This is a genomic window from Dialister micraerophilus (genome assembly GCF_947090205.1).
Taxonomy (GTDB): domain Bacteria; phylum Bacillota; class Negativicutes; order Veillonellales; family Dialisteraceae; genus Dialister; species Dialister micraerophilus.
This window is the reverse complement of the sequence record NZ_CAMUNF010000002.1, coordinates 57672-115342: the sequence shown is the minus strand read 5'-3', so window position 1 is coordinate 115342 and position 57671 is coordinate 57672. Positions and strand designations below refer to the sequence as shown.

The 57671-nt window shown below is 33.8% G+C and carries 52 protein-coding genes, 4 tRNA genes, 1 riboswitch and 1 other annotated feature (2 of these 58 cut by a window edge); of the genes, 49 read left to right on the top strand and 7 right to left on the bottom strand.

Translation table 11 applies throughout. The features are described from left to right. The 12 genes from tilS to P6922_RS02305 all read left to right on the top strand — a co-directional run. Positions 1-252, top strand: partial view of a tRNA lysidine(34) synthetase TilS gene (gene tilS / locus P6922_RS02360; RefSeq protein ID WP_276873949.1) — the 3' end only. It extends 1203 nt beyond the left edge of the window; 252 of the gene's 1455 nt are visible here — the last part of the coding sequence; the start codon falls outside the window, past its left edge; it ends in the stop codon at positions 250-252. A 20-nt stretch (positions 253-272) separates the two neighbouring features. After that, positions 273-818 (top strand): hypoxanthine phosphoribosyltransferase, encoded by a 546-nt coding sequence (hpt, locus tag P6922_RS02355; RefSeq protein WP_276873947.1) that lies wholly within the window; start codon positions 273-275, stop codon positions 816-818. Positions 819-898: 80 nt separating this feature from the next. Continuing rightward, entirely contained in the window at positions 899-2740 is a 1842-nt protein-coding gene (gene ftsH, locus P6922_RS02350) for an ATP-dependent zinc metalloprotease FtsH (protein WP_007554241.1), read from the top strand. A gap of 163 nt (positions 2741-2903) precedes the next feature. Continuing rightward, a complete protein-coding gene (gene rplM / locus P6922_RS02345) occupies positions 2904-3344 on the top strand; it encodes a 50S ribosomal protein L13 (RefSeq protein WP_007554165.1) in 441 nt (146 codons plus the stop codon). A gap of 22 nt (positions 3345-3366) precedes the next feature. Continuing rightward, positions 3367-3759 carry a 30S ribosomal protein S9 gene (rpsI, locus tag P6922_RS02340; RefSeq protein WP_007554258.1) on the top strand — a complete coding sequence of 131 codons (393 nt, stop codon included), beginning with the start codon at positions 3367-3369 and terminating at the stop codon, positions 3757-3759. 132 nt (positions 3760-3891) lie between these two features. Continuing rightward, positions 3892-5985, top strand: a complete 2094-nt coding sequence (locus P6922_RS02335; protein ID WP_276873945.1) for a polyribonucleotide nucleotidyltransferase — start codon at positions 3892-3894, stop codon at positions 5983-5985. Beyond that, positions 5975-6424, top strand: coding sequence for a dUTP diphosphatase (gene dut, locus P6922_RS02330; RefSeq protein ID WP_276873942.1), 450 nt, complete (start codon positions 5975-5977; stop codon positions 6422-6424). The genes P6922_RS02335 and dut overlap by 11 nt, the downstream gene beginning before the upstream one ends. 106 nt (positions 6425-6530) lie before the next feature. Further along, positions 6531-7868 (top strand): tRNA (N(6)-L-threonylcarbamoyladenosine(37)-C(2))-methylthiotransferase MtaB, encoded by a 1338-nt coding sequence (mtaB, locus tag P6922_RS02325; RefSeq protein ID WP_276873940.1) that lies wholly within the window; start codon positions 6531-6533, stop codon positions 7866-7868. Position 7869: 1 nt separating this feature from the next. Then, entirely contained in the window at positions 7870-8232 is a 363-nt protein-coding gene (locus tag P6922_RS02320) for a histidine triad nucleotide-binding protein (RefSeq protein WP_276873938.1), read from the top strand. Between the two features lie 137 nt (positions 8233-8369). Beyond that, positions 8370-8546: a 30S ribosomal protein S21 gene (rpsU, locus tag P6922_RS02315; RefSeq protein ID WP_007554217.1), complete on the top strand. Its 177-nt coding sequence runs from the start codon at positions 8370-8372 to the stop codon at positions 8544-8546. Between the two features lie 82 nt (positions 8547-8628). Further along, positions 8629-9081 carry a GatB/YqeY domain-containing protein gene (locus tag P6922_RS02310; protein WP_276873935.1) on the top strand — a complete coding sequence of 151 codons (453 nt, stop codon included), beginning with the start codon at positions 8629-8631 and terminating at the stop codon, positions 9079-9081. Between the two features lie 128 nt (positions 9082-9209). Then, entirely contained in the window at positions 9210-11102 is a 1893-nt protein-coding gene (locus P6922_RS02305; RefSeq protein ID WP_276873934.1) for a type I glutamate--ammonia ligase, read from the top strand. An 81-nt stretch (positions 11103-11183) separates the two neighbouring features. Here the strand turns inward: P6922_RS02305 and P6922_RS02300 are convergent. The 5 genes from P6922_RS02300 to ybaK form a co-directional block, all read right to left on the bottom strand. Continuing rightward, positions 11184-11272 (bottom strand) — tRNA-Leu (locus P6922_RS02300). 9 nt (positions 11273-11281) lie between these two features. Then, positions 11282-11355 (bottom strand) — tRNA-Cys (locus P6922_RS02295). Between the two features lie 4 nt (positions 11356-11359). Then, positions 11360-11434 (bottom strand) — tRNA-Gly (locus P6922_RS02290). A 3-nt stretch (positions 11435-11437) separates the two neighbouring features. Continuing rightward, positions 11438-11514 (bottom strand) — tRNA-Asp (locus P6922_RS02285). Positions 11515-11576: 62 nt separating this feature from the next. Next, entirely contained in the window at positions 11577-12059 is a 483-nt protein-coding gene (gene ybaK, locus P6922_RS02280; protein WP_007554121.1) for a Cys-tRNA(Pro) deacylase, read from the bottom strand. A gap of 222 nt (positions 12060-12281) precedes the next feature. On the opposite strand from ybaK, the gene P6922_RS02275 reads away from it, so the two are divergent. Genes P6922_RS02275 through P6922_RS02250 form a run of 6 tightly spaced genes read left to right on the top strand, consistent with a single transcriptional unit; the run spans position 12282 to position 20451 of the window. Then, positions 12282-13247, top strand: coding sequence for an aspartate carbamoyltransferase catalytic subunit (locus P6922_RS02275; protein ID WP_007554243.1), 966 nt, complete (start codon positions 12282-12284; stop codon positions 13245-13247). Further along, entirely contained in the window at positions 13231-14520 is a 1290-nt protein-coding gene (locus P6922_RS02270; protein ID WP_276873988.1) for a dihydroorotase, read from the top strand. The genes P6922_RS02275 and P6922_RS02270 overlap by 17 nt, the downstream gene beginning before the upstream one ends. Then, a complete protein-coding gene (locus P6922_RS02265) occupies positions 14517-15584 on the top strand; it encodes a carbamoyl phosphate synthase small subunit (protein ID WP_276873933.1) in 1068 nt (355 codons plus the stop codon). Before P6922_RS02270 ends, P6922_RS02265 begins: the two co-directional genes overlap by 4 nt. After that, positions 15577-18783, top strand: a complete 3207-nt coding sequence (gene carB, locus P6922_RS02260) for a carbamoyl-phosphate synthase large subunit (RefSeq protein ID WP_276873930.1) — start codon at positions 15577-15579, stop codon at positions 18781-18783. Before P6922_RS02265 ends, carB begins: the two co-directional genes overlap by 8 nt. 1 nt (position 18784) lies before the next feature. Beyond that, a complete protein-coding gene (locus P6922_RS02255) occupies positions 18785-19549 on the top strand; it encodes a dihydroorotate dehydrogenase electron transfer subunit (protein ID WP_007554256.1) in 765 nt (254 codons plus the stop codon). Continuing rightward, the gene (locus P6922_RS02250; protein ID WP_007556427.1) at positions 19546-20451 is read left to right on the top strand and encodes a dihydroorotate dehydrogenase; all 906 of its coding nucleotides are present in this window, start codon (positions 19546-19548) and stop codon (positions 20449-20451) included. Before P6922_RS02255 ends, P6922_RS02250 begins: the two co-directional genes overlap by 4 nt. A gap of 164 nt (positions 20452-20615) precedes the next feature. Here P6922_RS02250 and P6922_RS02245 read toward each other — a convergent pair whose 3' ends face one another. Beyond that, positions 20616-22025 (bottom strand): alanine/glycine:cation symporter family protein, encoded by a 1410-nt coding sequence (locus tag P6922_RS02245; protein WP_007556428.1) that lies wholly within the window; start codon positions 22023-22025, stop codon positions 20616-20618. A gap of 474 nt (positions 22026-22499) precedes the next feature. On the opposite strand from P6922_RS02245, the gene P6922_RS02240 reads away from it, so the two are divergent. From P6922_RS02240 to lysA, 18 genes are all read left to right on the top strand, one after another. Continuing rightward, positions 22500-23768 carry a peptidoglycan-binding protein gene (locus P6922_RS02240; RefSeq protein WP_276873927.1) on the top strand — a complete coding sequence of 423 codons (1269 nt, stop codon included), beginning with the start codon at positions 22500-22502 and terminating at the stop codon, positions 23766-23768. Positions 23769-23886: 118 nt separating this feature from the next. Continuing rightward, entirely contained in the window at positions 23887-25305 is a 1419-nt protein-coding gene (glmU, locus tag P6922_RS02235; protein ID WP_276873924.1) for a bifunctional UDP-N-acetylglucosamine diphosphorylase/glucosamine-1-phosphate N-acetyltransferase GlmU, read from the top strand. A gap of 119 nt (positions 25306-25424) precedes the next feature. Then, positions 25425-26378 carry a ribose-phosphate diphosphokinase gene (locus P6922_RS02230; RefSeq protein ID WP_007554140.1) on the top strand — a complete coding sequence of 318 codons (954 nt, stop codon included), beginning with the start codon at positions 25425-25427 and terminating at the stop codon, positions 26376-26378. 1 nt (position 26379) lies between these two features. Beyond that, positions 26380-26952 (top strand): aminoacyl-tRNA hydrolase, encoded by a 573-nt coding sequence (gene pth / locus P6922_RS02225; RefSeq protein ID WP_276873985.1) that lies wholly within the window; start codon positions 26380-26382, stop codon positions 26950-26952. Between the two features lie 75 nt (positions 26953-27027). Further along, on the top strand, positions 27028-27702 hold the full coding sequence (gene tmk, locus P6922_RS02220; protein WP_276873922.1) for a dTMP kinase: 675 nt from the start codon (positions 27028-27030) through the stop codon (positions 27700-27702). Positions 27703-27725: 23 nt separating this feature from the next. Next, positions 27726-27847: riboswitch (FMN riboswitch) on the top strand. A 38-nt stretch (positions 27848-27885) separates the two neighbouring features. Further along, positions 27886-29022, top strand: coding sequence for a bifunctional diaminohydroxyphosphoribosylaminopyrimidine deaminase/5-amino-6-(5-phosphoribosylamino)uracil reductase RibD (gene ribD, locus P6922_RS02215; RefSeq protein ID WP_276873919.1), 1137 nt, complete (start codon positions 27886-27888; stop codon positions 29020-29022). Positions 29023-29043: 21 nt separating this feature from the next. Then, on the top strand, positions 29044-29691 hold the full coding sequence (gene ribE, locus P6922_RS02210) for a riboflavin synthase (RefSeq protein ID WP_276873917.1): 648 nt from the start codon (positions 29044-29046) through the stop codon (positions 29689-29691). Further along, positions 29681-30883: a GTP cyclohydrolase II gene (ribA, locus tag P6922_RS02205; protein WP_276873914.1), complete on the top strand. Its 1203-nt coding sequence runs from the start codon at positions 29681-29683 to the stop codon at positions 30881-30883. The genes ribE and ribA overlap by 11 nt, the downstream gene beginning before the upstream one ends. A gap of 20 nt (positions 30884-30903) precedes the next feature. Continuing rightward, the gene (ribH, locus tag P6922_RS02200) at positions 30904-31365 is read left to right on the top strand and encodes a 6,7-dimethyl-8-ribityllumazine synthase (RefSeq protein ID WP_007554172.1); all 462 of its coding nucleotides are present in this window, start codon (positions 30904-30906) and stop codon (positions 31363-31365) included. A gap of 25 nt (positions 31366-31390) precedes the next feature. Next, the gene (locus P6922_RS02195; RefSeq protein WP_276873911.1) at positions 31391-31996 is read left to right on the top strand and encodes a hypothetical protein; all 606 of its coding nucleotides are present in this window, start codon (positions 31391-31393) and stop codon (positions 31994-31996) included. A 130-nt stretch (positions 31997-32126) separates the two neighbouring features. Continuing rightward, positions 32127-32969: a dihydropteroate synthase gene (folP, locus tag P6922_RS02190; RefSeq protein WP_276873909.1), complete on the top strand. Its 843-nt coding sequence runs from the start codon at positions 32127-32129 to the stop codon at positions 32967-32969. 1 nt (position 32970) lies between these two features. Next, the gene (gene folB / locus P6922_RS02185) at positions 32971-33336 is read left to right on the top strand and encodes a dihydroneopterin aldolase (RefSeq protein ID WP_007554128.1); all 366 of its coding nucleotides are present in this window, start codon (positions 32971-32973) and stop codon (positions 33334-33336) included. Next, positions 33333-33815, top strand: coding sequence for a 2-amino-4-hydroxy-6-hydroxymethyldihydropteridine diphosphokinase (gene folK / locus P6922_RS02180; RefSeq protein WP_276873906.1), 483 nt, complete (start codon positions 33333-33335; stop codon positions 33813-33815). The genes folB and folK overlap by 4 nt, the downstream gene beginning before the upstream one ends. Positions 33816-33826: 11 nt before the next feature. Further along, positions 33827-37207: a transcription-repair coupling factor gene (gene mfd / locus P6922_RS02175; protein ID WP_276873905.1), complete on the top strand. Its 3381-nt coding sequence runs from the start codon at positions 33827-33829 to the stop codon at positions 37205-37207. A 4-nt stretch (positions 37208-37211) separates the two neighbouring features. Beyond that, entirely contained in the window at positions 37212-38813 is a 1602-nt protein-coding gene (locus P6922_RS02170; protein ID WP_276873902.1) for a putative polysaccharide biosynthesis protein, read from the top strand. A 255-nt stretch (positions 38814-39068) separates the two neighbouring features. Then, positions 39069-39347: an HU family DNA-binding protein gene (locus P6922_RS02165; RefSeq protein ID WP_007554151.1), complete on the top strand. Its 279-nt coding sequence runs from the start codon at positions 39069-39071 to the stop codon at positions 39345-39347. A 135-nt stretch (positions 39348-39482) separates the two neighbouring features. Continuing rightward, positions 39483-40601 carry an MGDG synthase family glycosyltransferase gene (locus P6922_RS02160; protein WP_007554219.1) on the top strand — a complete coding sequence of 373 codons (1119 nt, stop codon included), beginning with the start codon at positions 39483-39485 and terminating at the stop codon, positions 40599-40601. 61 nt (positions 40602-40662) lie between these two features. Further along, positions 40663-41910 carry a diaminopimelate decarboxylase gene (gene lysA / locus P6922_RS02155; RefSeq protein ID WP_276873899.1) on the top strand — a complete coding sequence of 416 codons (1248 nt, stop codon included), beginning with the start codon at positions 40663-40665 and terminating at the stop codon, positions 41908-41910. A gap of 45 nt (positions 41911-41955) precedes the next feature. Here lysA and P6922_RS02150 read toward each other — a convergent pair whose 3' ends face one another. Next, on the bottom strand, positions 41956-42903 hold the full coding sequence (locus tag P6922_RS02150; protein ID WP_276873897.1) for a nitronate monooxygenase: 948 nt from the start codon (positions 42901-42903) through the stop codon (positions 41956-41958). A gap of 232 nt (positions 42904-43135) precedes the next feature. Between P6922_RS02150 and gap the strand changes: the two genes are divergently transcribed. From gap to pheT, 13 genes are all read left to right on the top strand, one after another. Continuing rightward, positions 43136-44143, top strand: a complete 1008-nt coding sequence (gene gap, locus P6922_RS02145) for a type I glyceraldehyde-3-phosphate dehydrogenase (RefSeq protein ID WP_276873895.1) — start codon at positions 43136-43138, stop codon at positions 44141-44143. A 3-nt stretch (positions 44144-44146) separates the two neighbouring features. After that, the gene (locus P6922_RS02140; protein WP_007554221.1) at positions 44147-45331 is read left to right on the top strand and encodes a phosphoglycerate kinase; all 1185 of its coding nucleotides are present in this window, start codon (positions 44147-44149) and stop codon (positions 45329-45331) included. 5 nt (positions 45332-45336) lie between these two features. Then, on the top strand, positions 45337-46098 hold the full coding sequence (gene tpiA, locus P6922_RS02135; RefSeq protein WP_276873892.1) for a triose-phosphate isomerase: 762 nt from the start codon (positions 45337-45339) through the stop codon (positions 46096-46098). Between the two features lie 2 nt (positions 46099-46100). Next, the gene (gene eno / locus P6922_RS02130) at positions 46101-47393 is read left to right on the top strand and encodes a phosphopyruvate hydratase (RefSeq protein WP_007554123.1); all 1293 of its coding nucleotides are present in this window, start codon (positions 46101-46103) and stop codon (positions 47391-47393) included. Positions 47394-47872: 479 nt separating this feature from the next. Beyond that, positions 47873-48553: a response regulator transcription factor gene (locus P6922_RS02125; protein WP_276873890.1), complete on the top strand. Its 681-nt coding sequence runs from the start codon at positions 47873-47875 to the stop codon at positions 48551-48553. A 7-nt stretch (positions 48554-48560) separates the two neighbouring features. Further along, positions 48561-49106, top strand: coding sequence for a ribonuclease M5 (rnmV, locus tag P6922_RS02120; protein ID WP_007556451.1), 546 nt, complete (start codon positions 48561-48563; stop codon positions 49104-49106). Beyond that, positions 49099-49962: a 16S rRNA (adenine(1518)-N(6)/adenine(1519)-N(6))-dimethyltransferase RsmA gene (gene rsmA, locus P6922_RS02115; RefSeq protein WP_276873889.1), complete on the top strand. Its 864-nt coding sequence runs from the start codon at positions 49099-49101 to the stop codon at positions 49960-49962. The genes rnmV and rsmA overlap by 8 nt, the downstream gene beginning before the upstream one ends. Positions 49963-50077: 115 nt before the next feature. Continuing rightward, entirely contained in the window at positions 50078-51157 is a 1080-nt protein-coding gene (locus P6922_RS02110) for an efflux RND transporter periplasmic adaptor subunit (protein WP_007554239.1), read from the top strand. 1 nt (position 51158) lies between these two features. Next, on the top strand, positions 51159-51860 hold the full coding sequence (locus P6922_RS02105) for an ABC transporter ATP-binding protein (RefSeq protein WP_007554184.1): 702 nt from the start codon (positions 51159-51161) through the stop codon (positions 51858-51860). Continuing rightward, positions 51860-53074 carry an ABC transporter permease gene (locus P6922_RS02100; RefSeq protein ID WP_007556455.1) on the top strand — a complete coding sequence of 405 codons (1215 nt, stop codon included), beginning with the start codon at positions 51860-51862 and terminating at the stop codon, positions 53072-53074. Before P6922_RS02105 ends, P6922_RS02100 begins: the two co-directional genes overlap by 1 nt. Positions 53075-53161: 87 nt before the next feature. Further along, the gene (locus P6922_RS02095; protein WP_276873887.1) at positions 53162-54298 is read left to right on the top strand and encodes an acyl-CoA dehydrogenase family protein; all 1137 of its coding nucleotides are present in this window, start codon (positions 53162-53164) and stop codon (positions 54296-54298) included. Between the two features lie 8 nt (positions 54299-54306). Continuing rightward, positions 54307-54501: a binding site (T-box leader), on the top strand. Between the two features lie 43 nt (positions 54502-54544). After that, the gene (gene pheS / locus P6922_RS02090) at positions 54545-55750 is read left to right on the top strand and encodes a phenylalanine--tRNA ligase subunit alpha (RefSeq protein ID WP_276873885.1); all 1206 of its coding nucleotides are present in this window, start codon (positions 54545-54547) and stop codon (positions 55748-55750) included. Positions 55751-55766: 16 nt separating this feature from the next. Next, positions 55767-57671: the 5' portion of a phenylalanine--tRNA ligase subunit beta gene (gene pheT, locus P6922_RS02085; RefSeq protein WP_276873883.1), read on the top strand. The gene runs 567 nt beyond the window's last position; only the first 1905 of its 2472 coding nucleotides appear in the window; its start codon is at positions 55767-55769; its stop codon lies beyond the right edge, outside the window.

Genomic DNA, 57671 nt, shown 5'->3' with positions numbered 1-57671 from the left:
GCCGATAAAGTAGGTAAATTGAAGCTCAGATATAAAAAGAACGGAGATATGTTCAGTCCTAATGGTATTGACGGAACTCAAAAAATTGTAAAATGTATGCAGTCTTTAAGGATTAATTCGGCGGACAGAAAAACATGGCCGCTTCTTGCAGATGAAAACAATATTTATTGGATTCCGTTTTGCAGAGGAAGCAGAGAGGCTCGTGTAACAGATAAAACGACCGATTTTTTGGTGGTTACCTTAATAAAATGAACAGGAGAGAGTTATAAAAAATGTTGAAAAGCGACATTAAGGAAATTTTGATTACTGAAGAACAATTAAAAAGACGTACAGAAGAAATCGGTGCGCAAATAACAAAAGATTATGAAGGTAAAGATGTAATACTTGTAGGTGTTCTTAAAGGTGCAATGCCGTTTTTATGTGATTTGATGCGACAGATACATTTACCTGTTTCAATAGATACTATTTGTGTATCAAGCTACGGTGCAGGAACTGTATCCAGCGGAGAAGTACAAATAAAAAAAGATATTGACAGTGATATAAAAGGCAAACATGTAATAATTGTCGAAGATATTATAGATACAGGTATTACTATGGCGGCTTTAAAAAATATCTTTTGCGAAAGAGGCGCGGAATCTGTAGAAATTGCCGTGTGTCTTGATAAAAAAGAACGTAGACAAAAAGAAGTTTTTACAAAATATGTAGGATTTGAAGTGCCTGATGAATTTATAGTAGGATATGGATGTGATTATGCGGAAAAATATAGAAATTTACCGTATATTTGTACATTATATCCGAGTGTTTTTGAGCACATTTAATTTGATTAAATAAGTAAATTTGTGTTAGAATAACTGTTAACATAAATTTAAAATATACAAATAGCAAAAGGAGGAAAATATTGAATAAGTTTGCTAAAAATGTGGCACTTTACGTATTAATTATTATAGTTGCGGTGTCCATATTCAATACTTTTGTACATCCTCAGCAAAAACATTCTGAAATTGCATATAGCGATTTTATTTCTCAAGTAGACAATAAGAATGTGTCTTCTGTAGTGATGACGGAAAATTCTATTACAGGCAAATTGAAAGACGGTACAGTTTTTTCGACTTATGCACCGGATAATGATCCGACGCTTTTACCGAAATTAACTAAGTCTGAAGTTGCTATAAATGTTAAACCACCGGAACAACCTGCATGGTGGATGAGCTTGTTATCTTCTGTACTTCCGATTGTAATTCTTGTTGTAGTTTGGTTCTGGATTATGAATCAGACTCAAGGCGGCGGAAGAGTAATGACATTTGGTAAATCAAAAGCCAAAATGGCAGGCGAAGGTAAGATACACGTTACTTTTAAAGATGTTGCAGGTGCAGATGAAGCGAAGGAAGAACTTGCCGAAGTGGTAGATTTTCTGAGAAATCCAGGAAGATATACCGATATTGGTGCAAAAATTCCTAAAGGTGTACTTTTAGTAGGACCTCCGGGAACGGGTAAAACACTTCTTGCAAGAGCTGTTGCCGGTGAGGCCAGAGTTCCTTTCTTTTCAATATCGGGTTCCGATTTTGTAGAAATGTTTGTAGGTGTGGGTGCATCACGTGTACGTGATTTATTTGCACAAGCCAAGAAAAATGCACCGTGTATTCTTTTTATAGATGAAATTGATGCCGTAGGTCGTCAAAGAGGTTCAGGTTTGGGCGGCGGTCACGATGAGCGTGAACAGACACTCAATCAACTTCTCGTAGAAATGGACGGGTTCGGTATTAATGAAGGTATAATTACTATCGCAGCAACAAACAGACCGGATATATTGGACCCTGCATTACTTCGTCCGGGCAGATTTGACAGACGAGTTATTGTAGGAAAACCGGATTTACGCGGAAGAGTTGCGATATTAAAAGTTCATGCAAGAAATAAGCCTTTGGATAAAGATATAAATCTTGAAACGATTGCTAAAAAAGTTCCGGGATTTACAGGTGCCGATTTGGCCAATTTGCTGAATGAAGCAGCACTTTTAGCAGCAAGAACAAATCGAAAACTTATAACCATGCAAGACTTGGAAGAAGCCAGTGAAAAAGTAGCCTATGGTCCTGAAAGAAGAAGTCATAAAGTCAGTGAAGAAGAACGCAGACTTACAGCTTATCATGAATCGGGACATGCTATTATGGCAACAGTACTTAAAGATGCTGATCCCGTTCATAAGGTTACAATTGTTCCGCGTGGACAAGCAGGCGGATATACAATGATGCTTCCTCATGAAGAACGTTCATTCATAACGAAAGCTCATTTACTCGCAAAATTACGTGTAGCTTTGGGAGGACGTTGTGCCGAACAGATAATATTTAACGAAATATCAAGCGGAGCGTCCGGAGATTTACAGCAAGTTACGGCAATTTTGAGAAAAATGGTTATGGAATGGGGTATGAGTGAAAGACTCGGACCGATGATTTTCGGAGAACACCAAGAACAAATCTTTTTAGGAAAACAGCTCGGATCCGAAAGAAATTACGGAGAAGACGTAGCTTCCGCCATTGATGAAGAAATGCATAAATATCTTATGGATGCACTTAACGATACTATGAGAATTTTGAATGAAAATATCGAAGTATTACACGCAATGGCAAAAGCTTTACTTGAAGAAGAAACTATAAACAAACAACAAGTTGAAAACTTATTCAAGTATCATTCAATTTACGCACCCGGTGAAGAACCGATGCCTATACTTGAAAGCGATGATAATTGATAAAGTCAAAAAGCCGCAACAGGCTTTTTGCTTTGAAAATACTTTTATTAAAACTTGACATGAGTATTGTAAAAAGTTATAATACTCCTTGTGAGATTTGTCCGGAACCCACTAGCCCCGGAGGAAGGATAAAATCTTGCGTTCAGTTTTAGGAGGAAAAGAAATGAAAACTACTTTTATGGCCAATGCGGGAAATATTACTCGCAAATGGTATATTGTTGATGCTGAAGGCAAGACGCTCGGCCGCTTGGCAGCAGGAGTCGCAGAAGTCCTTCGGGGAAAAAATAAAGTTACTTTTACACCACATGTAGATACAGGTGATTTTGTAATTGTAATTAATGCAGAAAAAGTTGTATTGACAGGTAAAAAGGCATTGAAAAAGGAATATTTCCATTATTCCGGATACCCGGGTGGAGATAAATTTACAAAAGCAGGTGAAGCTCTTCGTAAGAAACCGGCTTGGGTTCTTGAACATGCAATCAGAGGTATGTTGCCGAAGAACAAATTAGGTGATCAGATGTTCCGCAAGTTGAAAGTTTATGCGGGCAGTGAACATCCGCATGCAGCACAGAAACCTGAAGAATTAGTTTTTGATATTCGCTAACCCGGAAAGGAAGGAAAAAATTATGGCAGAAGCTATTTACTACGGTACAGGTCGTAGAAAAACATCCGTTGCCAGAGTCCGTCTGGTACCGGGTCAAGGAAATATTACAATAAATCGTCGTTCCATGGATGACTACTTCGGTCTTCAGACATTGGAATTGATTGTTAAACAGCCGCTTGAATTGACAGGAACAACATCGGCATATGATGTTATCGTAAGTGTAAAAGGCGGTGGACATACAGGTCAGGCAGGTGCAATCAGACACGGAATCAGTCGTGCTCTTTTGGAAGTAGATGCAGACTACAGAAAAGTTCTTAAGAGTGCAGGATTGCTTACTCGTGACCCGAGAATGAAAGAACGTAAGAAATACGGTCTTAAAAAAGCAAGAAAAGCAAGCCAGTTCTCAAAACGTTAATATTTGTAATAAAAGCCGGATTATCCGGCTTTTTAATTTTTCAGAATATATATTTAGTGCATTTCCCCCAAAAAAATTGTATAATGTATTGTATGTAAATATAGAAGATTAAAAGACAGAGGAGGACGAGAAATGTTCGAAACATTTCAAATGGAACTTGCAGGCCGTCCATTAATTATTGAAACAGGCAAGATGGCAAAACAGGCAAGCGGATCAGTATTGGTTAGATATGGAGACACTGTTGTTCTTGTAGCGACAACATGGAGTAAGGAACCGCGTGAAGGAACAGATTTCTTTCCGCTTACGGTAGATTATGAAGAAAAAATGTATTCAGTAGGTAAGATGCCTGGAGGATTTCTCAGAAGAGAAGGACGTCCGGGTAATTCTGCCGTTTTAAATGCACGACTTATCGATCGTCCTATTCGTCCATTATTTGATAAAAGATGCAGACATGATGTTCACGTAGTTGCAACGGTTCTTTCGGTTGATTATGATAATGCACCGGAATTGTGCGGATTACTTGGAGCATCTGCTTCAATTGCGATTTCAGATATTCCTTGGGACGGTCCAGTGGCGGGTGTCAGAGTCGGTAAAGTTGACGGTGAATTTGTTGTAAATCCAACTCAAGAACAGTTGGAACGCTCTACGATGAATATTACAGTAGCAGGTTCTGAAACAGCTATTTTGATGGTTGAAGGCGGAGCAAAAGAAGCATCGGAGGAAGAAGTTCTTGATGCAATTATGTATGCTCACACCGTAATAAAACAACTTGTTGAATTTCAGAAAAAAATAATTGAAAAAGTAGGCAAGCAAAAGAAAGAATTGGTTTTTGCAGAAATACCCGAAGAAATAGAAAAAGCTATTTATGAATATGCTGAAAACAATTTGAGAGAAGCAATTTTCAATCCCGATAAGCTTACAAGAGAAGCTCATATGGAAGAAGTAAGAAAAGAAGCTGAAAATCATTTTAAAGAAATTTATCCGGATAATGAATCCGATGTAATTACTTGTTTGGATCATTTGACTAAATCTATTGTGAGAAAGATGATTTCTGTAGATAAAATTCGTCCGGATGGAAGAGCATTGGATGAAATTCGTCCTATTACTTGTGAAGTAGGTATGATTCCGAGAACACACGGTTCAGCTTTATTTACTCGCGGTCAAACTCAAGCATTGACAATTACAACATTGGCACCGATGAATGAAACTCAAATTATTGATGATTTAACATTGGTAAATGAAAAGCGTTATATTCATCAATATAATTTCCCTTCATATTGTGTAGGAGAAACTAAGAGTTCAAGGGGACCGGGACGTCGTGAAATTGGGCATGGAGCATTGGCTGAACGTGCATTGGAACCGGTTATTCCGTCAGTAGATGAATTTCCGTATGCTATACGTGTAGTTTCGGAAATTTTGGAATCAAACGGATCATCATCACAAGCTTCTGTTTGCGGAAGTACAATGTCGCTTATGAATGCAGGTGTTCCGATACATGCACCGGTAGCCGGAATAGCAATGGGACTTGTAAATGAAGGTGAGCATTTTACAATTTTGACAGATATTCAGGGTATGGAAGATGCTCTTGGAGATATGGATTTCAAAGTGGCAGGTACTGCAAAAGGTATTACTGCAATTCAAATGGATATAAAAATTCATGGATTGTCACGTGAGATTTTGATGGCGGCATTGAAACAGGCACATAAGGGTAGAATGTTTATTTTAGGGAAAATTGCAGAATGTATTTCAAAACCTGCAGAACATTTGTCATCATATGCACCAAAAATTATTACACTTACAATTCCTGTAGATAAAATTCGTGATGTAATTGGTACCGGAGGAAAAACAATTAACAAGATAATAACCGAAACCGGTGTAAAAATGGATGTTGAAGAAGACGGAAGAGTTTATATTGCTTCAGTTGATGAAGAAGCAGCGCAAAAAGCCAAGAAGATGGTTGAGTCGTTAACGCATGAAGTTAAGCCTGGAGAAGTATATCTCGGTAAGGTTACACGCTTAATGAAATTCGGTGTATTTGTTGAAATTTTACCGGGACAAGAAGGAATGGTGCATATTTCACAATTGGCATTGAAACGTGTAGAAAAAGTAGAAGATGTTGTTCATGAAGGCGATGAAATCATGGTAAAAGTAATGGAAATCGATGATAAAGGAAGAATTAATTTATCTAGAAAGGCATTGCTTCAGGAGAAGAAAAATGAACAATAAACGCGGTTTTGAAATTGTAACGGAATGGAAAGATAAAGCAATTTCATTGCCGGAACGTAAAACAATTGCGAGTGCAGGATATGATATTGAAAGTGCGATTGATGCGGTTATTGAAAAAGGAAAAATGAAAATAATTCCTACAGGATTGAAAGCATATATGGGAAATGATGAGTACTTAAGTATTCATATACGTTCAAGTATTGCCATAAAAAAAGGAATTGTATTGATGAATTCAACAGGAATTATAGATGCAGATTATTATAATAATCCTGAAAATGAAGGGCATATTATGATTGCATTGTACAATACAAGTGAAAATGATTTTTCCGTAACCAAAGGGGAACGAATTGCACAAGGAATTTTTCAAAAATATTTAAAAATTGAAAATGACAATTCAGAAAGTACGAGAAAAGGCGGATTCGGAAGTACAGGAAAATAAATAAAAAGTTTCGGTGAAAACCGAAACTTTTTTGAATGCAATTAATACTGAAATTGAGTATAATATACTTTAATAGAATAAATTGGTAGAAATAAGTGAGATAAGAATGATTAACGAAAGAGAACAATGTAAAAACACAAAAAAAGTATCATTCATAACATTGGGATGCAAGGTAAATCAATATGACAGTGATGCTATGCGTACACTTTTTATACATAGAGGATATAAACCTGTCGAGCATTCTGAAGTTGCTGATGTTTATATTATAAATACTTGTTCAGTTACAAGTATAGGTGATCGGAAATCAAGACAGGTTATACGTAAAATACGTAGAAACAATCCTGATGCCGTTATTGCCGCAACAGGGTGTTATGCTCAAGTTGCACCGGAAGAATTGGAAAAAATGGGAGATGTCGATGTAATTGTCGGGCATCAAGACAGAAATAAAATAGTAGATTATATAGAAGAAGCCGAAAAAAGTGAAAAAACTGTAAATGCAGTCAAGGATATAATGTCAATACGTGAATATGAAAATTTGACAGTAGATCCGGAAGGTGAAGTAAAAGCTCGTGCATTTGTAAAAGTGCAAGAGGGGTGTGATAATTATTGCACTTTTTGCATTATTCCGTATGCAAGAGGAAGGTTGAAATCAAGAAAACAAGAAGATGCTGTTGATGAAATCAAAAAACTGGTAGAAAAAGGTTATAGAGAAGTAGTTTTAACAGGAATACATTTAGGTAATTACGGAAAAGATTTAAGAAACGGAACATCTTTATCAACATTGGTATCTGAACTTTTGAAAATTCCGAATCTTTTAAGAATACGCTTAGGCTCAATTGAATCAGTAGAACTTTCAGATGAATTGATAAATATTATAAAAAATGAAAAACGTGTTTGTCATCATTTGCATTTGCCGTTGCAGTCAGGTTCGGATGCGGTACTTAAAAGTATGAACAGGCATTATAGGCTTAAGCAATATAAAGATTTAATTGCTATGCTTAGGGAAAAAATTCCGAATTTGGCACTTACCACAGATTTGATTGTAGGATTTCCGGGAGAAACCGAAGAAAATTTTAAAGAAACTTTAAATACTTTACATGAATTGAATTTTTCCGCAATACACGTATTTCCTTTTTCAAAGCGTACGGGAACACCGGCGGCAATGTATCCAAATCAAATTACTAATGAAGAAAAGAAAAAACGTGTTCATCGTGTACAAGAGTTGGAAAAAAAGATTTCAAAAGAATTTAGATGTGAATTTTTAAATAAAATTGTACATGTATTGGCTGAAAACAAGAAAGAAGAATACTTTGAAGGATTTTCCGATGAGTATATTCGTGTTACTATAAAAGGGGAGAATGTAAAAAGGGGACATTTATACTCCGTTATTGTAGAGGAAGTTACCGATGAGGGACTTATAGGTAGAGTTATAGAGGAGGTTTAAAATGGATAATTGTTTATTTTGTAAAATTGCAGCAGGAGAAATTCCTAGCACGAAAGTTTATGAAGATGAAAAGTGGTTTGCGTTCAAAGATATACAGCCATGTGCTCCGGTACATATTTTAGTTATACCTAAAACACACGTAAAAAATATTTTAGATATAAATACAAAAAGCAATGAAATTTTTTCGGATTTCTTTTTGAAGATAAAAGAAATAGCTGAAAATGCAGATTTAGGTAAAAACGGATTTCGTTTAGTTATGAATACAGGGGAAAAAGCGGGACAAACAGTATTTCATTTTCATGCACATATTATCGGAGGAAAAGATATGGGATGGCCGCCGTTTCCGGAAGACGTCAAGCATTAAAAATTACCATATTTTGAATTGAAATCTGAAGTTCAATACTTTTTAGTACTTTTAGATTGACATCAATTCATGAATATTTTATAATTTAATAGTGTGCATTAGCACCCCATCAGTCTTATTTGGAGGGAGGGATATAGATGTCTGAAGTAAAAGTCCAAAAGGGCGAATCTCTTGATAGTGCTCTTCGCAGATTTAAACGTTCCTGCCAAAAAGCCGGGGTTCTTTCTGAAGTAAGAAAACGTGAACATTATGAAAAGCCAAGCGTAAGACGTAAGCTTAAATCTGAGGCCGCAAGAAAACGCAAATTTAAATAGTTTGTTATTTTATCGGTTTTGTTCGATTTAATAAGGTTTTTATTTTTAAGTCGTTCGTAACGTTAAGGTCAAGGTGATAGTTGTGTCATTAAAACAGCAGCTTATGGTAGATATGAAGGCTGCCATGAAAGCTAAAGAAAACGGTAAGCTTGCATTAAATGTAATTAGAATGGCAAGAGCACATATAAGACAAGCTGAAATTGACAACGGACACGCAGACTTCGATGATGATCAGGTTCTTACAATTCTACGTAAGGAAGTTAAGCAGCGTAAAGAAACGCTTGCGGAAATAAAAGATTCCGGTAGAGAAGACCTGGTTGAGGCGACACAGGCTGAAATTGATATATTACAAAAATATTTGCCTGCAGAGCTTTCAGCAGAAGCTGTCAAGAAGGTTGTAGTGGAAATCGTAAATGCAATGAACCCTGAAGACAGAAAGATGGGTTTGGTTATGAAATCCGTTATGGCTAAGTTGAGAGGTAAAGCGGACGGTAAGCTTATAAATACTGTCGTTCGTGAAATACTTGCTGAGTAAGCTTGACAAAATGTGACATGTATTGTATTCTTATTCCATAAGTTAATATTTTGGTGTCAATGATGACTCATTCTTTATGAATGGGTCATTTTGTCTTTTGAAGATTATACCGCTTGGGAGGGTTTTTTATGAAAAAGGATTTATTATACTATATTCCGGCAGGGCAGTACGGTAAAGAAGGGGTATTATCTTTATTGGCTCAGCATCCTGAGATAAAATTTGTATCTTTAATCGGGATAGATTTAGGCGGAAATGATACTGATGAGAGAATACCGATTGAATTATTCAGAAAAAATTATGAAGATTTCTTTGCAGGTAAAGCTGTACAGACTGACGGTTCATCGGTAGTATTCGGAAATATTGCAACTTTAAATGATGCTAGAGTGGATATGATTGCCGACAGCAGCGTAAATTGGTATGTTGATTATAATTATGAGCATTTGGATAAAAACGATTTACCTGTAGGAACATTAAGAATTCCGGCTTTTTTGATTCATAATAACGAGTTAATTGATTCACGTTCTATCTTAAAACGTTCTTGTGATTATGTAGCAGGAAGAATAAAAGAATTGTTGAATTCAAATAAGCTTAAAGGAATGAGTCATGTTCCTGTTGATCAAATACAAGATATTGCATTTACAACCGGTACGGAACTTGAATTTTGGGTAAGAACTCCAAGTGAAAATGAAACTGTTCAACATTTGTCTACATCACAGAGATTGCAAGAGCAGTATTGGCAGAAAATGCGCGGTAATGTTCGTACAGCTATGGAAGAAACCATTTCCGAACTGGAAGCACGTGGACTTAAAGTTGAAATGGGACATAAAGAAGTTGGCGGAATAAAACCAAAAGTAGATGATGAAGGTCATATTGTAGATGTATGTGAGCAGCTTGAATTGGATTGGAGATTTACTACAAATCCTTTGCAAGCTTGTGACAATGAACTCGAAGTAAGAATTATGGTACGTGAAATTTTCAGAAAAAACGGTTTGGACGTATCATTTAAAGCAAAACCTATTCAAGGTGTTGCAGGAAGCGGAAAACATACACACTTGGGAATTATTGCAAAACTTAAGAACGGCAAATCAATAAACTTAATGGTTCCGGAAGACACCGAAAAAGAGTATTTAAGTCCTTTAGGCTATGGATTTGTAATGGGAATTTTAAAAAACTATGAAGTTATAAATCCTTTCGTTACATCTACAACGGATGCATTTAACAGATTGAAGCCGGGATTTGAAGCTCCGATTTGTATAGTTACATCATTAGGATTGACACCGGAATTTCCATCTAGAAACAGAACAATTTTAATAGGTTTGATAAGAGATATAGGAAATCCTAAAGCAACAAGATTTGAACTCAGAGCTCCAAATCCGTTTACAAATGCATATATTGCAGTTGCTGCGTTGTACTTGGCAGCTCTTGAAGGAATTGAATATGCTGTAGAGTCAGGTAAAACCGGTCAGGAATTGTTGGCAGAATTGTCTAAAAAAGCATCTGAAGAATATGAATATTTGAAAAAAGGCAGAGAATACAGATGTGAAAAAAATATATTCGATGACTTTACGCAAGAAGAAAGGGATGCGATATTTGGAAAACCGCCGGCAACGGTTTGGGAAAACGTAAAAATAATGAAAGAAAATGCTGAAAAAGTACAAGCGCTTCTTAGTGGAAATTCATTTACAAAACCGATTATAGATTCATTTATACAGACAATTTTATTCAGATGGAAAAATGAATTGATTGATAGAATTATCCCATATACGGAAAGTATTGTAAGAGGTTACAAAAAATTAAAATGTGAAGATCTTTTAGATGAGAGACGATGGGAAGAAATTAATGCATTAAGAAGAGAATTGGCTAAAGATACAGTGAATAGTAAATGTATTTGCAGCAGATTGAAAGATGCATTGGAAACAGGTGATTATGATACAGCATCTGAACTTCAAATTGAAATGATGAAAAAGACTGAAGTTTTGAATGATTTGTATTATGTTTACAAATTGAATATATTGGACTAAAATTGGATTAAAAAATAGCTTGAAGAGTTTTTTCTTCAAGCTATTTTTATAAATAAAAAAAGCGATATAAATCGCTTTTTTTGGTGCCGAGGACCGGAGTCGAACCGGTACGAATCTTTCGATTCGAGGGATTTTAAGTCCCTTGCGTCTGCCAATTCCGCCACCCCGGCATAAATAAATGGAGGCGGCACTCAGAATCGAACTGAGGATAAAGGTTTTGCAGACCTCTGCCTTACCGCTTGGCTATGCCGCCTCAATGGAGCGGAAAACGGGACTCGAACCCGCGACCCCCACCTTGGCAAGGTGGTGCTCTACCACTGAGCTACTTCCGCTAATGGCGACCCGGATCAGATTTGAACTGACGATCTTCGCCGTGACAGGGCGACATGTTAGACCGCTACACCACCGGGCCGTATTACTTTATTAGTATATCTATCACAGTTGCTTTTGTCAAGGAAAGCATGCGAAAAATATTTAATCTAAAGTGATTTTATAAATTTTTGCATTTATGAATTTTATTAAACTGTTTGGGCAAATAAGTATCTGTTGTCCACGATGACCGGCACTTACACTTATTTCATTATGTTTGGAAACCGATTCATCAAAATAAGTGGGAAAATCTTTTTTCATTCCGATTGGAGAGCATCCTCCTCTTTCATAACCTGTTAAAGTACGTAAATCTTTTAGATGTATCATCTCTATACTTTTGTTTCCACTTACCGATGCTGCAATTTTCATATCCAATGTTTTATTTGACGGTAAACAAAAGACAACGGGACCGGTTTTATTTCCTTTTGTAACAATAGTTTTAAAAACCATATCGGGATTGAAACCTAATTCTTCTGCTGCATGAACTCCGGATAAATCATCCAAATCGAAATCATAAGATTTTGTTTTATATGGAATACCGGCTTTATCAAGTATTCTCATAACATTTGTCTTTTTTTGTTTCTTCATAACAACCTCCGTATATTAGGGTATAAAGCAAATATCTTTTTGTCAATGATGATAAATGTTTATATATTTTTTATTTGAAACATTTATTTTATATATGTCGGAAAATTTATCATTTCAATTAAAAAATTTTTATTCATTTTTAACCTTTTAAAACTTGAAAAAGTTTTTGTAATGCAATACAATAGCAAAGATAACAAAAAGTAAGTATTCTGGGAGGCGGAAATGATAAATAATTCATTGTATGGGAAATCAGTCTTGGGAATGGATTCATTATCTGCAATTGAGATTGATAAAATTTTGGACATTGCTTCGAAAATGAAAAAAATTCTTATTTCCGATTATAAGAAGACTTCATATTTACGAGGGAAATCTGTTGTTAATTTGTTTTTTGAAAATTCAACAAGAACACGAAGTTCATTTGAACTTGCCGGCAAGTATTTAGGTGCCGATGTTATTAATATTTCCAAGAGCGGTAGCTCGATGACGAAAGGTGAAAGCGTAAAAGATACGTTATTGACAATGGCGGCGATGGAAGCTGATGCTGTTGTTATTCGAGATTCGTCCGAGGGTGCCGCTTTTTTTGCGTCCGAAATAATTAATCATCATATTAAAATGCCTATAGTTATTAATGCAGGAGACGGTGCACATGAACATCCTTCGCAAACATTGTTGGAAATGCTGACTTTGAAAGAATCCGGTGTCAGCTTTAAAGGGATGAAATTGGCCATATTGGGAGATATATTGCATTCAAGGGTTGCAAGAAGTGATATAAAAGGATTCATAAAAATGGGTGCAAAAGTATATCTGTATGGACCTGCAACTTTGGTACCCAAAGAATTTGAAAGTATGGGAGCTGTAGTTGCAAGCAGTATGGAAGAAGCACTTGAAGGTGCAGATGCCGTAAACGTCCTTCGTATACAATTGGAGCGTGCTGCAAGAGGATTTTTTCCTACATTAAGAGAATATTCAAGGTTGTTCGGTTTAAATAGTGAACGTTTGAAATTGGCAAAGAAAAATTGTAAAATTCTTCATCCGGGTCCTATGAATAGAGGAATAGAAATAAGTTATGATGTTGCGTATAATGAAAAATCCTGGATTCAGGAAGAAGTAAGAAACGGAGTTGCCGTGAGAATGGCTTTGTTGTATTTAACTATGACGGAGGGGAATGATCTTGAAATTACTGATTAAAAACGGAACTTTAGTAAATCCGGCAAAAGGTCAACATGAAAAGTTAGATGTATTGGTAGAAAATAATCGTATAAAAAGCATCGGGAAGAATTTAATTGATGAAGATGCAAACATATATGATGTTAAAGGTTGTTTTGTTACTCCGGGACTTATAGATATGCATGTTCATTTAAGAGAACCGGGACAAGAAGCAAAGGAAGATATTTATACCGGTACTCAATCTGCCGCTGCCGGGGGATTTACGCAAGTAGCGACAATGGCGAATACATCTCCGGTAATTGATAATGCCGCTCTTGTAAAAGATTTGCTTTACAGGATACAAGAAAGTGCTTGTGTAAAAGTACATGTAATAGGTGCAGTATCAAAAAATCTCGAAGGTAAACAACTTTCTGAAATAGGTGATATGGTAGAGGCCGGGGCAGTAGCATTTTCGGATGACGGAAGTTATATTGAGAATTCCGATTTTATGAGACGTGCAATGGAATATGTAAATATGTTCGGAAAAATGATTATAGATCATGCTGAAGATAAAACAATGACTGAACACGGGTATATGAATGAAGGTAAAGTTTCATGCGAATTAGGAATAACCGGTAGACCTGCAGTTGCAGAAAATATTGCAGTTGCACGAGATGTGTTGCTTTCGGAGATGACAGGATGTCATGTACATATAGCACATCTAAGTTCTGCAAAATCTGTAGAAATTATAAGAAAAGCAAAAGCTGAAGGACTTCCGGTAACATGTGAAGTCACACCTCAACATTTATATTTTACAGATGAATATTTAAAAAATTTTGAATCATCATTTAAGATGGCACCTCCTATAAGGACGGATGATGACAGAAAAGCATTGATTGAAGCAATTAAAGAAGGAATTGTTGATGCAATCATAACAGATCATGCCCCTCATACTTCTGAAGAAAAGGACGTGCCTTTTAAATGCGCACCGAACGGTATTGCAGGACTTGAAACGTCTTTAGCTTCAGTACTTACAACCTTGTATCACACAGGGGAAATTACAATTGATAAAGTAGTTGAAATAATGTCGGTTAATCCGGCAAAACTGTTGGAAATAGAAGGCGGAATACTTGAAGAAGGAGCTGCTGCAGACATCACTGTAATAGATCCTGATTACAAGTGGACAGTTACGGGAAAAGATTTGTATACAAAAGCAGTATTTACTCCATATGAAGGTATTGAATTACGAGGTAAAGCAATATTGACAATTGTTGACGGTAAAGTTGTTATGGAAAAAGGAAAGGTATCTGTATGAAAGGTTTACTTGTGCTTGAAAACGGAAAGTGTTTTGAGGGAGAACTTCTGACTGAAGAATCTGTAATGGGTGAATTGGTATTTAATACCGGAATGACAGGATATCAAGAATGTTTTACAGATCCGTCATATGAAGGTCAAATTATTACACTTACATACCCTTTAATAGGAAATTACGGTGTGGCAGAGCATTTTAATCAATATGAAAAACCTATTGTTTCAGGTATAGTAATAGATCAATTGACAAAACAACCAAGTAATTGGGAATGTGAGAATACATTGGAAAATTTTATCAAGACCAATAATATACCTTGTATTTATAATGTAGACACACGAGCAGTAACAAAAGCTATAAGAAGCGGCGGGGCTATGAAAGCTGTAATTGTTAAATCGGACACTTCAAAAGAAATTATAAAAGAAATGCTTTCAAAAGATTTACATAAAAATAATGTGGAACGTGTAACAACTTCTGAAAAGTATGTTTGTGGAAAAGGTAAGTATAAAGTTGCGTTATTGGATTGCGGATTGAAGAAAAATATTTTAAAAAGACTTAATGCCTTAGATTGCGAAGTTACAGTTTACCCTGCAAAAACAGAAGCAAAAGAAATATTAAGTACAAACCCGGACGGAATCTTTTTAAGTCCCGGACCGGGAGACCCTAAGGATGCTTATTATGTGATTGATACAGTTAAACAATTAATAGGTAAAAAGCCTATTTTCGGAATATGTTTGGGTATTCAAGTTTTAGCACTTGCACTAGGTGCACAAACCTATAAATTACCTTTTGGGCATAGAGGTTCAAATCATCCGGTAAAAGATTTAAGAAAAGGTAAAGTTTATATAACTTCACAAAATCACGGATATGCCGTTTCATCGGAAAATATTCCGGACTGCATTGAAATCACACACATAAATGTAAATGATAATACCGTAGAAGGGTTCAGACACAAAACATTACCTATACAGGCAATTCAATATCATCCTGAAGCAGGCCCTGGACCCGTAGACAATTTTTATTTATTTGAAGAATTTATAAAAATGATGGAGGCTGAAAAGAATGATTGATAAAAATATAAAAAAAGTATTGGTCATAGGATCCGGTCCTATTGTAATAGGGCAAGCTGCAGAATTTGATTATGCAGGATCACAAGCCTGCCAATCATTGAGAGAAGAAGGCGTAGAAGTAGTTTTGGTTAACAGTAATCCTTCAACGATTATGACGGATGTAGATTTAGCAGATAGAGTTTACATTGAACCGATTACACTACCCTTTATTACAGAAATTATAAAAAAAGAACGTCCTGATGCGTTACTTGCAACATTGGGCGGACAAGTAGGATTAAATATGGCGGTGCAATTAGCTTCTGCAGGTGTTTTGGAAAAATACAATGTAAAACTTTTAGGATCCTCTTTACACGCTATCAAGCATGCGGAAGATAGAGAACTTTTTAAAGAGGCTATGCAAAAAATCAATCAGCCTGTACCGGAAAGTGAAATATTTGAAGAATTGCAACCTGCAGTAGACTTTGCCGAAAAATTGGGATATCCGGTAATTATACGTCCGGCGTATACATTAGGTGGAACAGGCGGCGGAATTGCAAGGGACAGATATGAAATGGAAGAAATTGCAAACCGCGGAATAAAATTATCTCCGATAAATCAAATTCTTGTAGAACGAAGTGTTGCAGGATGGAAAGAAATAGAATTTGAAGTCATGAGAGATAAATCCGACAATTGCATAATTGTATGTGCAATGGAAAATATAGATCCGGTTGGAGTACACACAGGAGATTCCATAGTTGTTGCACCTACGCTTACATTGACAGATACACAATATCAGATGATGAGAAAAGCTTCATTGGATATAATTAGATATTTGGAAATAGAAGGCGGATGCAACGTTCAATATGCGTTAGACAGTAAAACAAATAAATACTATGTAATAGAAGTAAATCCGAGAGTAAGCAGATCATCGGCACTTGCATCAAAAGCAACGGGATATCCTATAGCGAAAGTTGCAGCAAAAATTGCATTGGGAGAAACACTTGACGAAATAAGCAATTGCATAACAGGAAATACTAAAGCATGTTTCGAACCTTCATTGGATTATGTTGTTGTAAAATTCCCAAGGTGGCCCTTTGAAAAATTTACACTTGCAGATCGCTCCATAGGAACACAAATGAAAGCAACCGGTGAAGTAATGGCTATGGACAGAACTTTTGAAGGAGCAATGCTAAAAGCAGTACGTGCATTGGAAACCGGTGAAGGTTATTTGCATTTAAACAAACTCGATAATCAATCTTTATATGATATAAAATGTTTGCTGCACAGAGTTGATGATGAACGTATTTTTGTTGTAGCCGAAGCATTACGTAGAGGTATTGAACCTGAAGAAATCAATAGAATAACTAAAATTGATTTGTTCTTCATTCATAAATTACAAAATATAATTAAAGTTGAAAGACTTTTGATAAAAGAAGGCATGACACAAAATTCTTTGACGGAAGCAAAACGAATTCAAATGCCTGATAAAGTAATAGCGCATTTTTGCGAAGTAAGTAAAAAAGAAGTAGAAAAATTTAGAAGAAAAAATAATATCCGTTCATCCTTCAGAATGGTAGATACCTGTGCGGCAGAATTTGAAGCACATACTCCATACTATTACTCTTCATATAGAAGTGAAGATGAAGTTGAAGCGCAAGGAAAAGACTCGGTAGTTGTATTCGGATCCGGTCCCATAAGAATAGGACAAGGTATAGAATTTGACTATTGCTCAGTTCATGCTGCGTGGGCATTGAAGAAAGCCGGAAAGAAATCAATTGTAATAAATAACAATCCTGAGACTGTATCTACAGACTTCAATACATCTGACTCTCTGTACTTTGAACCTCTTACTGAAGAAGATGTTATGGAAATAATAGATAAAGAAAACCCCGAAGGCGTTATATGTCAATTCGGAGGTCAAACGGCAATTAATTTAGCTACACCGATGGCAAAAAGAGGTATCCGCATTATAGGTTCATCAAATGAAAGTATAGATATGGCGGAAGATCGTGAAAGATTTGATACATTGATGGGGCAATTGAATATTCTTCGTCCGAAAGGATGTTTAGTTGAAAGTATCGAAGAAGCTATAGAAAAAACAAAAGACTTGGAATATCCGTTGATTGTAAGACCGAGTTATGTGTTGGGCGGAAGAGCAATGCAAATTGTTTATAATTATGCCGAATTACGACAATATTTAAAAGAAGCGGTAGTTGCATCTCATGAACATCCCGTATTAATAGATCAATATATGATAGGAAGAGAAGTTGAAATAGATGCAATATCCGACAGTATAGATGTATGTATACCGGGAATAATGGAACAAATTGAAAGATCCGGAGTACATTCAGGAGATTCTTTTGCAGTATATCCTCCACAACACTTGGATCAAAAAATTATTGATAAACTTGTTACCTATACAAAACAAATTGCATGTGCTATGAACGTAAAAGGGTTGGTTAACATTCAATTTATCGTAGTTAAAGATAAAGTGTATGTAATAGAAGTAAATCCCAGAGCAAGCAGAACAGTTCCATTTATGAGTAAAGTTACGGGAATAAATATGGTTGAATGTGCAACAAGAATTGCATTGGGAGAAACTGTTGAAAGTTTAGGACTTCCGAAAGGATTGGTTCCGGATAAAAATTATGTAGCAATAAAAGCTCCTGTATTTTCATTCTCAAAACTCGGACTTATAGAAATAAAATTAGGACCGGAAATGAAATCCACAGGAGAAGTTATGGGAATAGGGGCTACATATGAAGAGGCAATGTATAAAGCCATAGTTGCATCAAATATAATTGTAGAACCCGGAAGTAATGTGCTTATAACAGTAAGTGACAGAGATAAAGAAGAAACAGTAAATTTAGCGAAAACATTAATAAAATTAGGTTATCATATAATTTGCACCGCAGGTACAGGTAAATATTTCCAAAAAGCAGGCATAGATGTCGAAATAATAAAGAAAATACACGAAAAAGGTGAAAATTGTGAAAAATATCTGAAATCCGGAAAAGTTGATATGGTAATAAATACAATATCTTACGGAAGCAGAATTGAACAAGAAGGATATGATTTAAGACGTATAGCGGTAGAATTGGCAATACCGTGCTTAACATCGCTTGATACTGCGAAAGAAGTTCTGAGAGTGATGGCTGAAAATGAAAAAGAACATATTTACAAAGTAAAATCATTGCAAGAATATATGAAGGAGCGTTGATATGTATTCATTGTCTGAAAGCGGTTCAATTTACACTAATGATAAAATAGGTCCGGAAATTTATCGTATGCAAATTAAATTACCTTTGACTGCACAAAAGGCCCGTGCCGGACAATTTATACATGTAAAGATTAATGATTCGTCAAGAATACTTCGTAGACCCATTTCTATATCGGGAGCATATCCTGAAAGTGGAATTGTAGAGATAATTTATAGAGTAGTAGGTCCGGGAACTGAAAACATGTCTAAAATGAAAACAGGTGATTTTTTAGATATACTGGGACCGTTGGGGAAACCTTTCGAGTTACCTGTGGAGAACAGTATAGCTGTAGGCGGTGGAGTAGGTATAGCACCCATACTGTTTCTTTCTCGACAATCAAAAGAGAATTTGTTGACGGTAGTAATAGGAGGAAGAAACGAAGAAGAAGTTTTCTGGAAGGATTTATTTCCTGAAAAAGTAAAAAAAGTAGTAGTAACTACAGATGACGGATCATACGGTATAAAAGGTTACTCAGTTGCTGTTCTTCCGGAAATTTTAAAAGACGGAAATACAAAAAAAATGTACGTTTGCGGACCGCTGCCGATGATGAAAAAAGCTGTAGAAATAGCTGACAATTCGAATGTAGAGTGTGAAGTATCTCTTGAAAGACGTATGGGTTGCGGTACAGGTACATGTTTGGCATGTGTATGCAATAAGGTAAACGGAGGTCATGCAAAAGTTTGTTCCGACGGACCGGTGTTTAAATCATCGGAGGTTATTTTATGAATTTGAATGTAAAATTTTGCGGTATTTCAATGAAATCTCCGATAGTTGCAGCATCCGGTACTTTCGGATATGGTATTGAATATAAAGATTATTTGGACTTAAATAAATTGGGCGCAATATCTGTTAAAGGGTTATCCTTAATGCCTTCTGAAGGGAATAAAGGTGTAAGAATAGCTGAAACACCTTCAGGAATTTTGAATTGTATAGGTTTGGAAAATCCGGGAGCTGAATATTTTATAAATAAAATACTTCCGGATTTAAAAAAGTATGATGTTCCGGTTATAGCAAATATATTCGGAAAAACGAAAGAAGAATACGGGAAAGTTGCAAGAGCATTGACAGTTGAAGGTGTATCCGCACTTGAAGTAAACATTTCCTGTCCGAATATTAAAGAAGGTGGAGTGGCATTTGGAACAAATCCCTTAAGTGCCGCAGAAATAACAAAGGAAGTAAAAAGAAATACGCATTTACCGGTAATAATGAAATTATCACCTAATGTAACGGATATAGCGGCTATAGCAAAAGCTGTAGAAAATGCCGGAGCGGATGCAATTTCATTAATAAATACCTTATTAGGTATATCTATAGATTTAAGAACTCGCAGACCTGTTTTAGGAAATATTACAGGAGGGTTATCCGGTCCTGCGATAAAACCGGTTGCACTTAGGATGGTATGGCAAGTAAGAAATGCTGTAAATATTCCTATATGCGGAATGGGCGGTATTATGACAGGAAAAGATGCTGCAGAATTTTTTATAGCGGGATCTGATATAGTGCAAGTGGGAACAGCAAATTTGATTAATCCCGATGCAATTATGCGTATTACCGATGAATTGAACGCATGGGGAGATTCGCAGGGAATAAAAAATATAAATGAATTGGTTAACACCTTGAATTTCTAATTTAAAAAATTTATAAAAATTATTTAGCCGTGAATGTTTATTTGAATTTCAGATATAGACATTCACGGTTTTTGTACTTAAGTTTACAAATTATAAAAATTCCCTCTAAAGTGATTTTGCATAAATACTTTAGAGGGAATTTTTTAAATTGATTTTATTTAGTATTAATCATTCCACCAGAAGATACCTTTTTGTTTAGGTAAACATTTTTTATTGAATATAGGAGATTTGATTCCCTTTCGTAATTGTTCTTCATAATCAGTCAAAGCGGCTTTAACTTGAGGGAATAAAATTAAAAGTGCGGTTACGTTTGTCAGCACCATGAAAGCCATAAATAAGTCGGCTAAATTCCAAACTAACGGTAATTCCGCTTCTGCACCGAATAAAATCATTACTGCAATTAAAACTCTGAATAAATAGAGAGGCCATTTTTTATTTGTCAAATGCATAATATTTATTTCACCATAGTAGTAATTTCCTATGATGGAGCTGAAAGCAAATAATAAAATAAGAATTGAAATTGCTACTGAAGCGTTAGGTCCGAAATATTGTGTGAAATCCCATTGAATCAATTCAATTCCGGTTATTCCTGCAGATGCATAATCTCCGGACAGTAATACGATGAAAGCTGATGCAGAACAAATGAATAAAGTATCTACATACACACCGAAAGCTTGAACTAAACCCTGAGTAACCGGATGTTTAGTTTCAGCTGAAGCTGCTGCATTTGGAACGGAACCTTCACCGGCTTCATTTGAGAAAAGTCCGCGCTTGAATCCGGTTAAAACAGCAGCACCCATACCTCCACCGAATGCAGCCTTGTAGTCAAATGCACTTCTGAAAATCAATGCAAAAGCGTCAGGTAACGCTTTAATGTTATATATCATAATACCAAGAGCGATAATAATATAAATTCCCGCCATGATAGGTACTATCCATTCAGTAACTTTTGCAATACGATGCATACCGCCACAAATAACAATCATTGATAAAACGGTAATAACTATACCGACTATCATACGATCAGCACCTAAAGCATTGTTTAATGCCAATGAAATTGTATTTGACTGAACAGAATTATAAATCATACCATATGTAACTGAAATCAGTATTGCAAAAATTGCGGCCCATAATTTATAACCTAATCCGTTCTTTAAATAGTAGGCGGGGCCGCCTCTGAAACTGGAATCTTCATCTTCGGCCGGAATTTTATAAATTTGAGCCAATGTACTTTCTACAAATCCTGTAGCGGAACCTATTACTGCAATAAACCACATCCAAAAGATTGAACCCGGACCACCGGTTGTAATGGCTATTGCAATACCTGCTATATTACCTACACCTACACGTGATGCAGTACTTATACAAAAAGCTTGGAACGAAGAAACTTTTTTTCCGGAAGTTTTATTTCCGGCAGAATCTATAATAAGATTGAACATCCGTTTAAAATGTCTAAGTTGTACGGCTTTTGTTTTGAAAGTAAAATAAAAACCTGCACCGACAAGCAGAATTATGATTACCGAAGACCAAAGGAAATCGTTAATCATAGTAATAAAGCTGTTTAGAATTTCCATACACTTCTCCTTTTTATATTTACCTTAAACTCACATTATGCTCTATATTTTGAAATAAATGAAACATATTGTTGTTAAAATTATTTTTATATATTGAATGTTTTTGAATAAGAATTCGGCTTTACGTTATATTAAGTAAAATACATAATATAAATTTTAATTTAAATATGTTATTTATAATCATATAAGGCTTATAAATATAATAGTATCACGTTTTCAATAATTTTTCAGTAATTTATGCACATGGAAATAAACTTTTAATTTTTATAAAGTTTAAAACAGACAAATTTGATTATTGTATATGAGAATATTAAATAAAATTTGCAATTAATGTTTTGAAAAATAAAAAATGGAATAATTTACTAAAATATAAAGTATTAATAGGTAAATGTTTATTAAAGGGGTAAATTATAAAATAGAAATTTTAAGCATTTATGTAAAAATGTTATAATGTAATCATTTGGAGGTGTAAGCATGCGTTTTTTTGCAAGAATTATTCTCTTGATTATGTGTTTAAGTGTATCAGTCAATATATCTGCAAAAACATTAAAGATAGGAATGAAAGGGCAAGAAATAACTGCACTTCAAAATTCATTGATTGCTGCAGGTTATTTAGCGAGAACAGTTGATTCCGAATATGGTTCAACAACTGAAAAGGCCGTATCGTTATTTCAAAAAGATAAAGGACTTACCATTACCGGAGAGGCTGATGAAAAAACGTTGAAGGCTATAAAAAAAGCTGAAAATAAAGGATACAGAAATGGTGGCGGCATAGTATACGCAAAAGGTAATCTTGGAATCGAAGTGGAAAAATGGCAAAAAGTTTTATATGAGTCGGGATATTTGAATGGAGATATTGACGGAATATACGGCACAGAAACTTTCAACGCTGTAGAGTTGTTTCAAAAAAATAATGATATTCCGGTATCAGGTGCTATTGATGAAATGACACTTAGTGCTTTGGAAAAGCGAAAAGAAAAAATAGATTTGGCGAGAAAAAATAATAATATTTATTTATATACATCAGGTGACGTAGGTAAAGATATAGAAAACATTCAAACGAAATTACAAGAATATGGTTACTTGGATGGAGACATCGACGGTATATACGGTAGTGATACTGAAAACGCAATCAAAAAGCTTCAAGAAAAAAGCGGATTGGCAATATCGGGCAGCATTGACGAAGAAACGATGAGAGAACTTTTAAATACAAAAAATGTATATGATAAGAGTTTACATAAAAAATATATAATGATAGGTGACAGCGGTATCGATGTAGGTGAATTACAAAATAAATTGATTTTACATGGATATAATCCGGGAATTGCCGACGGTTTTTTCGGTAATGATACAGAAACCGCGGTAAAATTATTTCAAAAAGATAATAATTTGGAAGTAACTGGGATAGCAGACAGTGTTGTAATAAAAAATTTAAAAAAAGCACCATACTTTAAAGGAGAATATAAAAAGAAAATTCATATGCAATCTACCGCATACACACCGTTAGACGGTGACGGTAACGGAAAAACCAGTATGGGAGCATATGCGGGCAAAGGTCATGCAGCTGTAGATCCTTCTGTAATACCTTTAGGAAGTACAGTTTTTATAGAAGGATACGGATATGCGGTTTGCGATGATATAGGCGGAAGCATAAAAGGAAACATAATAGATGTAGGAGTAGATACTTTAAATCAAGCATATCAATGGGGATATAAAGAAGATGTTTTAGTATACGTAATTTAATGAAACGGCAGTTATTGCCGTTTTATATTGAGTTTAAGTTGTAATTAATGTATAATTTTCTGTTGTAACTGAGAATTAATTTATGTTGAAAAATAAGTATATAGAAAGCAGGATGGTTATGAAAGAAATGACAGCCGTAATTTTGGCAGCAGGGCAAGGCACAAGAATGAAATCCGACTATCCGAAAGTACTACATAGTGTTTGCGGTGTGCCTATGGTTAAACAAGTTATTAGAGTGGCAACTGAATCCGGATTTAAAAAATGTGTTGTTATAACAGGTTTTAAAGAAAAATATGTACGTGAAGCAGTAGGAGATATTGTTACTTTTGTACATCAAGAAAAGCAACTCGGTACAGCACATGCAGTTATGCAAGCTGTTCCGGAGTTCAAAGATGATAAAGACGGATATATTTTGGTAGTGTGCGGAGACACGCCGTTATTAAAGGTGGAAACAGTAAAAAAAATATTGAACACTTGCGTAGAAAACAATGCCGCAGCGACAGTTTTAACGGCTGTTGTAGATAATCCTTTCGGATACGGAAGAATTATTCGTGATAAAAATGGAAATATGAAATCTATTGTGGAACAAAAAGATGGAACGCCCGAAGAGTTGAAAATTAAAGAAATAAATACCGGAACATATATTTTTCACGTAGAAACTTTTTTGGAAGCATTGTCTAAAGTAAGTAATGAAAATGCACAAAACGAATATTATTTGACAGATGTATTTGAAATAATGATATCCGAAGGTAAAAAAGTAATACCTGTAATAACAGAACAAGAAGAAACTTTAGGTGTAAATACACGTCAGCAATTATCACAAGCGGAAAAAATTTTGAGATTAAGAAAATTGGATGAGTTGATGACTCAAGGTGTGACTGTTATTGATGCAGAAAACACATATGTAGAGCAAGACGTAAAGGTAGGAAGAGATACAATAATTTATCCAGGAACAATATTGCAAGGAAGTACGGAAATCGGAGAAAAATGTATAATAGGACCTGAAACTCAATTGAAAAATGTTAAATGCGGAAATAATTGCAATTTAAATAGAGTGTACGCAATAGATTCGGAAATAGGAAATGATAATAATATAGGACCGTTTGTACATATAAGACCCGGAACTGAAATAGAAAATAATGTAAAACTGGGTAATTTTGTAGAAGTAAAAAATTCCACGATAAAAAGCGGAACCAAGTTACCGCATTTGATTTACTGCGGAGATGCGGATTTGGGTGAAAATGTAAATTTCGGCTGTGGAACCGTGACAGTTAATTTTGACGGAAAAGAAAAACATAGAACTGTTGTTGAAGATCATGCATTTATAGGATGTAATACGAATTTAGTTGCACCTGTTCGTGTAGGTAAACGTGCATTTACGGCAGCGGGTTCTACTATTACCGAGGATGTTCCTGAAAATTCACTTGCTATTGCACGTCAACGTCAAAAAAATATTAAAAATTGGGTGAAAAAAGGAACTTATAAAGATGATTTGAAGCAAAAAAATAAAAAAAATCAAAAATCTGTAATTTTGTAATAAAAAATGTTATAAAAACGGTCGATTTTGTTATATAATAAAAGCGATACAACAAAGTATACTGTTTTATACAAATCCGAAATATATTCTAATATCTAGGGAAAAGGAGCGACCCAACAATGGAAATGGAAGATACGTCAAAACTGAAGATTTTTACCGGTAATTCACACCCGGCACTTGCAAAAGAAATTTCAGATTATATCGGAGTACCGTTAGGTAAAGCTATATGCGGAAGATTTAATAACGGCGAAATTCAAATTATGATTAATGAAAGTGTAAGAGGTAAAGATTGTTTTATTATCCAACCTACCGGTGCACCTGTTAATGATAATTTGATGGAAATATTAATAATGGTAGACGCTTTAAAACGTGCATCCGCTCGTCATATTACCGTGGTTGTTCCATATTATGGATATGCAAGACAAGATAGAAAAACAAGAGGAAGAGAACCAATCAGCTCCAAATTGGTTGCAGATTTATTGACAGTAGCCGGTGTTACACGTGTGGTTACAATGGATTTGCATGCAGGACAAATCCAAGGATTTTTCAATATGCCGGTAGATCATATGTTGTCATCTTCACTTCTTGCAGATTATGTAAAATCAAAAAAACTTGAAAATCTTACAATTGTTTCTCCTGATTTGGGTGGAGTTACACGTGCAAGGGAATTGGCGGATCGTGTAGGAGCTCCGATTGCAATTATAGAAAAAAGAAGACCTGAACCCGGTGTGGCGAAAGTAATGAATATTATAGGTGAAGTAAAAGACAGAAACTGCTTTGTAGTAGATGACATTGTAGATACTGCAGGTTCTCTGTGTGAAGGTGCAAATGCACTTATGGAATATGGTGCAAGAGGTGTGTATGCAGCTGTTTGTCATCCGGTACTTACAGATCCGGCAATAGAACGTATAAAAGCATCTGCAATTAAAGAACTTGTTGTAACAAATTCATTGCCGATAGAAAAATACAAAATGATTGATAAGATGACCGTTCTTTCTATAGCACCTATTTTAGGAGAAGCTATTTTACGTATTTTCCACGATGCATCCGTGAGTCAGATGTTTGATAAATAAAATGAAATTGATTGTAGGTTTAGGAAATCCGGGAAAAGAGTATGAAAAAACTCGTCATAATATAGGGTTCGATGTATTGGAGCTTTTTTCACATAGAAATAAATTAAGTTTGTGGAAGAATTTCATGAATTCTGAAATTTCAACTGTAATGAATAACGGTGAGAAAATTATTTTTGCAAAACCTCAAACATATATGAATAACAGTGGGGAATCGATAGGAGATATTGCAAAATACTATAAAATTGACCCCGAAGATATATGGGTTATTTGTGATGATTTGGATTTACCTGTAGGAAAAGTCAGAATTCGCAAAAAAGGGTCTGCAGGCGGACACAACGGATTGAAATCAATAATGGCGCATTTACAATCTGAAAATTTTTGCAGATTTAGGGTAGGAATAGGACATCCTAAAAACGGACATACCGTAATTGAACATGTTCTCGGAAGGCCATATGGAGAAGATATAAAGAAAATAGAAGAAGCTGAAGAAAGAGTAGCTGAATCTATAGAATTTGCTTTAAAAGAAAATATTGATAAAGCAATGAATTATTTCAATGATAAAAAAAATAAATAATAAGTGTAATGTAAATGAAAGGTTGTTTATTGCAAAAGCGATGCAACCTTTTATTACGGGAATTTTGGAGGAAATATGGGCGGTAAACTTATCGTACTGGAAGGGATAGACGGAAGCGGTAAAGCGACACAATCTGAATTGCTTGCTGAAGCTTTGAAAAAAAACAATAAAAGTGTTATTCAAGTAACATTTCCTGATTACGAAAGTCAATCATCATCTTTGGTGAAAATGTATTTAAACGGAAATTTCGGAACAGCACCTGAAGATGTAAATCCGTATGCCGCCTCAATGTTTTATGCTGTAGACAGATTTGCCTCTTATAAAATGAAATGGAAAAAATTTTATGAACAGGGCGGAATTGTAATTGCAGATAGATATACTACAAGTAATATGGTTCATCAAATGACAAAATATGATAATGAAGATGAACGTGAAAAATTCCTAAAGTGGTTGGAAGAAACGGAATATAAAATATTGGGATTACCGACTCCGGATATGGTTATTTTGCTTGATGTGCCTCTTGAAATATCGGAAAAACTTGTAAAAGAGAGAGCTTTAAGCGGTGGGAATATGGATATACATGAAAAGCATTTAAACTATTTACATAAGTGTTATGATTCATATCAATGGCTTTGTAAAAAATACAATTGGGAAAAAATTTCATGTACAAATAAAAAAGGGTTAAAGAAAGTTGAGGAAATTGCAGAAGAAATTTATAAAACGGTAAACGGAAAAATTCTTGCAATGTAATTTAAAAACTTATATAATTAAATATGATTCTTCAGGGCAGGGTGAAATTCCCGACCGGTGGTAAAGCCCACGAACCGAAAGGTAGATTCGGTGAAATTCCGAAGCCGACAGTAAAACATGACAGTCTGGATGAAAGAAGAATGTTTTTTGTGTGTTATGCCTCCCTGAAGAAGGGAGGTTTTTTTGTTTATAAATGAAGATGAAAAATGGATGTCACATGCATTGGATTTGGCAAAGCACGGATATTGGTATACGGAAACAAATCCCTTGGTAGGTGCGGTTCTGGTAAAAAACGGAAAAGTTATAGGAGAAGGTTGGCACAAAAAGTATGGAGACGTGCATGCTGAAGTAAATGCTTTTAAAAATTGCAAAGAAAATACGGAACATGCAACTTTATATGTCACACTTGAACCTTGTTGTCATTACGGAAAAACACCTCCATGTTTGAATCTTGTTCTTCAAAAAAAAGTTAAGCGAGTAGTAATAGCAATGAAAGATCCGAATCCGTTGGTTTCAGGTAAAAGTATAAAAATATTAAAAGAAAATGGTATTCAAGTAATTGTAGGTGTGTTGGAAAATGAAGCGGTAAAGCTTAATGAAATTTTTATTAAATACATAACCGAACATAAACCTTTCGTTTTATATAAAGCTGCAATGTCGATTGACGGAAAAACTTCTTGCTATACAGGTGATTCTAAATGGATATCATCAGAAACATCAAGAAATGATGTGCATTACTTACGAAATAAATATAAGGCTATTATGGTCGGCGCAGGTACTATAAAAAAAGATAATCCTTCTTTGACGTCAAGATTTTATATAATCAATAAAAAAAACGGTGAAAAAGAATTGATGAAAAATCAACGCAATCCGATACGTATTATAGTTGACGGTAAATTATCTTCACCGATAGATTCCAAAGTTTTTCAAGATGGTGGAAAAACTGTTGTACTAACAACTTCATATGCAGATAAGAAAAATGTGGAAAAATTTAAAAATAAGGGAATTGAACTTATATATTCAAATTTAGGGAATGACGGCAAAGTAGATTTAAATAAATCATTGGAAATACTTGCACGAAAAGGCATAAACAGTATATTGCTGGAAGGTGGAGCCGAGACTGCAGCGGAAGCATTTAATCAAAAGATTGTAGATAAATTGCGAATATACATAGCTCCAATTATAATAGGCGGAAAAACATCTCCATCAATTATAGGAGGATCCGGAGTAAGTAAAATTTCAGATGCAATAAAACTTAAAAATATAAGTATAAATAATTTAAATGAAGATACAATTTTTGAAGCATATACAAATTGGTAAAAATTAATTAAAGGATGCAAAATGTTTACAGGAATTATAGAAGAAATAGGAAAAGTGGAAAATATCATAAAAAATACTCATTCCTTCAAGTTGATTGTAAAATGTAAAAAAGTAATTCAAGATGTAAGTGTTGGAGACAGTATTGCAGTAAACGGAGCGTGCTTAACGGTAACCGAATTCGGAGAAAATTCGTTTTCTGCAGATGTAACTTCGGAAACAATGAGAAGGACTGCGTTTTCATTATTACAAATCGGAACGGAAGTGAATTTGGAAAGAGCATTATCATTTAACGGACGTTTGGGCGGACATATTGTATTGGGACATGTAGATTGCTGCGGTAAAATTATATCCGAACGTAAAGATGAAAATGCAGTACATATAAAAATTGAAACGGAAGAAAAGTGGTTTAAATATATAATTGAAAAAGGCTCAATAGCTGTAGACGGTATAAGTCTTACGATTTCAGAAAAAAGCGGAAAAACATTTATTGTAACAATTATTCCTCATACGGGTATTAAAACAACTTTATTAAACAAAAAAGTTGGTGATATGGTAAATCTTGAATGCGATTATCTGGGTAAATTTGTAGAACAACTGATAAACAAAAGCAATGAAAAATTGACGATGAAAGATCTCGAACTTGTAAGGGGGAAACGTTATGGGATATAAATATGATCCTATTGAAGATATTATAGAAGATATAAAAAACGGAAAAATTGTAATTATGAAAGATGCAAGTTCGCGTGAAAATGAAGGTGATTATATTTGTGCAGCCGAATTTGCAACACCTGAAAATGTTGCACGAATGGCTATCGAAGCAAGAGGCGTAATTTGCATGCCTATGGATGAAAAAATTGTAGATAAACTTAGATTAAGGCCGATGGTTGCAAAGAATACCGATAATCATCAAACGGCATTTCTTGAATCTATAGATCATGTTGATTCCGGAACAGGTGTATCTGCATATGCAAGATCATTGACAACACTTGAAGCGATAAAAGATGATGTAGATCCTTTCAAATTTAGAAAGCCGGGACATTTATTTCCTTTAAAAGCAAGGAAATGGGGTGTATTAGAAAGAGCCGGACATACTGAAGCAACCGTTGATTTGGCAAAACTTGCAGGACTTAAACCTGCCGGACTATGTTGCGAAATAATGAATGATAAAGGTATGATGTCAAGTGAAAAAGAATTATTTGAATTAGCAAAAGAAAAAAATTTAAAAATAGGGAATATTCAGGATTTAATAGAATATCGGAAAAAGCATGAAAAAATAATTGAACGTGTTACAGAAGCTGAAATGCCTACAAAATATGGAGAATTCAGAATATATGGGTATATTAATAAATTGAACAATGAGCACCATGTAGCACTTGTTATGGGAGATGTTTCAAAAGAAAAAGAAGTATTGTGTAGAATTCATTCGGAGTGTTTGACAGGAGATTGCTTCGGTTCATTACGATGTGATTGTGGAGAACAATTTGCAGCTGCGATGAAACAAATTGCAAAAGAAAAATGCGGAATTATGGTTTATTTAAGACAAGAAGGAAGAGGAATAGGTCTTATAAATAAAATAAAAGCATATAATCTGCAAGATCAGGGATATGACACTGTAGAAGCAAATTTAAAATTGGGATTTGCTGCAGATTTAAGAGAATATATGGTAGGAGCGCAAATTTTAAAGGATTTAAATGCAACACGAATTAAACTGTTGACAAATAATCCGCATAAAATTCATGATGTAAGCGGGTATGGTATTGAAATAGTTGAACGTGTTCCTATAGAAATGAAACCCACACATGAAGACGAATTTTATTTGAAAACAAAACAAGAAAAAATGGGTCATATGTTAAAAATTTAATTTAATAAAGGAGTATTGAAATGAATATTAAAATAGGTATGCTTAATGAAAGTGATGTAAAAATAGGTATTATAGCATCAAGATTTAATGAAGTAGTAGTATCTAAGCTGATAGACGGTGCAGCAGATGCTTTGGATCGTCACGGAGTAGATATGGAAAATGTCGATCTAGTATGGGTGCCCGGAGCATTTGAAATTCCTGTTACAGCAAAAAAAATGGCTGAAAGCAATAAATATGATGCAATAATTTGTTTAGGTGCCGTAGTTAGAGGAGAAACGGACCATTATGAACATGTAGCAACAGAAGTTACTAAAGGTATAGCCTCCGTGTCATTAAACACAGGAATGCCTGTACTTTATGGAATTTTAACCACTGATACTGTTGAACAAGCTATAAACAGAGCCGGAATGAAATCAGGAAATAAAGGCTTTGAATGTGCCGTAGATGCACTTGAAATGATAAATTTATTTAAAAATTTATGATTGATTTGTCATTCGGAGAATACTTATGGGAAATAAAAAAGAAAAATTTTATGAACAACTTTGTGAAATTACTGAAAGTTGTGAAAATGAAATAAATTTGCTACAAAAAGTCTTTGAAGGTAATTTAAATGTTTTTGATGCATTTGCTCCTATAAGTGAGTCTAAGCAAAATATAAATATTTTAATGCCTAAAATAAATCGAAGAGCTATTAAAATTTGTAAAATATCCGATGAAGGATTCTTAGTTTATAGATTGGTAGACAAAATATATACTGCATCAGTGTTGATTGATGAAATATTTTTGCAAATTCAGACATTTCCTCAAGAAGAATGTCCGAGAAATTTGGAAGTAGTACTAAATTTGATAAGATGTTCTTTTGGAGAATTGGTAAAAATTTTGCAATATACTGAAAATATCGATGATTCGTACATGAAAGCGGAAGCGAGAATAAGAAAAATTTTCGAATATAAGAAACGTGGAGATGCATGCTATTCAGATTTGTTGAAAAGTTTATATACTATGGAAGACAGACCTTTGTATGTAATACGATGGAGAGAAATAATTGGAAAATTAAAAAATATTTTGGATGAATGTATTGAATCCGCAATAATTTTAAGAACTTTATTGTAATTAAAACCATCCTTTCGGGAGGATGGTTTTAAAATATTGTTTCCGGCAGGATGGTTTTAATTCTTTATCTATTTATAATCGATAACAATTTTATTTAGTTAAAATATTTATAATAAATTGAGAGGTAACTATGAATTTCAAAAAACGTTTATTTTCATGGGATGACGGTAAAACATTAGAGTTGAGTGATGAACCTTCCATTATGGGTATTTTAAATATAACTCCCGATTCTTTTTCTGACGGCGGGAAATGGAATTCACTTGAAGCTGCTGTGAAACATGGGAAAGAAATGGTTTTACAAGGAGCAGATATAATAGATGTAGGTGCGGAATCGACAAGACCCGGACATACAGTTTTAACCTATGAAGAAGAAATAGAAAGATTGAAAAAAATTCTTCCTTCTTTGATAACAGAGCTGACAGTTCCGATTTCGGTAGATACGTATCATTGGCAAACTGCTAAATATGTAATTGAAGCCGGTGCTCATATAGTAAATGATATATGGGGATTGCAATATGATAATGGAGAAATGGCAGATGTCGTTGCAGATAAAAATGTACCGGTGATTATAATGCATAATCAAAAAGATGATATTTACAATGGGGATATTATTGATTGTTTGAAATCATTTTTTGATAAATCATTAGAAATTGCAGCTAAACATAAAATTGATGAAGAACAAATTATTTTGGATCCGGGTATAGGTTTCAATAAGAATTCAGAAGAAAATTTAGAAATTTTAAAAAGACTTGATGAACTTACATGTGAATATAAATATCCCTGGCTTTTAGGTGTTAGTCGCAAACGATTTATAGGAACCGTGCTCGATTTACCTGTAAATGAAAGAGATGAAGGAACTGGTGCTGTAAGTATTTGGGGAATAACGAAAAAATGTACTATAATGAGGGTGCATAATGTAGCTTTAAATGCAAGATTGATAAAAATGTGGAATGCTTTGTCGACGAAGGTGTAAAATGGATGAAATTTTTTTAAAAAATATGTCCTTCTTCGGACATCATGGAACAGATAAAGAAGAACGAAGAATAGGACAACGTATATATGTTGATTTAATTATGAAATTGGATTTATCTCAAGCATCTGAAACAGATTCATTAGAAAAAACTGTTAATTATGCAGAAGTTTTTAAAAGAGTGGAAAGAATTGTGGAAGAGGATTCTTGTAAATTGCTGGAAAGACTTGCAGGAAAAATAAATGAAGAGATATTAAATAATTACTCCGATGTTAAAGCAGTAACAACATCCGTACATAAACCCGGAGCACCGATTCAAGGAATATTGGATGACGTAGTTATTACCATACAAAAGAAGCGTGAGATATGAAGTACTATATAGCATTGGGATCCAATCAAGGTGCAAGTGAAGAAATATTTAAATGTGCATGTAAAAGTTTGGAATGTAAAGGTTGTAAAATTATTTCGAAATCTGCACTTTATAAAACAAAACCATGGGGTAAAACAGATCAACCTGTATTTCTAAATTCTGTAATAGAAATTGATTTTGATAAAGGACCGGATTTATTGTTGAAATATTTGCTTTCGGTCGAAAAAGAATTCGGAAGAAAAAGAATTGTACATTGGGGACCTCGGACATTGGATTTAGATATTATTTATGCTGATGATGTATATGTAAATACGAAAACATTAAAAATACCGCATCCGTTTTTTTGGGATAGAGCTTTTGTTTTGATTCCGCTATGTGATATACGACCTGAATTTAAATTTAAAAATCAAACTATAAAAAGTAGAATAGAAGAGCTTAACGGTTATGAAGATGTAATCAAATATAAATTGCAGTGGTAAAGGTGAATTTTATGAATGATAAGACGGAATATGCCAATGTAGTAACTCTTCCATCAAAAAATATTTTAGGAAAAATAAAAAAAGATGATTATGAAGTAAATTTATATGCAGGTAAAGAGATTATTGATTTTTTAAATAATAAATCTTACATAGAAAATGATTTAAATAAATACAACGCCGGTGAAATAAATATGATATCCGGCGCTTTTGGAGCGCAAAAAGCATATCTTACCTCAATTTTAAAAAATAATAATTCTACATTGATTATTGTTCCTGAGCAGAAAGATATATTCTTATGGAATCAAGATATTAAGTTTTTTATGCCGGAAAAACAAGTTTTATTTTTCCCGATTATGGATAAGGTAAATTTTGAAGTTACATATAGCAGTACGGAAAGATTAAGAGACAGAGTACAATCTTTAGCGGCATTATACGATAATAAAGATGTAGTTGTGATAGCATCAGTAGTAGAGGTAATGCAAAAAATACCGTCTAAAATAAATGTAATTCAAAAGACATGGACAATTTCTCTTCAAGATGAAATTGTTCGTGGAAGAATATTAAACAAATTAGTTGATTTGGGATATGAACGCGTAGATCAAGTTGAGAGAGTAGGTCATTTTTCTATAAGAGGAGATATACTTGATATATTTTCAATAAATGAGGAAAATCCGATAAGAATTGAATTTTTTGGAGATGTTGTAGATAACATAAGGTATTTTAATAAAGATACTCAAAGATCTATAAGCGGTTTAAATAAAGCTACTATATTTCCTGTAACTATAGGAATGGAAACTGATGATTCTATATTTTCATATTTAAATAACAGTCATTTGATTTTTGATGAACCGTCAAGATGTAAAGAACAGTTAAAGAAATATTTTAAAGAGGAAAAAGAGAACAAAGAAAAAGCATTTGACTGGAATTACGTAATCAATATTTTAAACAAAAAAGAAAATATAGGAAAATGTACATTCTTTTCACTTTTAAAACAAAAAATTGAAGGAATAGAAATACAATCATCTTTTAATTGGGACGGTCAGACCGTTACGAATTATCAAAGACAAATTCAGATTTTTATAGAAGATTTAAGAAAATTGCTTGAAAGAAAATGGAGTGTTATTGTTTTAGCTCCAAGTATTTCAATTTATAAAGAATTACAAAATTTATTTTTCGATTTCGGAATAAATATATCAAAAGAAATAAAAAACGGTGAAGTATACCTTACAAACGGAACAATATCAGGAGGTTTTGAAGTACCTTCTTCATCTTTTGTTGTATTTTCTGCGGGAGATATTTTCGGTAAACATAAGAAAAAACGTTTTGCTAAATTTTCTCAAGGGAAACAAGTACGATACTTTTCAGATTTGAAAGTCGGGGATTATGTAGTTCAGCGATCTCATGGAATAGGAAAATATATAGGGGTCAATACTATAGAAATTGACGGTATTCATCGTGACTATGTAACAATACAGTATGCAGGTGATGATAAATTATATTTACCTATGGAAAAAATACGAACGCTTGAAAAATACATAGGTCCGGAAGGAAAAGTTCCTGCTTTAAATAAAATGGGCGGTGTTCAATGGGAACGAATTCGAAATAAAGCAAAAAAATCCATAAAAGAATTGGCGGAAAAATTATTAAAAGTATATGCAGAGCGTCAATTAGCAAAAGGGATTTCTTTTTTACCTGACAGCAGTGAGCAAATTGAATTTGAAGATGCTTTTGAATATGTAGAAACCCCCGATCAATTATCTGCAACGGAAAAAATAAAAAAATCTATGGAATCTTCCACACCTATGGACATGCTTTTGTGTGGAGATGTAGGGTTCGGTAAAACTGAAGTTGCAATGCGTGCCGTATTTAAATGTGTAATGAGCGGATATCAATCTATAGTACTTTGTCCTACAACGGTTTTGGCAAGTCAACATTTTAAAACTTTTTCAGAAAGAATGAACAAATTCGGAGTTAATGTTCAACTTTTAAATCGTTTTGTAAAAACAAGTGAAAAAAATAAGATATTATCTGGTTTGAAATCAGGGCAAATAGATGTTTTGATAGGTACTCACAGTGTTTTATCAAAGTCTATAAATTGCAAAAGGTTAGGACTTTTGGTTGTAGATGAAGAGCAACGTTTCGGAGTATTTCAAAAAGAAAAATGGAAGTCATTGACAAGCGGAATTGATATACTTACTTTATCTGCGACACCTATACCGAGAACTTTACATATGAGTTTATCCGGAGTACGTGATATGGCTGCAATTACGCAAGCACCTCAGAACAGGCATGCAGTACAAACATATGTAATTGAATACAATGAAGATATTGTTAAAGAAGCGGTTTTAAGAGAAAAAGAAAGAAACGGCCAAGTTTATTTTGTTTATAATCGTATCGAAAGTATAGATATGATGAAAGACAGGCTTGAAAAAATATTTAAGGGAAAAGTACGTATAGGTGTAGCTTATGGAAGAATGAAAGGCAGTGAACTTGAAAAAGTCATGTTTGATTTTTATCAAGATAAATATGACCTATTATTATGTACTACACTTATAGAAAATGGATTAGACCAACCTAATGCAAATACCATTATTATTTATGATGCCGATTTTATGGGATTATCTCAGCTTTATCAAATGAAAGGTAGAGTCGGAAGATCCGATAAAATTGCTAAAGCATACTTTTTTTATAGAAAAGATAAAGTTCTTTCGGAAGTTGCCGAAAAGCGTTTAAATACAATTCGTGAGTTTACGGAACTAGGTAGCGGATTTAAAATTGCAATGAGAGATTTGGAAATAAGAGGTGCAGGAAATCTTTTAGGTTCAGAACAACATGGAAATATTTACAGTATAGGGTTTTCTACATATTGTAATATGTTGGAAGAAGAAGTATCTAAACTTCGCGCAAAAATATATAAAACTCCAATACCTAAAAAAATTCATCACGCAATGATTGAATTCAGGCAAGAAGCGTATTTGGATAAAAATTATATAGATAATGATAACAGTAAAATGGAAATTTATTATAGACTGTCGTCCGTTACATCTATAGAAGAATTAAATGATTTCATTGATGAAGTAATTGATAGATACGGTACTCCTACAGAGCCTGTGAAGCGATTATTTAAAATTGCAGAAATGCGTATTAAAGCAAGTGAATTGGGGATCGGTTCGATAATGGATGAAGGTAAGACTGTATTGATTACATGGGCAGCAGAAGAGTGTCTGAAAAAAATAAATTGGATGAATCTTCCAAAAGAAATCCTTATGAAAATACATATTTTGCCAGGTTCTCCTGCTCGTGTTAGAATTAATAAAGCTGCTATTCAAGAAAATATAACAGATTGGATATCAGAATTTATTGATAAAATATTGAAAGAAATTCATAGGTGAAAAAGTGCGTAAAAATACTTTTATACAAGGTGCTATGGTTTTAGCCGTGGCAGGTATTATTGTAAAATTTATAGGTGCATTCAGTCGTATATACTTATCAAGATTGCTCGGTGGTGAAGGTATAGGATTATACCAAATGGCATATCCTATTTATTTGCTGTGTTTATCTGTATCTTCTGCAGGATTACCTGTTGCGATTTCAATTATGGTTGCGGAAAGAAATGCCATACATGATTACCTTGGTGGTCAAAAAGTTTTCCGTATATCAATGATATCGTTGGCGGCTACCGGATTGTTTTTCAGTGTTCTTTTATTTTTCGGGGCACAATGGTTGGTTGATTCCGGTATGGTTCGTGATGAAAGAGCTTATTGGTCACTTTTAGCTTTATCTCCGGCTATTTTTTGTGCAACAATGCTTGCAACATTGAGAGGTTATTTTCAGGGATTGCAATTAATGACACCTACTGCAGTGTCGCAGATTATAGAACAAGTAGTTAGAGTAGCGGCCATGATTATTTTTGCAATTATATTATTACCTTATGGATTGGAATTCGGTGCTGCAGGAGCAACACTTGGTGCGGCTCCCGGTGCATTCATGGGAATAATGGTTTTGATTGCATTTTTCTATACTACACGCAATTGGCGAAATGAATTGGCACATGAACAAGATTTAAGTATAAAACCTCAAGGCAGTTTTGAAATTATAAAAAGACTTTTAGTTTTGGCAATACCTGTATCATTAGCAAATATTATGCTTCCTATAGTTTCAAATATAGATTTATTTATAGTTCCGCAGAGATTGGAAGTAGCAGGATACAATGTCGAACAAGCAACAACATTGTTCGGATATTTGACGGGTATGGCGACATCACTAGTGAATATGCCTACCATTGTAACAGCATCACTTGCTGCAAGCCTTGTTCCTGTAATTTCTGAAGCCATAGCACAAAAAAAAGAAGAAGTTATTATCTCAAGAACCGATACCGCAATTCGTTTATCAAATCTTGTTACAATTCCTTCTTTCATAGGAATGTGTGTAATTGCAACTCCTATTTCGACGATGCTTTATGCTATTCCGGATGCCGGACCATCTATAGCAGTAATGAGTTTTGGTATATTTCTTTTAGGAATTCAGCAAGTAACAACAGGTGTACTACAAGGTATGGGCAAAACTTCAATACCTTTTATAAACATGGTTATAAGTGCTACCGTGAAAGTTGTTTTATCGTGGAATTTAACTGCGATACCTTGTTTCGGCGTACTTGGAGCTGCATGGGCAACAAATGCAGACTTTGGTGTTGCAGCTGTTTTAAATCTTATATTTTTGTATAAATACAGAAAATATGTGATGGATTGGATTCATACAATAAAAATATTTATTTCAGCTTTCATTATGGGTGCGGCAGTTTATGGAGTTTATAACGGATTGCATAGTATAGTAAAAGGAAATACTATACCGACAGTATTTTCAATAACTGTAGGTATTGTAGTATATGTTGCATCGATCATTTTGATTAAAGCGGTAAAAGAAGATGATGTAGTAAGAATACCGAAAATAGGAAATAAATTAGCTAAAATTATAAGAAAATTAAGTATTAAGAGCTGATTGAAGATTGATATATACAAAAAAATCAGATTTAAAGCACAAAAAATGCAAATATCCTTGCCAAGAGATGATATAACGTGTATAATTCAGTAGAAAGTCAGTTCCATAGGGCACTGGCGACTGAAAGTGCTTGTATAAGCGATTATATTTGTTAATTTTTATTTTTTATAGTCCGTGTTCTATAAAAGACAGAAAATGTTATTATATTTTTTTAAGTGAATATGATCGCATTTAATTCAAGGAGGATGTTTAAATATGAATAAAACGGAATTGATTACGGCAGTAGCACAGAAGGCTGAAATGACAAAGAAAGACGCTGAAAAAGCAGTTAAAGCAGTTATTGATGTTATCTCAGATGCTATGGTAAAAGGAGAAAAGGTTCAGTTAATCGGATTCGGAACATTTGAAGTTCGTGAACGTAAAGCAAGAGAAGGTCACAATCCTTCAACACAGAAGCCGATTAAGATTCCTGCATCTAAGGCTCCTGCATTCCGTGTAAGCAAGCAGTTGAAAGAAAAAGTAAATGCAAAATAATGTAATATAGAATTAAAGAGCAACATTGCACAGCGCGGTGTTGCTTTTTAATTTTATAAAAGATTTTAAATTTCTTTACCTTTGCAGCTCTTTCCTCTATAATTAAAAAAGCTTATGAAATGGAATGTGATATTAATGGAAAAACAAAGATCTCGTCGTTTTTTTATTTTAACGGCAAGTATAGGGACAGGACACAGTCAAGCTGCAAGAGCGATTGCAGAAGCAATCAAGGAAGAACATCCACAAGATAGTGTAAGAGTTTTAGATTTTGTTTCAAGAGATTTTTTTTCTATTGATTCAATGATAAAAAAATCGTACTTGAAGATGATTGAATTATTTCCGGAACTTTATGACAGTTTATATAGTAATTCGCAGAAAAGTCGTTTTGGAGAAACTTCACAAATTTTAGTTTCTTGGAGTTTTAAAAACAGAATGAAAAAATTAATTAAAGTATTAAATCCTGATGCTTTAATATTTACTCATCCGTTTCCGGCTGCTGCCGCAAATTTATTGAAAAAAGAAGAAATAATAAAAATTCCGCTGTTGGGTGTTATTACCGACTTTGATATACATCAGTTGTGGATAGATAAAGAATTGGATGCATTATGCGTAGCAACCGATAATTTGGCCGAACATCTAAAAAATTATGGAATTGATTCAAATAAGATTTATTCTACCGGGATACCGATAAGAAAGTCGTTTTATGAAGTTTCGGACAATATAACACCTGAAAAAGGAACGGTGCTTTTGATGGGTGGAGGATTAGGACTTGGGGATATAACCGATAATTTAAAACGTTTGGATAAAGTAAAAGAAATAAAAAAATTTATTGTTATTACAGGTAAAAATATTAGTCTCTATGAAGATGTATCGGCATTGTCGGAACATCTGATACATCCTGTGGAATTACATAGTTATACAAATAAAGTTGCAGAAATAATGAAAAGAAGTGAGATTTTGGTAACTAAACCCGGGGCATTGAGCTGTACTGAAGCCATGATGTTGAAATTACCTATGGTACTTGTAAATACTTTGCCGGGACAAGAAAGAGCAAATGCATCTTACATGGTTAATAAGGGTTGTGCATTGTGGGTTAAACGTGGAGAGTTGTCGGAAGCGGTAGAAAGTATTTTGCAAAATTCTGAAAAAAGGAAACAAATGGCTGAAGCCTGTGGAGCAAATACCGTACAAAGTGCAAAAGAAGTTGTGAAAATTTTATATAATTTGATGAAAAATAAAGAAAGAAATACTTGAAGTGTTTCTTTCTTTATTTCTTGTGTTAAAATAAAACAAAATATTTTAGGAGGACTTATTTATGGTTCTGAAAAAATTACCTATTACAGAACATCGTTTATATAAAATTGCAGAAGAATATGGCACTCCTTTTTATATATATGATCAAAAAGGTATTGAAGATAATATAAATAATTTTAAAAAATCTTTTTCTTGGTGCTCAAATTTTTATAAATATTTTGCAGTAAAAGCCACACCTAATCCTTGGATTTTAAAATTATTACATAATATGGGTATAGGTGCAGATTGCAGTTCGATGGCAGAGTTGATTTTGGCAAAAGCTGTAGGCTTAAAAGGCAAGGAAATTGTTTTTTCATCAAATAATACTGCCGATGAAGAATTTATAAAAGCAAATTCTTTAGGAGCTATTATTAATTTGGATGATATATCGATGTTTGAAGATTTGGAAAGATTAAAAATTATTCCGGAAAAAATTTCATTTAGGTATAATCCGGGAAATAAAGTATCCATAGGAAATAATTTCATAGGAAAGCCTGAAGATGCAAAGTATGGAATGACTAAAGAACAACTTCTTGAAAGCGTACAAATAGCTAAAAAACTTAAAATACCGTTTATAGGCATACATACGATGATTGTTTCATCAGAATTAACATTGGATGTATTAATAGCCAATATTAGAATGTTGTTTGAGTTGGCAATTGAAATAAGAGAAAAATTTAATGTAATTGTAGATTTTATAGATTTCGGTGGAGGAATAGGAATACCTTATCGTCCTGATGATAGAGCTGTAAATCTATTTGAATTAGGAAAAAGAACTCATGAGTTGTTTAAATCAATGATGAGCGGATTTGAAAAAACTCAATTGAGTTTTGAATGCGGAAGAGCAATTACCGGACCATATGGATACTTGGTAACAAAAGCTATACATCATAAAAATATTTATAAAAAATATATAGGTGTAGATGCTTGCATGGCAGATTTAATGAGACCCGGAATATACGGTGCGTATCATGAAATTACAGTTTGCTCCAAGGAAGATACAAATGAAACTGAAATTTATGATATTGTGGGTTCTTTATGTGAAAATAATGATAAATTTGCAATAAACAGAAAATTACCGAAAATTTCAAAAGGTGACTTGATTGTTATACATGATACAGGAGCTCATGGACATTCAATGGGATTTAATTATAACGGTAAACTCAGACATCAAGAATTATTATTACATTCGGACGGTACAATTCAAAAAATAAGAAGAAATGAAACTTTAAATGATTTATTTTCAACTCTTGATTTTCCGGGATTATAAAATTAAAACACGTTCCACTTTTAAAGTGAAACGTGTTTTTAATTATCAAATAAGATTAGGAGCTTTATTTAAAGCAAGTTCAGTCTCATAAATTAATTCTTTAACAATCTCTTTTGCAGGTAATATTTTATTTAATTGAACCAGTGACATTCCTGCAAGTACGTATCCGTTTTCAATATCACCTTGGAGCATACCTTTCTCAAGAGTGCCTGTTGCCAATGAATCTAATTCTGATTGCGATGCGCCGTTATATTCTTTTGAAATATAATTTTCAGAGAATTTATTTTTTAGTCCTCTAACACTTGCTGCTGTTGAAAAACCTGTTACCGTAGAATCTGTATCTGTGGCATTTATGATGGCATTTTTTGCATTTTCATGTATCGCACATTCTTCGGATATGAGGAATCGTGTGCCTATTTGAACACCGGATGCACCTAGAATTAAAGCTGCTGCAATACCTTTGCCATCAACGATACCTCCTGCAGCAATAATCGGAATTTTTATTGAAGGAACAATATTTTGCATTAATGACATAATTGTAATTTTTCCGTCATGACCTCCGGACTCCATACCTTCCAATATTAATGCATCAGCACCTTTTTCTTGCATATATATAGCAGATTTTAAAGTTGTTGTTAACGGAATACATTTTATTCCGTTAGTTTGAAGTGTGCTGAAATATGGTGATGCATCTCCTGCAGCTAATGTAACAAAAGGAACCTTTTCATCGCAAACTAATTGTAAAATATCATCTTTATTATGCGCTTTAATCATTATATTTACACCGAAACATTGATTTTTCCCCATTATATCTTTATATAATTTTATATTTTTACGAACTTCATCAACGGAAAATCCGCCAGATGCCATAACACCTGCACCGCCGGCACTACGAACCGCAGCAGCAAGTTTTGCATCTGAAATATGTGCCATTCCACCTTGAATAATAGGATATTCAATATTAAGAAGTTTTGTCAGCTCTGTGTTCCACATAGTATAAATTCTCCTTTATTGTAAATAATTTAATTTGTAAAATATGTTATCTCTATTTTATTACTGTTTTTTATATTTATCAATTAATGGTACACTTATTCACTAAAAGTTACTAAATATTGTTCAAAAAAGATTGACGTGATATACTAATTGTGTAAAATATATAGTTTTTATATTTAATAATTTAGAATGTGTGCATTATTTTATTTATTGGCTCTAGGAGGGCAACTATATGATAAAAGTCGGAATTAACGGATTTGGAAGAATCGGCAGATTGGTATTTCGAGGTCTTTTGGAAAGAGATGATTTAGAAATAGTTGCAATTAATAATCCGAGCGGAGTTGAAACGGCTGCATATTTATTGAAATATGATACTGTTCATGGAAGATTGGGAAAATCGGTTGAAATCGACGGTGAAGATTTAATTGTAGACGGGAAAAGAATTCATGTATTTATGGATCGTGATCCGTCGAAGTTGGACTGGAGTAAATACGGTACTCAAATAGTTGTTGAATCTACCGGAAAACTTAAAGATAAAGAAAGTGCAGGACAACATATAAAAGGCACTGTTAAAAAAGTTGTAATTACAGCTCCGGGAAAAGGCAGTATTACAACTATCGTTATGGGTGTAAATGAAAATGTTTATAATCCTGAAAAAGATCACGTAGTATCCAACGCTTCATGTACAACGAATTGTTTAGGACCTGTTGTAAAAGTTCTTCAAGAAAATTTTGGAATAAACTACGGTTTAATGACAACAATTCATTCGTATACAAACGATCAAGCCATTTTGGAAAAAGCTCATAAAAAAGACATTAGACGTGGACGTGCTGCCGCAGAAAATATGATTCCTACAAGTACAGGTGCCGCAAAAGCCATCGGAATTGTTATACCGGAATTGAAAGGTAAATTAAACGGACTGTCTGTAAGAGTTCCGACTTCTGACGTATCTATGGTTGACTTAACGTGTGAGCTTAAGAGCAAAGTAACTGTTGAAGAAGTAAATGCAGCATTTAAAAAAGCATCTGAGAGCCAAATGAAAGGAATTCTTGCATACACTGATGAGCCTTTAGTTTCGAGTGATTTTAAAACAACTGATGTAAGTACTACAATAGACAGTTTATTAACTATGGTTATGGAAGATAAAATGGTAAAAGTTATTGCATGGTATGATAACGAATGGGGTTATTCCATGAGAATTATTGATTTAGTAGCATTTATTGCATCAAAAGGATTATAAAATATGCAAAAGAAAACTATTTATGATGTTGATGTAAGAAACAAGAAAATTTATTTACGTACAGATTATAATGTTCCGCATAATGAGTACGGTATTACAGATGACAGAAGAATAAGAGCAACAATTCCTACGTTGAGATACCTTATTAAAGAAGGTGCATCAATTGTTATTGCAAGTCATATGGGAAGACCTAAAGGTGAAGTAAAAAGAGAATTGTCACTTAAACCTGTTGCGGAAAGATTATCTGAATTATTGGGACAAAAAGTATATTTTGCCGATGACTGTATAGGTGAAGAAGTTGAAATAAAAAAATCTCAACTAAAGCAAGGTGAAGTACTTTTGCTCGAAAATTTAAGATTCCATACAGAAGAGGAAAAAAATGATTCTGAATTCGTGGAACAGTTGATAAAAGGTTGTGAATTGGCCGTAAACGATGCTTTCGGTGTATCGCATCGTATGCACGCTTCAATTGCAGGTGTAGGTAAAAAATTACCTATGGTGGCAGGATTATTGCTGAAAAAAGAAATAGATTTTTTAGGAGGACTTATGGAATCTCCTGAGCGTCCATTTGCAGCAATTATCGGAGGCGCTAAAATAAGAGATAAAATACAAGTAATTGCAAATTTAATGGAAAAAGCCGATGTTATTTTAATCGGTGGCGGTATGGCAAATACTTTCGTAGCGGCGGAAGGCTATGACATGGGACAGTCTCTTCAAGATAAAGACAGATTTGATTTGGCACGTGACTTAATGGATAAAGCGAAAGAAATGGGTTCGGTAATTATGTTGCCTGTGGATTTCAAAGCCGGAGATTCATTTTCTTCAAATGCAAAAACAAAAGTTTTGGAAGCAAATGAATTTGAAGATCCGTGGATGGCGCTGGATATAGGGCCAAAGACAATATCTAAGTATGTAGAAGTTCTGAAAAAGATGAAAACGGTAGTATGGAACGGACCTATGGGTGTTTTTGAAATGAAACCCTTTTCAGACGGTACATTTACTATAGCTGAAGCGATTGCGGAATTGGATGCTAAAACTGTTATAGGTGGAGGAGAATCTGCATCTGTTGTGGATCAGTTGGGAATTGAAGATAGATTTTCTCATGTATCTACAGGCGGAGGTGCATCATTGGAAATGTTAGAAGGAATGATTTTGCCGGGCGTTGCAATTTTACAAGATAAGGAGTAATTTGTATGCGGTCCATATTAATTGCGGGAAATTGGAAGATGAATTTCACCGAAAAGCAAGCTATAGATTTTTTAAAAAATTTGAATATTGAAAATAAAAATATAGAACTTTTAATATGTCCGCCGTTTATCAGTATTTCCGCTATGAGTAAAATACTGAAAAACAGTTTTATAAAATGGGGTGCGCAAAATGTGTATCCTGAAAAATTTGGAGCTTTTACCGGCGAAATTTCTCCGATTATGCTTTCTGAACTTGGATGCAGTTATGTTATTTGCGGGCATTCGGAAAGAAGAGATATTTTTAATGAAAATAATGAAATAATAGCTAAGAAAGTATTATCCGTTATTGATGAAAAGATGATTCCCATACTTTGTGTAGGAGAAAATGAAAAAGATATAAAAGAAGGAAAAGCGTTATTAAAGATAAAAATTCAAATCGAATCTGTATTTTCAAAAATAAGTAAAAACGAAAAAATAATACCTGTTGTTGCATATGAACCTGTTTGGGCTATAGGTACTGGAAAATCCGCAACACCGGAATATGCACAAAAAATTGCACAAAATATAAGAAATTATATTGCAAATATACATGGTGAAACATATGCAGAATCTGTGAGAATTTTATACGGAGGAAGCGTAAACAGTTTGAATATATCTGATTTCATAAAAGAAAAAGATATAGATGGAGCTCTTATTGGAGGAGCAAGTTTAGATACAGCTAAATTTAAAGAAATATATAATAAAGTTATTTTGACTCAAGGAGTATAATGATGGCTGCAATTAATGAAATACATGCACGTGAAATATTGGATTCCAGAGGAAATCCTACGGTTGAAGTAGATGTTTTTTTGGAAGACGGTTCATATGGAAGAGCTTGTGTTCCTTCGGGAGCATCAACAGGTATTCATGAAGCTGTAGAACTTAGAGATAATGATGAGGAACGTTATCTAGGTAAGGGTGTGCTCAATGCAGTTGAAAATGTAAACGGTGAAATTGCAGATGCATTGATAGGATGGGAAGTTACAGACCAAAGAGGTCTTGATCAAATATTGATAGGCTTGGACGGAACTGAGAACAAAAAGAGATTAGGTGCCAATGCAATTTTGGGTGTATCTTTGGCAGCAGCAAATGCAGGTGCAATTTCTTGCAGATTACCGTTGTATCAATATTTGGGAGGTATAAATGCTTGCAGACTACCTGTTCCTATGATGAATATTATAAACGGCGGAGCTCATGCAGATAATAATGTAGATATACAAGAAAGCATGATTATGCCTGTAGGAGCCAAATCATTCAAAGAAGCATTGATGATGTGTTCCGAAGTATATCATTCTTTAAAAAATGTATTAAAAAAACAAGGACTTTCAACCGCAGTAGGTGATGAAGGAGGATTTGCTCCTGATTTATCATCAAATGAATCTGCAATGGAAATGATTTGTGAAGCAATTGTGAAAGCAGGTTACTCTGTAGGCGGTGATATTGTTTTAGCAACAGATGTAGCAGCATCTGAACTTTTAAAAGATGACGGATTATACTATTTAACCGGTGAATCAAAAGCTAAAACTGCTGAAGAAATGATTGAATTTTATGAAAATCTTGTTTCAAATTATCCTATTGTATCTATTGAAGACGGCTTGGCAGAAGATGACTGGGACGGATGGTCATTAATGACAAAAACTTTAGGTAATAAAGTTCAGTTGGTAGGTGATGATTTATTTGTCACAAACACTGAACGTTTGAAAAAAGGAATTGATTTAAAAGTCGGAAACTCAATTTTAATTAAATTAAATCAAATCGGAACTCTGACAGAAACTTTTGACGCTATACAGATGGCACATCGTAACGGATATACAACGATAATTTCACATCGTTCTGGTGAAACTGAAGATACATCTATTGCAGATATAGCTGTTGCGATGAATGCAGGACAAATAAAAACCGGAGCTCCTGCACGTACTGAAAGAGTAGCGAAATATAATCAACTGTTGAGAATAGAAGAAATTCTTGATGCAGATGCTTTATATGGCAGTTTGGAAATAAATAAATTAAACAGATTTAAATAACATTTCTTATGTGGCACTTTTATGTAAACATCAAATTTTGAATCAAATGAAACATAAAAGTGCTACTTTTTTTTAGTTAATAGAAAAATAAAGATAAATAAATGATTTTTTTAATGAGGCAATAAATTTTTTTTATATATTTTTTTATTAATGTAGTCAATTTTGTATATTACATAAGTATTGTTTTAATTATATGAGTAGTAGTGAGATTTATAACAAAAAATCATAGATTTTAACTAAAACAATTCGATTTATGAATATAAAAAGTGCTATACAATTTAGGTTATTATGATAAAAAATATTAAATAAAAGCAAAAATTAAAGAGGTTGGTCATAAAAGTATAATTTTTTTAATATAAAGAGATTAAAAAACTCTTGAAAAACTGGATTTGTGTGCTATTATAGCAATATCATTTTACACAATATATAAATAATTTTTAATGTTGTAATTTGTTATTAAACTTTGCGGAGGGTTTATTGTGAGAAATTGTGTGTTGATTATAGAGAAAGATATAAATGTAGCACATTTTATTCAGGGGAAATTGGAAGAAGCTGATTTTACTTGTTTAGCTGATTATAGTGGAGAAGCAGCTGTAGATCTTGCGGGACAAAAACAAGTAGATGTAATTGTTTTAGATTCTGATTCATTGGACATCGAAGGTTCAAAATTGATTTCAGATGTCAGAGCTGTAAGTTCTTTGCCGATTGTTGTTATTTCAGCGGATGCAGATGTTGAAAGGAAAGTTCAACTTTTTGAGTCCGGTGTTGATGATTATTTGGTAAAACCATATGCAACGAAAGAACTTATTGCAAGAATTCGTGCATTGTTGCGTAGACATAAAGAACCGCAGATTGTCGTAGATCCTTCTTTCAATATTCAAGATTTATATATATATCCTGAAAGACATGAAGTGAGAATAGGTGAAAATGTTATTGAGTTAACTAAGAAAGAGTTTGACTTATTATTGTTTTTAGTTAAAAATAAAAATAGAGTGCTCAAACGTGATGAAATAATGAAAAAAGTTTGGGGATATGAGTATGCCGGAAAAACTAATATTGTAGACGTTTATATTAGATATATTCGTAGCAAAATTGATGAAAAATTCGGCAAAAAGTATGTTAATACCGTACGTGGAATAGGTTATGTTGTAAGAGATTGAGAGTTTTATGATACGTCAAGTTATAATTGTAGAAGGAAAATCTGATGAAGCACGCATAAAGCAAGCGGTAGAAGCAGATGTAATAACGACCGGAGGGTTATCCCTCCGGTCTGTTGTTGTTGAAGAAATTAGATTTGCTTATGAAAAACGTGGTATTATTATACTTACAGATCCGGATGGACCCGGAGAAAAAATTCGTAAGCGTTTAACTCGTCTTTTTCCTGATGCTTTGCATGCATTTATACCGAAATCAAAAGCATCTACTTCAAAAGATGTAGGTATTGAAAACGCAAGTTGTGAATCTATACGTGAAGCTTTATTAAATTTAAAAATTAATTATCAAAAAGATTCAAAAGAATTTTCAATGAAAGATTTAATAGAAAATAATCTTTCGGGTGCTGAAAAATGCGTTGAAAAACGTAATAAAGTAGGTGCATTATTAGGAATCGGCTATGGAAATTCCAAGCAATTTTTAAAAAAATTGAATCATTTCGGAATTACTCGAGATGATTGGAATAAAGCTATACGTATGTGTGGAGATGAAAATGATTGAAGTAAATTTGGCTGACAAACAAGTTGTATATTATTTAATGAAAAGATTCGGTATAAGAACAAAGCATAAGTTGGGACAAAATTTTTTAATTCGTCCGGATATTGTTAAGGAAATTGCATATGCAGCGGAACTTAATGAAAATTCAAATGTAATGGAAATTGGTTCAGGCATAGGAACTTTAACACAAGCTTTGGCACAAACAGGAGCTAATGTAATTTCTTTTGAAATTGATAAATCGTTAGAAAATATATTACAACATACATTAGAACCATATACTAATGTAAAAATAATTTTTGAAGATGTTTTAAAAGCTGATTTATATAAAATCTTAGATGGTAAGAATTGGAGTGTTGCAGCTAATTTACCGTATTATATAACTACACCTATTCTTTTATATTTAGTTCAATCCGATTTTCCGATATCCACATTTGTATTTATGATGCAAAAAGAAGTTGCAGAAAGGATTTCTGCAAAACCGGGGACAAAAGCATATGGTGCATTGTCTATAGCAGTTCAATTTTATTGTGAAGTTGAACATATTATGGATATACCTTCTACTGCATTTATACCAAGACCGGCTGTAACATCTACTATACTTAAAATGAAAAAGAGAGATAAACCTGCAGTTGAGGTGACTGATAAAAAATTATTTTTCAGATTGGTAAAAATGGGTTTCGGACAGAGACGAAAAGTTTTCACAAATGCTATGAAATCCGGTGGAATTCCTAAAGATATGATAAATGAAATTCTATTTAAAGCGGGTATAGACGGTAAAAGACGCGGGGAAACTTTTTCTATGGAAGAATATGCACGTTTGGCAAATGAGTGGAATAATTTGATAAAAATAAAAGAATGAGGAACCTCATTCTTTTATTTTGTTTAATTGACGATAGTGATTATACATTAATTTTATGATATAATTTATTACTAATATGTATATTTTTATATATTTGTTTTATAGGGAGGCCTTAATGAAAAAGAAGCTAACGATTTTTGCAATTGTAGCAGTTATTGTTTCTCTCATTTTTTTTGTGTATTGGAAATTTTTTACTCAGCATGATAAAAAAGTAGAATATGTTTTAGGTAATGTGACCAGGGGAGATATAGTATCAACGATTGATGCTACAGGTACAATTCAACCGGTAAACAGAGTTGATTTGTCAACGGTTTTATCCGGAACTTTGGAAAAAGTTATGGTAAAACAAAACGATTATGTAACAAAAGGTCAAGTGCTTGCAACTGTTTTTTCAAGAGGTATAGGTGATGCATTTCATCAAGCACAAAATACATTGATTAATAAAGAATCTTATTATAACAGAATGCAAAAGCTTTATGATGAAAATGCAATTTCACTGCAAGCGCTTGAAAATGCCAAATTGGATTATCTTAACAGTAAAGCTTTATATGAAAAAGCCAAAACCGATATGGATGAGACTGAAATTGTGGCACCTATAGACGGGTATGTAATAGGCGAACCTATGAAAGAGGGTACAACTTTATCACAAGGACTTTCGAGTCAAATGGTAATTATGACTATTGCAGATTTTTCTTCTATGAGAATAGAACTTTTAGTAGATGAAACGGATATAGGTTTGGTAAAAATCGGACAGTATGTAGAATTTACCGTAGATGCATATCCGGGGAAAATATTTCATGGAAAAGTTTCAGATATTTCACGGAAAGAAAAACAAAAAACGGGTGCTGCCGCAGCTGTAGTTCATTATACTGTTTATGTAGATGTTGATGATAACGATAAAGATGGATTGTATCCTTCTATGACGGCAAGAGCATCTATAAGAGGAAATGAGAATAAAAATGCTTTGAAAGTTCCGGTTACAGCTATAAGAAGTGACGTAAACGGTTCTTATGTATATAAACAATCGGGTAAAACTTTGGAAAAAGTATATGTAACAACCGGTTTAACATCTGAAACCGAAATTGAGATTTTGTCGGGGTTGGCTGAAAACGATAAAATTGTAGTAAGTGGAGTTGTAGAACAAGAAAAAACTGAAGTTTCAGCAAAAGAAAAAGTTGGACATCAGGGTAAATAATATGAATAACAAATGTAAAAATATCATTAAACTGGATAAAATTGAAAAGAAATATATTATAGGAACACAAGAAGTTTCCGTATTGAAAAATATTTGTATGTCTGTTTCTAATGGAGAGTTTTTATCTATTATGGGAGCATCAGGTACAGGAAAGTCTACATTGATGAACATTATGGGATGTTTGGACAAGCCTACATCAGGTTCATATTTGTTGGACGGTAATGAAGTATCTGATTTGTCTGAAGATGAATTGGCATATACACGTAACAGAAAAATAGGTTTTGTGTTTCAGGGATTTAATTTGTTACCCAGATTATCCGCTTTAAATAATGTTATATTGCCTACGGTTTATGGTGGTACATATAAGCAAGATAGAAAGGCTCGTGCAATTAAAATTTTAGAAGGATTAGGGTTAAAAGACAGAATACATCATATGCCTTCCGAATTGTCAGGAGGTCAAAAGCAGCGTGTAGCAATAGCACGTGCATTGATGAATGATCCGGCTATTATTATGGCAGACGAACCTACAGGTAATTTGGATAGTCGTTCAACTAAAGAAGTTATGGAAGTTTTTTCTCAATTAAATGAATTAGGTAAAACCTTGATTCTTGTTACTCATGAAGATGATGTTGCCGAATATGCAAAAAGACATATAATACTTTCGGACGGAGAGATTTATAAAGATATACGAGGATCTTTGTGATGAATAATATTTATGTTGAAAGTTTGTGGATGGCATGGGATGCAGTAAAAAGTAATAAATTACGTTCCTTGCTTACGATGCTTGGAATAATTATAGGAATTACTGCCGTGATTGTTTTGTTGGGATTGGGGTTTGGAATTCAAGACAGGATAGAAGGTAAAATTTCAGGACTCGGTTCAAATATAGTTGCAATACATCCGGGAAGCAGAAGTAAGTACGGTAGCGAAAGAACAGGGGCTTTGGAAAGCTTATCTTATAAAGATTATTTAGCTATAAAAAAGTTACCGAACATAAAAAATGCATCTCCGTTAGTGCATGGACAATATGTGGCTGTAAACGGTAATAAAAATTGGAATACCGATATATCGGGAGTTAATTCCGAATATATTACAATGACAGATCAAAAATTGATAGAAGGAAGACTTTGGACTGAAAAAGAATATGTTAATCGTGAAAGAGTAGTTGTTTTAGGTAAGACTGTGGCAAATAATCTTTTTGGAGAAATATCTCCGATAGGTAAAAAAATTCGTGTAAATAATATGCCGTTTACTGTTATAGGTGTTCTTGAACCTAAAGGTTTGTTATTCGGTTTTGATCAAGATGATCGTATTTTGGCTCCGTTCAGTACTGTACAGGAACGTATAGTTGGAATAGATTACTTAAATGCTATAGTTTTAACTTATTCATCTATAGAAGTTATGCCTCAAGTAGAAGTTGATGTAACAAATTTGCTTAGGGCAAAACATAGATTAATTGGAAGTGCAGACAATGATTTTACTATAATGAACTCAAGAGATTTAATGAATTTCTTGGGAGATACAACTCAAATGCTTACTTTATTTTTAGGAAGTATTGCAAGCATTTCGTTACTTGTAGGCGGAATAGGTATTATGAATATAATGCTTGTTTCTGTAACTGAACGCACAAGAGAAATCGGGATAAGAAAAGCTTTGGGGGCAACTTACAATATGATTGTTGCGCAATTTCTTATAGAAGCGATATTTATAAGTCTTTCAGGTGGAATTATAGGAATGATTTTAGGTGTAAGTGCAACCAAATTGGTGGGGTTGTTAACGGGGATAAAAACTGTAATTTATTTCGGTCCTATAATAGGTTCATTTATATTTTCGGTTGCTGTGGGATTGGTTTTCGGTCTTTATCCGGCACAAAAAGCTGCAAAATTAAATCCTATAGATGCATTACACTATGAATAAAAGAAGGAATGAAAGTTTCCTTCTTTTTTATATGGACAATTTTCTGTTATAATAATTTGTAATTGATATTGATATGAGGAGGAAAATATGGATTTTTCTATTACACTCGAACAACGTGAACTTATAGATTTGGCAAGAAATATTTCAGAAAACGAAATAGCGCCACGTGCTTTGGAAATTGATAAAACAGGTAAAATGGATTCTGCATTATTGGACATATTGAAAAAAACAGGTATGACAGCTTTGGCAATTCCTAAAGAATATGGAGGTGCCGGGCTCGATTTATTAACCGTTTCAATGATTACTGAAGAATTAAGCAAAGGTTGTGCAGGTGTTGCAACTATTTGTATGGCTAATGCCTTAGCAAGTTATCCTGTTTTAATTGCAGGTACTGAAGAACAAAAAAGCAGTTTTTGTAATTTTATTAATAATGGTGGAATTGCCGCTTTTGCACTTACAGAACCAGGCGCGGGTTCCGATGCGGGTGCAGTAGCCTGTCATGCTCAAAAAGTGGATGGTGGGTATATACTGAACGGTACGAAATGTTTTATAACAAACGGTTCGATTGCCGAAAAAATAGTAGTATTTACAAATACAAAAAAAACCGGAGGAATTAGAGGGTTAACGGCATTTATTGTAGATTCAAATTCAAAAGGTGTATCTATAGGTAAAGAAGAAGATAAAATGGGTATACGTGCATCTACAACATCTGAAATTATATTTGAAGATTGTTTTGTTCCTGAATCTTCGAGATTGGGACGTGAAGGTATGGGATTTAAAATTGCAATGAAAACACTTGAAAAATCTCGTCCTGTTGTAGGCGCATTATCTGTAGGTATTGCACAAGCATCATTGGAATCTGCAGTTCGTTATGCACATCAGAGAAAACAATTCGGTAGTAAAATATCATCATTTGAAATGGTGCAAGATATGATTGCGGATATGGTTATAAAAACCGAATCGGCAAGAGCATTGGTACAAAAAGCATGCTGGATGCTTGATAATGATATGCCGTCAAAAGGAATTTTTTCACCTATGGCCAAAGCTTATGCATCTGATGTAGCGATGGAAGTAAGCACAATATCGGTGCAAGTTATGGGTGGAAACGGATATTCAAAAGAAAATCCCAATGAAAAATATATGCGTGATGCAAAAGTTATGCAAATTTATGAAGGAACAAATCAAGTTCAAAAGATAGTAATTGCAAATGGAGTAAGATATTGATATAATACAGAAAAGCAATGATGAAGACGTGATTTGAGTCGGTATTCGCAAAGGGATTCGGCGATAGTGGGACGCCGGAGGAATATTTCAAATCTATTCACTTCTGAGTATTTATTTGAAAATAAGTAGAATAAACGGTTGGCTGCGTTACAAGCTTAAGAGTACAAAGTAGGGTGGTACCGCGGATATTATTCGCCCCTTTTAGGGGCGTTTTTTTATTTCTTAAATTTTTCGGGAGGAAAGGAAATGGACAAAAAATTAATTGAAGAGCTGACAAAGAAAGCTGAAGAATTATCAAGTAAAACCAAGCAGCTCGGTGAAAGCGATTCATATTCTTCTGTTAGAGCTGAAATATCCGATGTTCTTTCAAAAATAAAAAAATTATCGGATGAAGAAAAAAATAGTTTAACCGATGTTGCAAATGAATTGCACTTAAATCTTTTGGAGTCTTTAAAGAAAGACTTAAATAAAATGCAAAATGATGCAAAGCTGAAAATAATAAAATGTATAGGTGAAAAAGAGCTTCAAGAAATAAGAGTTTCTTTTTTAGGTAAAAAGGGTAAACTTACTTCTATACTTCGCAGTATGAAAGATTTAAGAGGGGGAGAACGTCCCGTTATTGGATCAATTGCAAATGAAGTAAGAGAAATGATTGAAAGCTTGGAAAAAAATAAAGTTCAAGAATTGAAACAGCAAAGATTGAAAGCACGAATTGAAAAGGAAACTGTAGATATTACTTTACCTGCAAGACATCATAAAATAGGTCATATCCATCCACTGAATAAAGCTATGCGATTAATAATGGATACATTCATTCGTATGGGTTATTCTGTAGAAGAAGGACCTGAAATTGAAAAAGATTACTATAATTTTTATTGTTTGAATTTGCCAAAAGATCATCCGGCACGTGATATGCAAGATTCTTTCTATATAACACCGGACATTCTTTTAAGAACACATACATCTCCCGTTCAAGCCAGAACAATGCAAAGTCATGAACCGAACAGTCCGATAAGAATGATTGCGGCAGGCAAAGTGTTCCGTTGGGATAATGATGCAACACATTCACCTGTATTTCATCAAGTAGAAGGGTTGGTAGTTGATAAAGGAATTTCTTTTGCAGATTTAAAAGGAACATTGGAAGTATTCCTTAAAAATTTATTCGGTTCAGATACACGAATTCGCTTCCGTGCAAGTTATTTCCCGTTTACAGAACCGAGTGCTGAAGTAGATATTGCATTTTCAACGAAAAATGATGAACCGGATTGGTTGGAAATTTTAGGTTGCGGAATGGTTCATCCAAATGTTTTGAGATTGAATGGTTATGATCCTGAAAAAGTGAGCGGATTTGCATTTGGTATGGGTATAGAACGTATAGCAATGTTGTTATATGGAATTGATGATTTGAGACTGTTCTATGAAAATGATATGAGATTCTTGAAACAATTTTAATAAGGGGGATATATAAATGAACGTTTCTTTAAAATGGCTTGCAACTCTTGTTGATATACAAGGGATAAATGCAGAAGATATGGCTGAGACATTAACTGTAGACGGGATTCCTGTTGAACATGTAGTATATCCTGCTAAAGGTATAAGTAATGTGAAAACGGGTAAAATATTAGAAATAGAAAAACATCCTGATGCAAATAAATTAGTTGTTTGTCAATTGGATATCGGTGAAAAAGATACTATACAAATAGTAACAGGAGCCTCGAATGTAAAGGTTGGTCAAATTGTTCCCGTGGCTTTGCACGGTGCACATTTACCTGCCAAACATGATGCAAGCAAACCCGGAGGATTGGCAAAAGGCGATATAAAAATAAAAAAATCCAAACTAAGAGGTGTACAATCTGATGGAATGATGTGTTCCGTTGGGGAATTGGGGCTTGACAGCAATTTATTTGTAGGAGTGGAATCTGAAGGCATTATGATATTGCCTGAATCTACACCTATAGGAATAGATTTTACAACTTTGTATGATTTGGATGATGTAATTTATGAAATGGAGCTTACTGCAAATCGTGCAGATTGCTTCAGTATGATAGGAATGGCAAGAGAAGTCGGAGCTATTTTTAAAAGAAAAGTTAATTTACCTGAAATATCTATTGAAGAAAAAGGTGAAACTATTAAAGGCAGAGCAGATTTGGTAATTGAAAATCCGGAATATTGCTCTAGATTCGGTTTAAGACTTATTGAAAATGTAAAAATAGGCAGATCACCTGAATGGATAGAAAACAGATTGCGCAGCAACGGTATAAGACCTATTAATAATGTTGTAGATGCTGCAAATTATGTAATGCTTGAAATGGGGCAACCGTTGCATACGTATGATTATGATAAAATAAGCGGACATTCATTAACTTGCAGACATGCAAAAAAAGATGAAGTGATTATTACTCTTGATGAAAAAGAAAGAAAATTATTACCGACAGATTTAGTTATAGCAGATGAAAAAGGTCCGGTTTGTATTGCAGGGGTAATGGGTGGATTAGATTCTGAAGTAACAAATAAAACAAAAAACATTTTGTTGGAATCTGCAGTTTTTGACAGTGCATCAATTCGTAGAACATCTCGTAGATTAGGACTAAGATCTGAAGCATCCGGACGGTATGAAAAAGGAGTAAATCCTGAAGCGTCTTTAGATGCCTTAAACAGATTCTGTCAAATTCTTTTGGAACAAAATGCATGTACTGTTGCAAGAGACATATTGGATTTGTATCCGGTTCCGAAGGAAAAGCAAACGGTAATTACAACTGTAGAAGAGATAAATAAATATATCGGGATGAATATTCCGAAAGAAACAATAATTGATATATTGACACGTTTAAGTTTTACTGTTCAAGAAAAAGAAAATAAATTAAAAGTGGAAGTGCCTTTATTCAGATTGGATATAGAATCAGGAATGCCGGATTTGGCTGAAGAAGTTGCACGAGTATACGGATATTCAAAAATACCGAATACAACACCGTGGAGTGCAATTGTTAAAGGTCGAATGACAAAAGAGCTGGAAACTCTTATAAAAGTACAAAACAGTTTGATAGAAAACGGAATGACTGAAACTTTAACATATAGTTTTATGCACAAGAATGCATTAAAGTTATTGAATTACACTGAAAAAGATTTTGTAAATAAAGCAATTCCGATTATAAATCCTATATCTGAAGAATACCCTGTTATGAGAACGACATTACTTCCGGGGCTTTTCAGAACATTGAAATATAATTTATCACAGAAAAATAATAATTTAGCAATTTTCGAAACAGGTAAAGTATATTATCCGAAAGAATTACCGTTGAAAGAATTGCCCGAAGAAGTTGTAATGATATCAGGACTTTTGTGCGGAAATACCGAAAATGAAGGTTATCCTAAC

Excerpts from the sequence above, each read along its gene's own strand:
- hpt (WP_276873947.1), top strand. The coding sequence starts at position 273 with ATGTTGAAAAGCGACATTAAGGAAATTTTGATTACTGAAGAACAATTA.
- rplM (WP_007554165.1), top strand. The coding sequence starts at position 2,904 with ATGAAAACTACTTTTATGGCCAATGCGGGAAATATTACTCGCAAATGG.
- rpsI (WP_007554258.1), top strand. The coding sequence starts at position 3,367 with ATGGCAGAAGCTATTTACTACGGTACAGGTCGTAGAAAAACATCCGTT.
- P6922_RS02335 (WP_276873945.1), top strand. The coding sequence starts at position 3,892 with ATGTTCGAAACATTTCAAATGGAACTTGCAGGCCGTCCATTAATTATT.
- dut (WP_276873942.1), top strand. The coding sequence starts at position 5,975 with ATGAACAATAAACGCGGTTTTGAAATTGTAACGGAATGGAAAGATAAA.
- mtaB (WP_276873940.1), top strand. The coding sequence starts at position 6,531 with ATGATTAACGAAAGAGAACAATGTAAAAACACAAAAAAAGTATCATTC.
- P6922_RS02320 (WP_276873938.1), top strand. The coding sequence starts at position 7,870 with ATGGATAATTGTTTATTTTGTAAAATTGCAGCAGGAGAAATTCCTAGC.
- rpsU (WP_007554217.1), top strand. The coding sequence starts at position 8,370 with ATGTCTGAAGTAAAAGTCCAAAAGGGCGAATCTCTTGATAGTGCTCTT.
- P6922_RS02305 (WP_276873934.1), top strand. The coding sequence starts at position 9,210 with ATGAAAAAGGATTTATTATACTATATTCCGGCAGGGCAGTACGGTAAA.
- ybaK (WP_007554121.1), bottom strand. The coding sequence starts at position 12,059 with ATGAAGAAACAAAAAAAGACAAATGTTATGAGAATACTTGATAAAGCC.
- P6922_RS02275 (WP_007554243.1), top strand. The coding sequence starts at position 12,282 with ATGATAAATAATTCATTGTATGGGAAATCAGTCTTGGGAATGGATTCA.
- P6922_RS02265 (WP_276873933.1), top strand. The coding sequence starts at position 14,517 with ATGAAAGGTTTACTTGTGCTTGAAAACGGAAAGTGTTTTGAGGGAGAA.
- carB (WP_276873930.1), top strand. The coding sequence starts at position 15,577 with ATGATTGATAAAAATATAAAAAAAGTATTGGTCATAGGATCCGGTCCT.
- P6922_RS02255 (WP_007554256.1), top strand. The coding sequence starts at position 18,785 with ATGTATTCATTGTCTGAAAGCGGTTCAATTTACACTAATGATAAAATA.
- P6922_RS02250 (WP_007556427.1), top strand. The coding sequence starts at position 19,546 with ATGAATTTGAATGTAAAATTTTGCGGTATTTCAATGAAATCTCCGATA.
- P6922_RS02245 (WP_007556428.1), bottom strand. The coding sequence starts at position 22,025 with ATGGAAATTCTAAACAGCTTTATTACTATGATTAACGATTTCCTTTGG.
- P6922_RS02240 (WP_276873927.1), top strand. The coding sequence starts at position 22,500 with ATGCGTTTTTTTGCAAGAATTATTCTCTTGATTATGTGTTTAAGTGTA.
- glmU (WP_276873924.1), top strand. The coding sequence starts at position 23,887 with ATGAAAGAAATGACAGCCGTAATTTTGGCAGCAGGGCAAGGCACAAGA.
- P6922_RS02230 (WP_007554140.1), top strand. The coding sequence starts at position 25,425 with ATGGAAATGGAAGATACGTCAAAACTGAAGATTTTTACCGGTAATTCA.
- pth (WP_276873985.1), top strand. The coding sequence starts at position 26,380 with ATGAAATTGATTGTAGGTTTAGGAAATCCGGGAAAAGAGTATGAAAAA.
- tmk (WP_276873922.1), top strand. The coding sequence starts at position 27,028 with ATGGGCGGTAAACTTATCGTACTGGAAGGGATAGACGGAAGCGGTAAA.
- ribE (WP_276873917.1), top strand. The coding sequence starts at position 29,044 with ATGTTTACAGGAATTATAGAAGAAATAGGAAAAGTGGAAAATATCATA.
- ribA (WP_276873914.1), top strand. The coding sequence starts at position 29,681 with ATGGGATATAAATATGATCCTATTGAAGATATTATAGAAGATATAAAA.
- ribH (WP_007554172.1), top strand. The coding sequence starts at position 30,904 with ATGAATATTAAAATAGGTATGCTTAATGAAAGTGATGTAAAAATAGGT.
- P6922_RS02195 (WP_276873911.1), top strand. The coding sequence starts at position 31,391 with ATGGGAAATAAAAAAGAAAAATTTTATGAACAACTTTGTGAAATTACT.
- folP (WP_276873909.1), top strand. The coding sequence starts at position 32,127 with ATGAATTTCAAAAAACGTTTATTTTCATGGGATGACGGTAAAACATTA.
- folB (WP_007554128.1), top strand. The coding sequence starts at position 32,971 with ATGGATGAAATTTTTTTAAAAAATATGTCCTTCTTCGGACATCATGGA.
- folK (WP_276873906.1), top strand. The coding sequence starts at position 33,333 with ATGAAGTACTATATAGCATTGGGATCCAATCAAGGTGCAAGTGAAGAA.
- mfd (WP_276873905.1), top strand. The coding sequence starts at position 33,827 with ATGAATGATAAGACGGAATATGCCAATGTAGTAACTCTTCCATCAAAA.
- P6922_RS02165 (WP_007554151.1), top strand. The coding sequence starts at position 39,069 with ATGAATAAAACGGAATTGATTACGGCAGTAGCACAGAAGGCTGAAATG.
- P6922_RS02160 (WP_007554219.1), top strand. The coding sequence starts at position 39,483 with ATGGAAAAACAAAGATCTCGTCGTTTTTTTATTTTAACGGCAAGTATA.
- lysA (WP_276873899.1), top strand. The coding sequence starts at position 40,663 with ATGGTTCTGAAAAAATTACCTATTACAGAACATCGTTTATATAAAATT.
- P6922_RS02150 (WP_276873897.1), bottom strand. The coding sequence starts at position 42,903 with ATGTGGAACACAGAGCTGACAAAACTTCTTAATATTGAATATCCTATT.
- gap (WP_276873895.1), top strand. The coding sequence starts at position 43,136 with ATGATAAAAGTCGGAATTAACGGATTTGGAAGAATCGGCAGATTGGTA.
- P6922_RS02140 (WP_007554221.1), top strand. The coding sequence starts at position 44,147 with ATGCAAAAGAAAACTATTTATGATGTTGATGTAAGAAACAAGAAAATT.
- tpiA (WP_276873892.1), top strand. The coding sequence starts at position 45,337 with ATGCGGTCCATATTAATTGCGGGAAATTGGAAGATGAATTTCACCGAA.
- eno (WP_007554123.1), top strand. The coding sequence starts at position 46,101 with ATGGCTGCAATTAATGAAATACATGCACGTGAAATATTGGATTCCAGA.
- rnmV (WP_007556451.1), top strand. The coding sequence starts at position 48,561 with ATGATACGTCAAGTTATAATTGTAGAAGGAAAATCTGATGAAGCACGC.
- rsmA (WP_276873889.1), top strand. The coding sequence starts at position 49,099 with ATGATTGAAGTAAATTTGGCTGACAAACAAGTTGTATATTATTTAATG.
- P6922_RS02110 (WP_007554239.1), top strand. The coding sequence starts at position 50,078 with ATGAAAAAGAAGCTAACGATTTTTGCAATTGTAGCAGTTATTGTTTCT.
- P6922_RS02105 (WP_007554184.1), top strand. The coding sequence starts at position 51,159 with ATGAATAACAAATGTAAAAATATCATTAAACTGGATAAAATTGAAAAG.
- P6922_RS02100 (WP_007556455.1), top strand. The coding sequence starts at position 51,860 with ATGAATAATATTTATGTTGAAAGTTTGTGGATGGCATGGGATGCAGTA.
- P6922_RS02095 (WP_276873887.1), top strand. The coding sequence starts at position 53,162 with ATGGATTTTTCTATTACACTCGAACAACGTGAACTTATAGATTTGGCA.
- pheS (WP_276873885.1), top strand. The coding sequence starts at position 54,545 with ATGGACAAAAAATTAATTGAAGAGCTGACAAAGAAAGCTGAAGAATTA.